This is a genomic window from Paraburkholderia sp. C35, from assembly GCF_003121405.1.
In the GTDB taxonomy this organism is placed as follows: Bacteria; Pseudomonadota; Gammaproteobacteria; order Burkholderiales; family Burkholderiaceae; genus Paraburkholderia.
Genome location: NZ_QBUY01000039.1, coordinates 1 through 57,671, shown reverse-complemented (window position 1 = coordinate 57,671; position 57,671 = coordinate 1). Strand labels below are relative to the sequence as shown.

The 57,671-nt window shown below is 62.0% G+C and carries 49 protein-coding genes (1 of these 49 running past the window's edge); 26 read left to right on the top strand and 23 right to left on the bottom strand.

The features are described from left to right. The 4 genes from DK391_RS22520 to DK391_RS22505 all read right to left on the bottom strand — a co-directional run. Positions 1–116 carry the start of an extracellular solute-binding protein gene (locus tag DK391_RS22520; protein WP_239482919.1) on the bottom strand. The gene continues 1,684 nt to the left of window position 1, outside the view, so the window shows 116 of its 1,800 coding nt (coding positions 1–116); the start codon lies at positions 114–116; its stop codon lies beyond the left edge, outside the window. A gap of 202 nt (positions 117–318) precedes the next feature. Next, on the bottom strand, positions 319–1,092 hold the full coding sequence (locus DK391_RS22515) for an energy transducer TonB (RefSeq protein WP_109480196.1): 774 nt from the start codon (positions 1,090–1,092) through the stop codon (positions 319–321). Next, positions 1,089–1,508 (bottom strand): biopolymer transporter ExbD, encoded by a 420-nt coding sequence (locus tag DK391_RS22510; protein ID WP_109480195.1) that lies wholly within the window; start codon positions 1,506–1,508, stop codon positions 1,089–1,091. Before DK391_RS22510 ends, DK391_RS22515 begins: the two co-directional genes overlap by 4 nt. 32 nt (positions 1,509–1,540) lie before the next feature. After that, on the bottom strand, positions 1,541–2,152 hold the full coding sequence (locus DK391_RS22505; RefSeq protein WP_109480194.1) for a MotA/TolQ/ExbB proton channel family protein: 612 nt from the start codon (positions 2,150–2,152) through the stop codon (positions 1,541–1,543). A 1,051-nt stretch (positions 2,153–3,203) separates the two neighbouring features. On the opposite strand from DK391_RS22505, the gene DK391_RS22500 reads away from it, so the two are divergent. After that, positions 3,204–5,882: a TonB-dependent receptor gene (locus tag DK391_RS22500; RefSeq protein WP_109480193.1), complete on the top strand. Its 2,679-nt coding sequence runs from the start codon at positions 3,204–3,206 to the stop codon at positions 5,880–5,882. Between the two features lie 132 nt (positions 5,883–6,014). On the opposite strand, the gene DK391_RS22495 is transcribed toward DK391_RS22500, so the two are convergent. Together DK391_RS22495 and DK391_RS22490 are read right to left on the bottom strand one after the other, a co-directional pair. Beyond that, on the bottom strand, positions 6,015–6,626 hold the full coding sequence (locus DK391_RS22495) for a glutathione S-transferase family protein (RefSeq protein ID WP_109480192.1): 612 nt from the start codon (positions 6,624–6,626) through the stop codon (positions 6,015–6,017). Between the two features lie 17 nt (positions 6,627–6,643). Further along, positions 6,644–7,411: an SDR family NAD(P)-dependent oxidoreductase gene (locus tag DK391_RS22490; protein ID WP_109480191.1), complete on the bottom strand. Its 768-nt coding sequence runs from the start codon at positions 7,409–7,411 to the stop codon at positions 6,644–6,646. A 191-nt stretch (positions 7,412–7,602) separates the two neighbouring features. Between DK391_RS22490 and DK391_RS22485 the strand changes: the two genes are divergently transcribed. Beyond that, entirely contained in the window at positions 7,603–8,535 is a 933-nt protein-coding gene (locus tag DK391_RS22485; protein WP_109480190.1) for a LysR family transcriptional regulator, read from the top strand. A gap of 41 nt (positions 8,536–8,576) precedes the next feature. Here the strand turns inward: DK391_RS22485 and DK391_RS22480 are convergent, their stop codons facing one another. The 5 genes from DK391_RS22480 to DK391_RS22460 form a co-directional block, all read right to left on the bottom strand. Further along, a complete protein-coding gene (locus DK391_RS22480; RefSeq protein ID WP_109480189.1) occupies positions 8,577–9,866 on the bottom strand; it encodes an MFS transporter in 1,290 nt (429 codons plus the stop codon). Between the two features lie 115 nt (positions 9,867–9,981). Next, positions 9,982–10,842, bottom strand: a complete 861-nt coding sequence (locus DK391_RS22475; RefSeq protein ID WP_109480188.1) for a fumarylacetoacetate hydrolase family protein — start codon at positions 10,840–10,842, stop codon at positions 9,982–9,984. Next, positions 10,839–11,522 carry a hypothetical protein gene (locus DK391_RS22470; RefSeq protein WP_239482918.1) on the bottom strand — a complete coding sequence of 228 codons (684 nt, stop codon included), beginning with the start codon at positions 11,520–11,522 and terminating at the stop codon, positions 10,839–10,841. The genes DK391_RS22475 and DK391_RS22470 overlap by 4 nt, the downstream gene beginning before the upstream one ends. Further along, positions 11,519–12,322 (bottom strand): shikimate dehydrogenase, encoded by an 804-nt coding sequence (locus DK391_RS22465; RefSeq protein ID WP_109480186.1) that lies wholly within the window; start codon positions 12,320–12,322, stop codon positions 11,519–11,521. The genes DK391_RS22470 and DK391_RS22465 overlap by 4 nt, the downstream gene beginning before the upstream one ends. Then, complete coding sequence (locus DK391_RS22460) at positions 12,319–13,929, bottom strand: CoA-transferase (RefSeq protein WP_109480185.1); 1,611 nt, start codon at positions 13,927–13,929, stop codon at positions 12,319–12,321. Before DK391_RS22460 ends, DK391_RS22465 begins: the two co-directional genes overlap by 4 nt. A 265-nt stretch (positions 13,930–14,194) precedes the next feature. On the opposite strand from DK391_RS22460, the gene DK391_RS22455 reads away from it, so the two are divergent. Together DK391_RS22455 and DK391_RS22450 are read left to right on the top strand one after the other, a co-directional pair. Next, a complete protein-coding gene (locus DK391_RS22455; protein WP_109480184.1) occupies positions 14,195–14,647 on the top strand; it encodes a MaoC/PaaZ C-terminal domain-containing protein in 453 nt (150 codons plus the stop codon). A gap of 168 nt (positions 14,648–14,815) precedes the next feature. Next, entirely contained in the window at positions 14,816–15,817 is a 1,002-nt protein-coding gene (locus DK391_RS22450) for a LacI family DNA-binding transcriptional regulator (RefSeq protein ID WP_239482917.1), read from the top strand. A gap of 80 nt (positions 15,818–15,897) precedes the next feature. Here the strand turns inward: DK391_RS22450 and DK391_RS22445 are convergent, their stop codons facing one another. Beyond that, a complete protein-coding gene (locus tag DK391_RS22445; RefSeq protein ID WP_109480182.1) occupies positions 15,898–16,812 on the bottom strand; it encodes a LysR family transcriptional regulator in 915 nt (304 codons plus the stop codon). A 169-nt stretch (positions 16,813–16,981) separates the two neighbouring features. On the opposite strand from DK391_RS22445, the gene DK391_RS22440 reads away from it, so the two are divergent. Next, the gene (locus DK391_RS22440) at positions 16,982–17,755 is read left to right on the top strand and encodes an SDR family oxidoreductase (protein ID WP_109480181.1); all 774 of its coding nucleotides are present in this window, start codon (positions 16,982–16,984) and stop codon (positions 17,753–17,755) included. 67 nt (positions 17,756–17,822) lie between these two features. Here the strand turns inward: DK391_RS22440 and DK391_RS22435 are convergent, their stop codons facing one another. Together DK391_RS22435 and DK391_RS22430 are read right to left on the bottom strand one after the other, a co-directional pair. Then, the gene (locus DK391_RS22435) at positions 17,823–18,677 is read right to left on the bottom strand and encodes a hypothetical protein (RefSeq protein WP_109480180.1); all 855 of its coding nucleotides are present in this window, start codon (positions 18,675–18,677) and stop codon (positions 17,823–17,825) included. A gap of 139 nt (positions 18,678–18,816) precedes the next feature. Next, positions 18,817–19,767: a LysR family transcriptional regulator gene (locus tag DK391_RS22430; protein ID WP_109480179.1), complete on the bottom strand. Its 951-nt coding sequence runs from the start codon at positions 19,765–19,767 to the stop codon at positions 18,817–18,819. 342 nt (positions 19,768–20,109) lie between these two features. Here DK391_RS22430 and DK391_RS22425 point away from each other — a divergent pair, with 342 nt between their 5' ends. The 4 genes from DK391_RS22425 to DK391_RS22410 all read left to right on the top strand — a co-directional run bounded on the left by DK391_RS22425 (position 20,110) and on the right by DK391_RS22410 (position 24,192). Beyond that, positions 20,110–21,546, top strand: coding sequence for an NAD-dependent succinate-semialdehyde dehydrogenase (locus tag DK391_RS22425; RefSeq protein ID WP_109480178.1), 1,437 nt, complete (start codon positions 20,110–20,112; stop codon positions 21,544–21,546). Between the two features lie 13 nt (positions 21,547–21,559). Next, the gene (locus tag DK391_RS22420; RefSeq protein ID WP_109480177.1) at positions 21,560–21,931 is read left to right on the top strand and encodes a carboxymuconolactone decarboxylase family protein; all 372 of its coding nucleotides are present in this window, start codon (positions 21,560–21,562) and stop codon (positions 21,929–21,931) included. After that, entirely contained in the window at positions 21,928–22,914 is a 987-nt protein-coding gene (locus tag DK391_RS22415) for an NAD(P)H-quinone oxidoreductase (protein WP_109480176.1), read from the top strand. Before DK391_RS22420 ends, DK391_RS22415 begins: the two co-directional genes overlap by 4 nt. 117 nt (positions 22,915–23,031) lie before the next feature. Next, on the top strand, positions 23,032–24,192 hold the full coding sequence (locus tag DK391_RS22410; protein ID WP_109480175.1) for an NAD-dependent formate dehydrogenase: 1,161 nt from the start codon (positions 23,032–23,034) through the stop codon (positions 24,190–24,192). Positions 24,193–24,264: 72 nt separating this feature from the next. Here DK391_RS22410 and DK391_RS22405 read toward each other — a convergent pair whose 3' ends face one another. The 5 genes from DK391_RS22405 to DK391_RS22385 form a co-directional block, all read right to left on the bottom strand. Further along, the gene (locus tag DK391_RS22405) at positions 24,265–25,224 is read right to left on the bottom strand and encodes an AEC family transporter (protein ID WP_109480174.1); all 960 of its coding nucleotides are present in this window, start codon (positions 25,222–25,224) and stop codon (positions 24,265–24,267) included. Between the two features lie 224 nt (positions 25,225–25,448). Next, entirely contained in the window at positions 25,449–26,612 is a 1,164-nt protein-coding gene (locus DK391_RS22400) for a hybrid sensor histidine kinase/response regulator (RefSeq protein ID WP_109480173.1), read from the bottom strand. A gap of 2 nt (positions 26,613–26,614) precedes the next feature. Continuing rightward, positions 26,615–29,590: a PAS domain S-box protein gene (locus DK391_RS22395; protein ID WP_109480172.1), complete on the bottom strand. Its 2,976-nt coding sequence runs from the start codon at positions 29,588–29,590 to the stop codon at positions 26,615–26,617. A 12-nt stretch (positions 29,591–29,602) separates the two neighbouring features. Then, positions 29,603–34,597 (bottom strand): AAA family ATPase, encoded by a 4,995-nt coding sequence (locus DK391_RS22390; RefSeq protein ID WP_109480171.1) that lies wholly within the window; start codon positions 34,595–34,597, stop codon positions 29,603–29,605. A gap of 27 nt (positions 34,598–34,624) precedes the next feature. Then, positions 34,625–35,305: a response regulator transcription factor gene (locus tag DK391_RS22385; protein ID WP_109480170.1), complete on the bottom strand. Its 681-nt coding sequence runs from the start codon at positions 35,303–35,305 to the stop codon at positions 34,625–34,627. A 365-nt stretch (positions 35,306–35,670) separates the two neighbouring features. On the opposite strand from DK391_RS22385, the gene DK391_RS22380 reads away from it, so the two are divergent. The 10 genes from DK391_RS22380 (at position 35,671) to DK391_RS22335 (ending at position 47,583) form a co-directional block, all read left to right on the top strand. Further along, a complete protein-coding gene (locus DK391_RS22380; protein ID WP_239482916.1) occupies positions 35,671–37,404 on the top strand; it encodes a winged helix-turn-helix domain-containing protein in 1,734 nt (577 codons plus the stop codon). 386 nt (positions 37,405–37,790) lie between these two features. Further along, positions 37,791–38,255, top strand: a complete 465-nt coding sequence (locus DK391_RS22375; protein WP_239482920.1) for a spore coat U domain-containing protein — start codon at positions 37,791–37,793, stop codon at positions 38,253–38,255. A 16-nt stretch (positions 38,256–38,271) separates the two neighbouring features. After that, on the top strand, positions 38,272–39,006 hold the full coding sequence (locus DK391_RS22370; RefSeq protein ID WP_109480167.1) for a molecular chaperone: 735 nt from the start codon (positions 38,272–38,274) through the stop codon (positions 39,004–39,006). A 128-nt stretch (positions 39,007–39,134) separates the two neighbouring features. Continuing rightward, positions 39,135–41,639, top strand: coding sequence for a fimbria/pilus outer membrane usher protein (locus DK391_RS22365; protein WP_239482915.1), 2,505 nt, complete (start codon positions 39,135–39,137; stop codon positions 41,637–41,639). Continuing rightward, the gene (locus tag DK391_RS22360) at positions 41,636–42,670 is read left to right on the top strand and encodes a spore coat U domain-containing protein (protein WP_109480166.1); all 1,035 of its coding nucleotides are present in this window, start codon (positions 41,636–41,638) and stop codon (positions 42,668–42,670) included. The genes DK391_RS22365 and DK391_RS22360 overlap by 4 nt, the downstream gene beginning before the upstream one ends. 68 nt (positions 42,671–42,738) lie before the next feature. Further along, positions 42,739–44,460 carry a Na/Pi cotransporter family protein gene (locus DK391_RS22355; RefSeq protein WP_109480165.1) on the top strand — a complete coding sequence of 574 codons (1,722 nt, stop codon included), beginning with the start codon at positions 42,739–42,741 and terminating at the stop codon, positions 44,458–44,460. A gap of 86 nt (positions 44,461–44,546) precedes the next feature. Then, positions 44,547–45,197: an ureidoglycolate lyase gene (locus DK391_RS22350; protein WP_109480164.1), complete on the top strand. Its 651-nt coding sequence runs from the start codon at positions 44,547–44,549 to the stop codon at positions 45,195–45,197. A gap of 125 nt (positions 45,198–45,322) precedes the next feature. Then, positions 45,323–45,889 carry a TetR/AcrR family transcriptional regulator gene (locus DK391_RS22345; RefSeq protein ID WP_109480163.1) on the top strand — a complete coding sequence of 189 codons (567 nt, stop codon included), beginning with the start codon at positions 45,323–45,325 and terminating at the stop codon, positions 45,887–45,889. Positions 45,890–46,080: 191 nt separating this feature from the next. After that, positions 46,081–46,506, top strand: coding sequence for an organic hydroperoxide resistance protein (locus tag DK391_RS22340; RefSeq protein WP_109480162.1), 426 nt, complete (start codon positions 46,081–46,083; stop codon positions 46,504–46,506). A gap of 48 nt (positions 46,507–46,554) precedes the next feature. After that, complete coding sequence (locus DK391_RS22335) at positions 46,555–47,583, top strand: alpha/beta hydrolase (RefSeq protein WP_109480161.1); 1,029 nt, start codon at positions 46,555–46,557, stop codon at positions 47,581–47,583. 56 nt (positions 47,584–47,639) lie between these two features. Here the strand turns inward: DK391_RS22335 and DK391_RS22330 are convergent, their stop codons facing one another. Further along, positions 47,640–48,362: a haloacid dehalogenase type II gene (locus DK391_RS22330; RefSeq protein WP_109480160.1), complete on the bottom strand. Its 723-nt coding sequence runs from the start codon at positions 48,360–48,362 to the stop codon at positions 47,640–47,642. Between the two features lie 17 nt (positions 48,363–48,379). Next, positions 48,380–49,678 carry an L-fuconate dehydratase gene (locus DK391_RS22325; RefSeq protein WP_109480159.1) on the bottom strand — a complete coding sequence of 433 codons (1,299 nt, stop codon included), beginning with the start codon at positions 49,676–49,678 and terminating at the stop codon, positions 48,380–48,382. Positions 49,679–49,829: 151 nt separating this feature from the next. On the opposite strand from DK391_RS22325, the gene DK391_RS22320 reads away from it, so the two are divergent. The 4 genes from DK391_RS22320 (at position 49,830) to DK391_RS22305 (ending at position 54,230) form a co-directional block, all read left to right on the top strand. Beyond that, entirely contained in the window at positions 49,830–50,591 is a 762-nt protein-coding gene (locus DK391_RS22320; protein WP_109480158.1) for a GntR family transcriptional regulator, read from the top strand. Between the two features lie 46 nt (positions 50,592–50,637). Continuing rightward, positions 50,638–52,149 (top strand): sugar ABC transporter ATP-binding protein, encoded by a 1,512-nt coding sequence (locus tag DK391_RS22315; RefSeq protein ID WP_109480203.1) that lies wholly within the window; start codon positions 50,638–50,640, stop codon positions 52,147–52,149. Between the two features lie 19 nt (positions 52,150–52,168). Then, positions 52,169–53,194 (top strand): ABC transporter permease, encoded by a 1,026-nt coding sequence (locus DK391_RS22310; RefSeq protein ID WP_109480157.1) that lies wholly within the window; start codon positions 52,169–52,171, stop codon positions 53,192–53,194. A 94-nt stretch (positions 53,195–53,288) separates the two neighbouring features. After that, the gene (locus tag DK391_RS22305) at positions 53,289–54,230 is read left to right on the top strand and encodes an ABC transporter substrate-binding protein (RefSeq protein ID WP_109480156.1); all 942 of its coding nucleotides are present in this window, start codon (positions 53,289–53,291) and stop codon (positions 54,228–54,230) included. Positions 54,231–54,299: 69 nt separating this feature from the next. Here DK391_RS22305 and DK391_RS22300 read toward each other — a convergent pair whose 3' ends face one another. Further along, complete coding sequence (locus DK391_RS22300) at positions 54,300–55,265, bottom strand: helix-turn-helix domain-containing protein (RefSeq protein WP_109480155.1); 966 nt, start codon at positions 55,263–55,265, stop codon at positions 54,300–54,302. 108 nt (positions 55,266–55,373) lie between these two features. Here DK391_RS22300 and DK391_RS22295 point away from each other — a divergent pair, with 108 nt between their 5' ends. Beyond that, entirely contained in the window at positions 55,374–55,667 is a 294-nt protein-coding gene (locus DK391_RS22295) for a hypothetical protein (protein WP_109480154.1), read from the top strand. A 176-nt stretch (positions 55,668–55,843) separates the two neighbouring features. Then, positions 55,844–56,482 carry a GNAT family N-acetyltransferase gene (locus DK391_RS22290; protein ID WP_109480153.1) on the top strand — a complete coding sequence of 213 codons (639 nt, stop codon included), beginning with the start codon at positions 55,844–55,846 and terminating at the stop codon, positions 56,480–56,482. A 13-nt stretch (positions 56,483–56,495) separates the two neighbouring features. Here the strand turns inward: DK391_RS22290 and DK391_RS22285 are convergent, their stop codons facing one another. Then, complete coding sequence (locus DK391_RS22285) at positions 56,496–56,960, bottom strand: nucleoside deaminase (protein ID WP_109480152.1); 465 nt, start codon at positions 56,958–56,960, stop codon at positions 56,496–56,498. 153 nt (positions 56,961–57,113) lie between these two features. On the opposite strand from DK391_RS22285, the gene DK391_RS22280 reads away from it, so the two are divergent. Then, on the top strand, positions 57,114–57,461 hold the full coding sequence (locus DK391_RS22280; protein WP_109480151.1) for a GFA family protein: 348 nt from the start codon (positions 57,114–57,116) through the stop codon (positions 57,459–57,461). Positions 57,462–57,671 lie beyond the last annotated feature (210 nt).

Genomic DNA, 57,671 nt, shown 5'->3' with positions numbered 1-57,671 from the left:
AAATTCAGCGAGCCATTCGATGGCGCATCGGGATTCGCGTAATCGAAATGCGTGAAGTTTGCCGGGTACTTCGGCTCGTCGTATTGCGCAATCGACGGTTTGGCTTGCGCGGACATCGCATGAAGCGCAACACAGGTCATCAGCGCACACGCGTGAAATGCCTTTGCGCGCAAACGTAAATGCTGGGTCAGTCTCATCATCGGCGTGGGTGAATGCGCGCGTGGGCTGGTAACCCACGCGCGCTGCCTCGAACGGACGCATCGGCGGCGGGTAGCCGCCTCTGCGTGTCGACTCTCTCAGGTCAGGCCATTGGATTCGTCAATCGTCGTCCGATGCCGTCGTCTTGAACGAAAACTCCACTTCGCCGACATACGGCTCTGCGTTCTTTTCGCACTTGTACGCGCGGCCTGCTGCGATCACCGCCTCGTTGAACACCGACGTTGGCGGCGTGACACGCACGATCTTCACATCGCCGACACTGCCGTCGGGATTGATCGACAGATGCGCGATCACATTCGCCGAAATGCCCTGCTCCAGCGCACGCCGCGGAATCTGCGGCTGCACCGACTGGCAATGTCCGCGTCCATCCACCACACCGTGAAGCGCAGGCGGGGCAACGGGCGCGGCGCCTGTCGCTGCCGTTGCAGGCGCAGGTGCGGCGGAAGGCGGCGCGGTGGCGAGCGCCGGTGCATTCGCAGCCGGATTTGCAGCCGCCGGAATGTTCGCCTCCTTCGGTGCGGGAGACGGCTTCGCGGGCGGCGGCTTCGGCGTGGGCAACGGTTTAGGCTGCACCTGCTTCGGCACCGTCTTTTGCGGCTCGGGCGCAGGCGGAGGTTCGAGCTTTTTCACTTCCGGCGGTGGCGGCGGCGGCGGCGGAGCGATCTGCACGCGCATTTCCTTCGGCGCAGGCGGCGGGTCCTGCTGGAACTTCACGTGCGATAGCCCAACGATCAACAGCAGTTCGATCAGCACCGCCGCGCCGATCGCGATCCGCATCGACATGCGGCCGTGATGCGACGGTGTCGACGAGGCCCACAATGCGCCATTGAGCCGCCGTTGCGGTTCTTTCATGTCGATTGCCGGTGAACTCATGTCGTCGGATTCGTGGCGAGCGCGACCGAACTGATGCCCGCCGCGCGCACCAGGTCCATCACCTTCACGATGTTCTTGTAGCTCGTGCCTTCATCGCCGGCGATGGCGACATCCACTTTCTTCGCGTCGTGCACGAGGTCTTGCAGATGCGTGGTCAGTTCGGCGGGCGTGACCTGTTTGGCGTCGAGATACAGTTCGGCGTTCTTCGTCACGCCAATCGAGACCTTCACCGTCTGCTGCAACTGCTCGGCCGTGCTCGATTGCGGCAGATCGAGCTTGATGCCCGCGCCCTGGATCATCTTCAGCGTAGCGAGCATGAAGAAGACCAGCAGGAACATCATGATGTCGATCATCGGAATGATCTCGATGCGCGCTTTCTCTTCACCGCCCAGATAGTGGCTGCGATGGTTTCGCATGGTATTTCTCCTTTACGGCAGTAGCGGGCGCGTCATGCTGCGAACCTGGAAACGAGCAACGACTTGATCAGGTCGAACTGATTCACCGTCATGCGGATGCGCTTGTTGAAATAGTTCAGGAAGATCACGCAGATGATCGCGATGGTCAGCCCGCAAGCCGTCGCCGTGAGCGCGTGGCCGATGCCGCCTGTCACGCCATTGGGATTGGCCGTACCGCTCGTGCCGAGCACGTTGAACGACTCCACCATGCCGATGATCGTGCCCAGCAAACCGAGAAGCGGCCCGAGCGTCACAGCCGTATCGAGAATCCACAGATTGCGGTCGAGACGCGGCAGCTGAAACATGATCGTCTCTTCGATCTCGCGTTCAACGACAGCTTCCGTTTTGCCCTTTGCCTTCATGGCCGTCTTCACGAGTTCACCCTGCACCGTGGCGCTGTAGTGCTCGGCTACCTTTGCGGCGTCGTCGGGTTTGGCGGGATCGACGAGTTTGAGATCGTGTTCGAGCGTCTTGCCCGCCTGCACCGCACGCGAGAAGAACACGAAGCGTTCGATGATGATCGTGATACCGAGCAGGAAGATAAAGGCGAGGAGAGGAATCAGACCCATCGACTGGATCGAGTAGGTAATGAGCGTATTCAGCACTGCGGACTCCGGTTAGTACGATCGAACAGCCGTTGCATGACGGCGTGGGTTTCAGTGGACCCGCGGCTTCGTGGGCCGCGGTGAAAAAAGCGCGCCCTCCAATGCAAAGCCCGTACCAGGTTGTCGATCGTGCGGCGCGATTGCATGCCTCCATCTTCACGCGAAGGCACGCTGAAGCCCGCATTGCAAGGCATTACCGAATTTCACCAGCTAAACGACTGATTCCACGCGGCGTCCGCTTCGCGCGTGCGTATAACGTATCAAATTGAAAAACAACACCCTGGCTTAAACCTAGTCCGCGTAATTCGCATGCCCCATCAAACTTTGTTTAGTCGCTGAATTGGTGCAGAACATATTCACGTGCAAATAAACAGTGCATTTACTCAATTTGAATTAGACAAGTTATTTACATTTACATTAACGAAAATAGAAGCGCTTCCATCTTCTTGCACATCATGCAATGTTCATTGCCACACAATGGATTGACTGCCACGCCCATGCAAACAAAGTTTGATGAGCATTTGAATCAAAGCTCTAACAGATGCCCCGTTTTAGTTACTAAACAGATTTTAAGCTTTATGTAATTTTTCGCACCGATTTGAGAAATACGCCTTTTATTAGTGCTTTTCGCGCACTGTAAACGCAAATAGATGAATTGCTCTAAATACCGTTTCCGCATGTTCTCATTCCTTCCATTGTGTTACTCGCGCGAAACCGTTTTTAATAATTCTTATAGACATTTCGGATTCCCATCTAACTTTGTTTTTTACGAATCCAATCAATCCTTTGCGCACGAATTAAATGCTTTGAGAGCAGTTGGCGTCCTTCTTTTCCCATCGTGATGGCATGCGTTTCGCTTTCGGCAGCGCTCGCTTTCAACCAGAGCGCGTCCGACACGATCGGCGAAGCGCCCTGGACGGGACGTGCGACGTGACGCCTTGACGCGTCAGCAGCGAGGACCTTGCTGCCCAGATCGCATGACTGCACGCAGCGACTCGCATGAGTGCAGATCGTTCAACTGTAGTGGTCTCATCGACAAGAAGGAGCGCAAGTGAAACAGAAGAGACTGGTCTCGGCGATCAGAAGAATCATCGGAGCCGAGCTGGTGCTGACGGCGGCATTCATTCCGCTCGCACATGCACAGAGCCAACCCGACAGCGCAGCCGCGCCCACAGCGGCCAGCGCACCGGCCGTCAGCAAACTCGAAAAGGTCGAGGTCACAGGGTCGTTGATCCGCACGTCGGACAAGGTCGGCAACATCGAAGTCCAGACCATCACGCCGAAGGAAATCGAGGCAAGCGGCTACACGACCGTGGCTGATTTCCTGCGCGGCACGTCGGCCAACTCCGCGAGCAGCTGGTCGCAAAGCACGATGAACGGCACGGCGCCGGGCGGCGCAGGTATCGCCCTGCGCGGCCTGAGCGAGAAGTACACGCTGGTGCTGGTGGACGGTCAGCGCGTCGCCAACTACGCGCAAGCGGTGAACTTCACCGACACGTTCTTCGACGTGAATTCGATCCCGCTGAACATGGTCGATCACATCGAAATCGTGAAGACGGGTGCCGTTTCCGAATATGGCTCCGACGCTATCGCAGGCGTGGTGAACATCATCACGAAGAAGAACTTCCAGGGCTTGCAGGTCGACGGACAACTCGGCAAGGCACAGCATCCGGGCGATGGCCAGGGCAGCTTCAGCGTGCTGGCGGGCTTCGGCGATCTCAACGCGGATCGCTTCAACGTCACGGCAGCAGCGAGCTACTACCGCGACAGCGGTTCGACACTCGGCGACCGTGACATGACGTCGGGCCAGAACTTCACGCAATATCCAGGTGGCCTCGCTGCGCCGCTCGGTCCGAACCAGCAGTCGTACTGGGGCTTGCCCGATGGCTCGACGCAGGCGCTCAGCCCGTGCCCGCCCGGAAGCAGCGCGGCCAATACGCAGGGCGCATCGTGTACGTACAACACGGCAGCCGCGACCTCGCTGATTCCGTCCACGACGCGCCTGAACGCCAACATTCGCGGCACGTTCAAGATCGACGACAACACGCAGGCCTTCGCCGACTTCTGGGCGAGCCGCAACGAAACCGTGCAGCTGATGGGCCCGGCTTCGATTTCGTCAACCACCAACGTGTTCAATCCCAACACGGGTTCCGTCGCGCCGCTGCCGCGCACCGTCGCGGGCTCGAATCCGTTCAATCCGTTCGGCGTCGATACGCCCATCAACCTGACGTTCCCAAACAATGTCGCATCGGCGGATACCGTGTCGACGTTCTGGAAGGCTTCGACGGGCGTCAAAGGCTCGTTCACCACGCCGAAGTTCGGCGACTGGGACTGGTCGGCTGAGTATGGCCATTCGCAGAGCACGGTCGATACGCACTACTCGAACGAACTCAACGTCGCGGGCCTCGAGAACATTCTCGGCAATGGCGTCTACAACTTCGCGAACCCTGCTTCCACCCCGAACGGCCTGAACGGCGTGTTCCAGGACGACTACCAGCAGGCGATCTCGAAGCTCGACAGCGTCACCGCCAAGACCTCGACGGGCAATCTCTTCACGTTGCCCACGGGTAACGTCGGCATCGGCTTCGGCACGGAGTTCCGTCACGAAAGCTCGACGATCAATCCGCGCACGTATGCATCGGAAGGGATCGCCGCGCCGGCAAACGTGCAGACCGTGGATGGTTCGCGCAACGTCGCGGCCGTGTTCTACCAGGTCGAGATTCCGATCATCCACAACCTGACGTTCACGCAGGCGGGCCGCTACGATCACTACAGCGACTTCGGCGGTGCATTCTCGCCGAGCTTTGCACTGCGCTTCCAGCCTGTGCAGATGTTCACGACGTATGCATCGTACAGCCGTGGCTTCCGTGCGCCGACGCTGGTCGAGAACTCGCAGGCCACGTATCTCGCGCACCAGAATCTCGTCGATCCGAACGACCCGAGCGGCGCGCCGACCAAGCACTTCACGACCGAGCAGATCAACGGCAACCCCGATCTGCAGCCGGAACATACGAAGAACTACAACATCGGCTTCCAGCTTTCGCCGGATACGTCGACGGACCTTGGCGCATCGTTCTACAAGATTCATATCGACGGCGTGATCGGCACCAACGATCCGAACGCGCTGCTGCAGCAGAACGATCCGTCCGTCGTCGTGCGTAACGCCGACGGCACGATCCGTTATATCGCGCAGCAGTTCGTGAATCTCGGCTCGCTCGATACCGATGGCTTCGACATGAACTTCCGCAAGTCGGTCGGCACGAAGTACGGTACGTTCACGCTGTCGGGCGACTGGGCGTATGTGTGGCACTTCAAGCTCAACAGCCCTGGCAGCCCGACGCAGGACTTCGCGGGTAACAACCTCGCGCTGCTGCAGCCGTTCGGCGCAAGTAACCCGCGCTGGAAGGGCAATACGAGCCTGAGCTGGGATTACCGCAAGTTCACCACCACGCTGACGTGGCAATACACGGGCCCGTACACAAACGCTGTCGCTTCCGAATTCGGCGATGGCGGTACCTTGTCGGTCGCTTCGTATAGCCAGTTCAACCTGATGGCGTCGTATCGCGGCTTCAAGCACTGGACCATCTATGGCGGCATCACCAACCTGTTCGACAAGAAGCCGCCGTTCGACGTCGAGTGGCAGGCTGTGCCGGACATCACGGGTTACGACCAGTCGCTCTATACCGATCTTGGCCGCTTCTTCCAGGTCGGTGCGACGTACCGGTTCTGATTCACACGTCAACGTGTGATGAAGGAGTCCCCCGGCCGCGGGGGACGTTTTGTTGTTGCTGTTGTTGCAATTCCATCCCTTGTTTCAAGGGGTTTGACGGCGGTGCGATGCGCGCACCGCCGCTTTTTCTGCTTATCTGAAGGGCAGCGTGCTGTCGAACGCGTCGATCTCCATCGCACGCGCGGCCAGTTGCGCGAGCTTCGGAAACGCAGCGGCATGAATCACATCAGGCATCATCGCCAGCGAAGCAGACTGGAACGTGATCACAACCATCACGTCGGCCTGCGAGAGCGTGTTGCCGACCAGCCAGCCGTCTCCGGCTCTCGATTCGAGCATCTGGAAACCAGCGAGCGCCTGAGTGCGCAACGATTCCGAACTCGACGCAATCTGCAATTCCGATGGGCGCAGCGTTTCGTCATAGATGTCGCTGAGCTTGCCGTAGATCGCCGATGCAATGCCGATGAACTGCAGCGCGTCGCGCCGATCGGCACCATTTGCCGCCAGCAATGCACGCGCAGGGCCGACCTGTTCGTGCAGATAATCGATGATGCTGGCGCTGTCGTACAGAATGTCGCCATCGTCGAGTACGAGTGCAGGCACCTTCACCATCGGGCTAAACGGGCGAATCAGATCCTGCTGTTCGTACGCATGAAAAGGCAGATGCTCGAACGGAATGCCAAGCAGCTTCAACGTAATACCGACCCGGCGTGTATAGCCGGAAAACCATGGTCCGATCAGTTTCATTGCGGTTTCCTCGCGAATCAGAACGTTTCCTTGAACGGACGCAGATCGAGCTCATGCGTCCACGCCGAACGATGCTGGTTGTGCAACATCCAGAACGCGTCGGCAATCGCACCGATGTCGAGCAGACCGTCCGGCCCTTTGTGCTTGACGTGTTCCGCGAAACGCGTGTGCACGCGCTCGCCATCGATACCTCCGTCGATCACCACATGTGCAACGTGCAAGCCCAGCGGACCAAACTCACGCGCCATGCTTTGCGCGAGCATACGCAGCCCGGCCTTGCTCGACGCAAAGTGCGCGAAGTTCGGCATACCGCGCAGCGCGCCCGTTGCGCCGCTGAACAGGATTGAGCCGCGTCCGAGCGGCGCGAAACGCCGGGCCGCTTCACGGCCCACGAGGAAGCCGCCGAAGCAGTTGAGGCGCCAGAACGATTCGAACACATCGGCGTCCATCGTGCGCAGATCGAGCGGCTGGTTATTGCCCGCGTTGTACGCGATCAGATCGGCGCTGGCGCCGTTGTCGTCGGCTTGCATTGCGATGTCGAACAGGCGGATCACGTCGGCTTCGATCGTCACGTCCATGACGACCGTGCTCGCCGAGCCGCCCGCCTCGACAATGCTCTCACGCACCCGTTCGAGCTTCGCTTCCGTGCGCCCGGCAATGACGACGTGCCGGCCTTCCGCTGCGAAGCGGCGCGCCAGTCCCGCGCCCAGTCCGTGCTCCGGTCCTACTCCGATGACGACCGCCTTCGGGCGATCCGCGATTTGCGTTTGTACAGCGACAGACATGACTATTTTCCCTTTGCGAATTAAACACGGGCGCTTTCTGCAGTGGGTTGAAGCGCCTTCCCGTTCGTCGACGATGGCGATGAATGAACGATACCTGGTGTGCTCAAAGGGATAAACGGCCGCTACGATTCCACATTGTTTCTTCTGTGAAACAATACGGACAGCGTTGGGAGGGCACAAGGAGCCGCACCATGGACAAGTTTCAGGCGATGCAGGCGTTTATCCGCGTAGTGGAGAGCGGCACTTTCACGAAGGCCGCGCAGATGCTCGATCTGCCGAAGACAGCGGTGAGCCGTCTGATTGCATCGCTCGAAATCGAACTGGGCACCAAGCTGCTCAACCGCACGACGCGCCGGGTGTCGATGACGCCGGACGGTGCCGCGTATTACGAACGCGCGCTGCAACTGATGGGCGATCTCGAAGAACTCGAAGGCTCGATGTCGCACGCGAAGCGCAATCCGCGCGGCAGGCTGCGCGTCGATCTGCCGGTACCTTTAGGTCTGGCAGTGATTCTTCCGGCGCTGCCGGCTTTCGTCGCGCGGTATCCCGAGATCGAGTATCACTTCGGACTCAGCGACCGTCCCGTCGACCTGATCGCCGAAAACGTGGATTGCGTGGTGCGCGCGGGGGACATCTTCGATCAGTCGCTGGTCGCGCGGCAGATTGCCGAGGTCCGGCAGCGTCTGTGCGCCACGCCCGCGTATTGGGATCGGCACGGACGGCCTGCGCATCCGTCGGAACTCGAAGAAGGGCACGTCGTGATCCGCACCATCGCGTCGCGCACCAACCGGCCCTTTCCGATTGTCGTCACGAAGAATGGCGAACGCATCGAGGTGCAGAACCGCCGCGCCCTCACGTCGATCGACATCATGGCGTGCCTGACGATGAGTCTCGCTGGTCTTGGCGTGACGCACGCGCTGACGTTTTCGGCTAACGTGCATCTGCAACCGGGCGCGCTGGAGACCGTGCTCGCCGACTGGATCGCAGAGCCGGTGCCCGTGTTCGTCGCCTATCAGCCGAATCGCCTGCTGAGCGCGAAGGTGCGCGTGTTCAGCGACTTGCTGGCGGAGCTGTTTGCAGGCATTGCAGCGACGGCGAGAAGCGAGCGCGGCCCGGCGCGTTGAGTCGCGCCCGGGCCGCATCCGATATGCCCGCCTTCGACCTGCTAGTGACCGCCCGCGTCGATCTCGCTCAGTTGCATGCCTTTCGTTTCGCGCACCGCGCGCAGAATCACCATCGCCGCGAGCGCCGCGCCTATCGTGAAGACAGCGATACCGAGCGCGATCGTCATGCTGGCCGCCTTGACGGTCGACAGCACGATATACGGCGCGATACCGCCGCCTACCACGCCGATGTTATAGAGGAAGCCGACACCCGAAGCCCGCACATCGCGCGGCAGGTTCTCAGTCAGAATCGTGCCCCAGATGCCCGACGATCCCACCAGGAAGAAGCCGCTCAGAAACGCAAAGCATTCGGCCAGCAAAAACTGGTTGACGCTATAGACCAGCGCCACCACGCATACAGCGCCCGCACCCAGCATCGCGCTGATCCCCGCGCGCCGTCCGAGCCGCTCCGCAATGAAACCGGAGGCGAAGAAGCCGAACACCTGCCCGACGGCCGAGGTCATCGTGAGCCAGGTGATCGTCAGCGGCTCGAACGACAGCGACTTCAGATAGGTGGGAAACAGTCCCTGAAACGGCCACGATCCGAAGCACAGCACCAGCATCAGCAACGCGAGGTAGCAGACGCGCCGCGGATAGAGCCTGAACAGCACGATGGCGGGATTGTCGCGCAAGGGCGTGCGCAGCTTCCTGCCGGCTTCTTTGAATGCCTGCGATTCAGGCACGCACAACAGAATGAAGATGCCGAGCAGAATGGCGGGAATCACGCCGACAAAGAACATGCCGCGCCAGCCGAAATGCGGATAGACGAAGTTGTACGCAACTGCCGCGCCGATCGCGCCGAGTCCCCAGCCGGTATCGAGAATGCCGATGCCGATCGCCCGATGACGCTCCGGCCAGGACTCCGCCACCATCGTCGCGCCGAGCGAGAAGCCCGGCGCCATGCCGAAGCCAAGCAGCAGACGGAACACCGCAAGCGAAACAAAGCTCCATGAGAGCCCCGTCAGCACCGCGCCCGCCGTGAACCACGCCAGCGTGATGACCAGCGGAATCTTGCGGCCAATGCGGTCGCTCAGGCTGCCGAACATCAGACCGCCGATCCAGCGCACGCCATAGGTTGCGAACAGCAACAGTGACGCCGTGCTGAGCGGCACGTTGAACTGCTTCGCGATGTCGTTCAACACGAAGGTGATGGCGAGAAAGTCGACGGCATCCATCACCCACACGCCCCATGCGGCAATCAGAACGCGCCATTGCGGCCACGAAATTTCCCTGTACCAGGGCAAGGCTGCCGTGGTCGCCGAAACGCTTGCGGCTGCATCGGTGGCTTTCATCACACCTCCTCCTGACCGGCTGTCCATACCGGGTCTCCTGTCTCTTGGATTGGATGTCGAGCCGGATCATTCACGCAAAGCGAATGTCCGGCGCGTCGTTACGGCTTTGGGCGCATCAGGCCAGCGTCGAATCGCTGAAGGCGATTACAGTCTGCTTTTGCGTGCCGAGCCCTTGCACGCCAAGCTCCATGACATCGCCCGGTTTCAGGAAGCATTCGGGCTTCATGCCGAGACCGACGCCGGGCGGCGTGCCTGTCGTGATCACGTCGCCGGGTTGCAGCAGCACATGCTGGCTGACGTAGGACACGATGGTCGCGAGCTTGAAGATCATGTCCGATGTCGACGAATCCTGAATGCGCTTGCCGTTCAGTTCGAGCCACAGGCCGAGGTTCTGCACGTCGCCGAGTTCATCGGGTGTGACGAGCCACGGGCCGAGCGGGCCGAAGGTCGGAAACATCTTGCCCTTCACCCATTGGCCGCCGTGTTCCAGTTGCATCTCGCGCTCGGACACGTCGTTGCAGACGCAATAGCCCGCCACGTAGTCGAGCGCATGTTCTTCCGGCACATACAGCGCACGCTTGCCGATCACCAGCGCGATCTCCACTTCCCAGTCGCATTTGGTCGAGCCGCGCGGCAGCACCACAGGATCGTTCGGCCCGGAAATGCACGACGGCGCCTTGTTGAAGATGATCGGCTCAGCGGGAATGGGCGCGTTGGTTTCGATGGCGTGCTGCACATAGTTGAGGCCGATGGCAATGAAATTGCCCGGCTGCGCCACACATGAGCCGAGTCGCGGCTGACCTTCGACCACCGGCAGCCGCGCCAGATCCGCGCGCCGCAATCTGTCGATACCGCCTTCCGCGAAGAAGGCCGGCGTGTAGTCGGCACACAGCGACGATGCATCGCGCAGCACGCCTTGTGCATCGAGCAGGCCGGGTTTCTCGTGCCCTGCGGGTCCGTATCTGAGTAGCTTCATGGTGTGTCCTGAGTGCGAGAGTTAGGTGTAGCGAGACGGCTGATTTCGAGCGTGAATACGCCTGCGCCCGCTGCTGCGTGTTCGCGATCCGCCGCGCCGATCTGCGTCAGCAGGCGATCGAGTTGCCTGCGCGCTGCATCGAGCGTCGATGTCTCGACCAGCAGCACGCGCGGCGGCACCACATACGCGCGCCCTCGCGCTTCGCGGGTGTCGAGATGACTGGCTGCTTCATCGGCGATGAACAGATGCGCGGCAAGCACACTCGTGTGCGAGGTAATGGCGGGCGCTGTGCCTTCGAACAACGCGTCGGCGTCGAAGCCGGCGGGCAGCGGCATCGTCAGCACATGGCCGCCCGTGCTCGTGCCCGTGGTCTTCTGCACGGTGCAGATCGAACGCGCTGTGTTGCGGAAGGCTTGCACGGTGCTTTGCGTCAGCGGCGTGGGGTTGTTCAGTCGCTCCAGATACGCGGGACTGGTCAACACACCCACGTTGTCCGCTTCATAGAGCGTGAGCCATTCCGTCACGCCGTTGCCGCGATAGCGGCGGCCGCGCAGAAAACCGGGCAGCGCAAGCCGCTCGGGAATGTGCTCCTTGTCATGCCAGCGATAGAACGCGTCACGCTCCGTCTCGATCACGTCGTTCCAGATCAGCACGGCGGCGTTGCCGAGCAGGGACATCATTGGCCTCCTTTCTGTCGGTCGAAGAAACCGGCGATTGCATCGACCTGACCCGCGTGCATGTCCTGACCCGTCACCACTTGCGCGCCGTGTTCCCGTGCCAGCCTGACGAGCGCCGTCGGTGTTGCCGGTGGTCGCAGCACGACATCGCCGATCAGGCTCTGCGCGCCAATTGCACCCGGATCGCCGGGCAAGCCGTCGTCATCCTTCATACCGACAATCGATGCGTTGACCACGACGTCATACGCCGCGCCACGATTGCCGACGTTCACATCGCAAGCAGGAAAATGGCGGGTCAGTGCATCGCGTAGTGCGTTTGCGCGATGCGCGTCGGGATCGACGAGCGTGATCGAGCACGCGCCCTGCGCCGCCAGTTCCGCAGCAATCGCAGCGCCCGCGCCGCCGCAACCGAACAGCAGCACGCGCTTCGCATCGATGGACGTGACCTTCTGCGCCGCGCTCACGAAGCCGACGCCGTCGAACATATCGCCCGTCCAGCTCCCGTCCGCCTCGCGGCGCAACGCATTGATCGCGCCGACAATCTGCGCGCGCGTCGACAGACGATCCGCGAATGTCATCGCGGCCACCTTGTGCGGCGACGTGATCAACACACCGTCGAGATTGCCGAGCGCGATGAGGCCGCGCATCGCCGTATCGAATGCTGCGGGGCTGGCCTGCGCGGCGACCATCACCGCGTTGATGCCGTTGCGCGCGAAATGCGCGGTGTACACCGATGGCGAGCGCACCTGTACGACAGGGTCGCCGATGATCGCGTAGAGCCGCGTGGCACCGTCGATGTTCATGTCCGGTTCCCCGCAAGCCATTCGGCGATGCGCGCTGAGCGGAAGCGCCGTTCACGCGCGACCACTTCATCGTGAATGCCCAGGCGCGCGGGCTGGAACAGGCGTGCATCCATCGTCCTGAGATCCGCAGCGACCTGCGGCCGAAACTCCATCTGCGCAAAGACATCGCGTTCGAGATCGATGCCCGGTGCCACTTCGATCAGTTCCAGCCCTTGCGCGCCGATGCGGAACACCGCGCGCTCGGTGACGTACAGCGCAGTCTGGCCACGTTCGCGCGCAAAGGCCGCGTTGTAGCAGACCTGTTCGAGCTTGCGCACGAACTTCTTGTGACGGCCCTCTTCACGTATCACGGTCTGCCCCGCTTCCCAACCGATGTCGAGACCGCCCGCTGTCAGCGTGCCGCTGAAGATCACGCACTTCGCGTTCTGGCTGATGTTGATGAAGCCGCCCACGCCGATGATCTTGTCGCCGAAGCGGCTGATGTTCACGTTGCCGTGCGCATCGAGTTCAGCGAATGAGAGAAATGCCAGATCGAGTCCGCCGCCGTCATAGAAGTCGAATTGCGACGGCTGCTCGATCATCGCAGCGAAGTTCTGCGCGCCGCCCGAATCGCGACCCGTGATCGGCGCGCCGCCGATCAAACCCTGTTCGTTGGTCAGGATCACCTTGTCGAGCAAGCCCTCTTCAGCGGCAACCGTCGACAGACCCGTCGAAACACCCGCGCCGAGATTGCACACGGCACCCGGATACAGTTCGAGCGCGGCGCGCCGCACGATCACCTTGCGCGGCCCGAACGGCAACGGCTTGATCTCCGAAAGCGGCACACGCAGTTCGCCCGCGTAGCTCGGGTCGTAGTCGGTTGCGTAGGTCTGCCGCTGCTCCGGCACGACAACGACGAACTCGACGAGGATGCCGGGAATCTTCACCTGCTTCGGCGGCAATGTATTGCGCGTCGCCATGCGCTTGACCTGAACCACGACGATGCCGCCCGCGCGGCGCGTCGCCTGCGCCATGGCGAGCATTTCGCCGAGCACGGCTTCCTGCTCCATCGTGATGTTGCCGTCTTCATCGGCCGTCGTGCCGCGCAGGAACGCGACGTCGATCGGCACCGGCTTGAAGCGTAGCCACTCTTCGCCGTCGAGTTCGAGCAGATCGACGAACGCGGCAGGCGTGCGCGGGCTTTGACGCGCGCCTTGCTGGCGCGGATCGACAAAGGTGTGCAGGCCCGTTTTCGTGATCAGGCCAGGACGCCCGCCTGCCATTTCGCGCATCAACTGCGACAGCACGCCTTGCGGAAACGTGTAGGCCTCGATCTTGTCTTCAGCAGCGAGCGTGACGAGTCCAGGCGAATCGACCAGCGCACTCGTGATCGCACGGCGCAGCAACCCTTCATGCGCGAGGTGGCTCGCACCAAGCGCCGCACGGTCGCCCACACCGACCACGCTGATCGATGTCAGATTGCGCGGTTCGCCCGCGCTCATGAAGCGCGTCTCCAGCGCGGCAAGCAAGGCTTCCGGCACCGAATGCCCGCCGCCCGAGCCGCTGATCAGAACGGCATCCTCGTCGCGAACCAGCGAAGCCGCTTCAGTCGTTGAAATGATGTGCATGTTGCGTGTCCCGCCTCGTTGAGTTGAACCGGCTGGTCCGGCATCGTCCTGATCGCCCAGCCGTCCGATTCAATGTAACCGGTTACACGATGAATGCAAAGCGGTTTCACGAATCTCCAGGGAAAACCACTAAATACGTTACAATATGCGCATTTTTGCAGTACATTGAATGGAACCGGCAACTTTGCAACCGGTTTCACACAAGGTCATGAACGTGAACGAAACAGCGTGCACGGCAAGGCCGAACTTTTCAGGAGCTTTGAGCATGGCCATCAAGGGCGTGGAGATCGGACAGGAATTCAGGTTCGCCAAGACGGTGGGCGAAGCCGACGTCACACTGTTCGCGGGACTCACGGGTGACTTCAGCGACACCCACATCAACGAGCAGTACATGCAGGAGAAGTCGTCGATCGGCACGCGGATCGCGCATGGCGCGTTGCTGGTCGGCTACATGTCGACGGCCTCGACCATCAGCATTGCGCACGTGATCCATCGCACCGATATCGACGAGTTTCCCGTCTCGGCGGGTTACGACCGCATCCGTTTCATCCGTCCCGTGCTGCTGGGCGATACCGTCACGGTGATTTATCGGGTTGCCGAAATCGATGAGGAGAAGCGCCGCAGCACAGCGGATATGGAAGTGGTGAACCAGCGCGGCGAAGTGGTCGCGGCGGGTCGCCACATCATGAAGTGGGCGAAGAAGCTTTCATCGAAGTAAGCGCAATGGACGCTGCGCGCAGCCATGCCAATGCGTTTGCCCCATGAAGCCGCCGTTATAATTGCAGCGGAAAACTCTACGGCAATCGACATGGCAAAGGCTGCGCGCCCCACTCGACAAGAACCACCGGCCGCGCCATCCGTTGCAGTCAGACCGGGCGCTGCCACGTTGCGCGACGTCGCAGAACTGGCGTGCGTTTCGAAGGCGACGGTGTCGCGCTTCATCAATTCGCCCGAGATCGTGTCGCCGAGCGTGCGCGAGCGCATCCAGATCGCGATCGATCACCTCGGCTGGGTGCCGCATGCCGCCGCGCGCGCACTCGCCACGCAGCGCACGGGCACCATCGGCGCCGTCGTGCCGACGCTCGCCAACGAGCATTTCGCCACGGCCATTCAGGTGCTGCAGGACGAGCTGGAGGAGAAGGGTTATACCTTACTGCTCGGCTGCTCCGAATACGATCTGCAGCGCGAGTACCGGCAGGTTCGCAAGATGCTGGAGCGTGGCGTCGATGCAATTGCCGTCGTTGGCGAAGGCCATCATCCCGATCTCTATCCGCTGCTCGATCAGCGCAACGTGCCCTGTGTGAGCACGTTCACGTTTGCCGCGAAGCAGCGTTCTATCTGTGTCGGCGTGGACAATTACCGCGCGTTCTACGACGCGACCCAATATCTGCTCGGCCTCGGTCATCGCCGCATCGCGATGATTGCGCAAAACGCCGACACCAACGATCGCGCCGCCGCACGCCGCGAAGGCGTGCGAGTGGCACTGGCCGAACATGGCGTCGCGATTCATCCGGCGCATATGGCCGAAGGCTTTTGGGGCGTGCAGGAAGGACGGCGACTGTTCCGCCAGATCATGGCCGCGGCGATCGAACCGCCGACGGCTATCGTGTGCGGCAATGGATCGTTTGCAACGGGCGCGATGCTCGAAGCCATCGCGGGGGACTACGATGTGCCCGGCTATCTGAGCCTGATCGGCTTCGACGATTTCGAAGTGATGGCCGAACTGCCCATCCCCATCACGACGGTGCGCGTGCCGAGCGCGGAGATCGGCAGACGCACGGCAGAACTGCTGATCGCGCAACTCAATGGCGAGGCGGATACGCAGAGTGTCGAGTGCGAAGCGACGTTGATCGTGCGCGAGTCGTGTGCGAAGCCACGTACTGTCTAGTTCGGCTGCATAGTTCTCAGCATGCTTGCGCGGCGTAGCGGCACCCCGTTGCTGCGCCGCCCGAATCGCTCACAGCGCCATCAACGCGGCGCGTCCATGCAGCATTGCCGCCGCACCACCTCTTCGAGCCATGCGGCGAACACCTGAAAACGCCGCGACAGATGCTGCCGGTGCGGATACAGCAAGGTGACGGGCATGGGTGCCGCGCGGTACGCCGGCATCACCTCGACGAGTTCGCCAGCGCGGATATGAACGTCGACATCGTAGGCGGGAATCTGGATCAAGCCGAGGCCCGCAAGACAACAGGCAATATAGGCCTCGGCGTTATTCACCGTCACGCGCCGGCCGGGTTCGAGCGCGTGCAGCGTGTCGCCGTCCTGCCAATGCCAGGGCGCGAGCCGGCCGCTCGAAGGCGATGCATAGCCGATATGCGCGTGTCCGACGAGATCATCTGGATGGCGGGGCACGCCATGCCGCGCGAGATAGCCGGGACTGGCAACATTGATGAGCGTCAGTTGCCCGATCGGGCGCGCGATGAGCCGCGAGTCTTCGAGTTCGCCCACGCGCAGCGCGCAGTCCACCCGCTCCTCCACCAGATCGACAGCGCGATCCGTCACGCCGAGTTCGACGTTGATCTGCGGATAGGCATCGAGAAAGGCGGGTAGCGCCGGTGCGACGATCAGGCGGCCGATTCGCCCCGGCATGTCGACGCGCAAGGTGCCGCCCGGCGTGAAGGTCGCATGACGAAACAGGTTCTCCGTCTCCTCGACGTCCGCAATGAGCCGCAGGCAACGTTCGTACAGCGCGGCACCGTCCTGCGTCGTCGTGACCTTGCGCGTGGTGCGGTTCAGGAGACGCGTGCCGACGCGGCTCTCCAGCTCCTGCACAGCCGCCGACACCGACGATCGCGGCATGCCGAGCGTATCGGCGGCACGGGTGAAGTTCGCGCATTCAACCACGCGCGCAAACACACGAAACAGGTCGATTCGATCCATTTTTGCAGGTTGGCGAATGCCCGCGTCAGAACTGCAAGCATTCCGTTGATTGGTCGACATTTCTGACAGGTGCTGTCAGAAGCGGCATCTTTATAAGCTATTTCTAGAATATATCATCGGCTATCGAGGGGAACGGCATGGGTCGTTCCATCGAACGGGAGATGAAACGATGGCTAACCACGACATCCAGGGCAAAACCGTGCTGATAGCGGGCGGCGCGAAAAATCTCGGCGGGTTGATAGCACGCGACCTCGCAGAACATGGTGCGAAGGCTGTCGCTGTCCACTACAACAGCGCCAGCACGCAGGCTGCCGCAGAGGAAACCGTCGCCGCGATCAAACAGGCCGGTGCGCAAGCCGTGGCGATACAGGCCGACCTGACCGGCGCAGCCGCCGTCGAAAAGCTGTTTGCGGATACGATCGCTGCCGTCGGGCGTCCCGACATCGCGATCAATACGGTCGGCAAGGTGCTGAAGAAGGCGTTCACGGAAATCAGCGAGGCCGAGTACGACGAGATGAGCGCCGTGAATTCGAAAACCGCGTTCTTCTTTTTGCGCGAAGCAGGCCGGCACGTGAACGACAACGGCAAGATCGTCACGCTGGTGACGTCGCTGCTCGGTGCCTTCACACCGTTTTATGCGGCGTACGCGGGCACCAAGGCGCCTGTCGAACACTTCACGCGCGCTGCGGCGAAGGAGTTCGGCGAACGCGGCATTTCAGTGACTGCCGTCGGCCCCGGCCCGATGGATACACCGTTCTTCTATCCCGCAGAAGGCGACGATGCCGTCGCGTATCACAAGACGGCGGCGGCGCTGTCGAAGTTCTCGAAAACGGGGCTGACCGATATTAACGACGTGGTGCCGTTTATCCGCCATCTCGTCAGCGACGGCTGGTGGATCACCGGGCAGACCATTCTGATCAACGGCGGATACACCACCAAATGACGGGCGACGCTCGCCGCTAACCCGCAACGCCGTCGCGCCAACGCACGATGCGTTGGCGTGGCGCGCGCTAGTCGTCGTATTCCGTCTTGAGACTGCTGGTATCGACGGATTTCCCCGGCGGCACCGACACGCCGATCACGCGGATGTCCTGCGGCCTGATCGCGACATTCGACTCCGACGCCCACACGGGTTGTCCGTTCGCCGCCACCTTCGGCATCGCGCTGCCCATTGCGCTCACATAGGCTGCATCCGTGTGCGCCGGATGGTTCTCGCCGCCTCGCTCAGGGCGCCAGAAAGGTTGCGTTTGCGTCCGGTGCGACGTTTCGTCGAACTGGTTCAGGAAATCGTTCCTTGGAATCCGCGCTTCGAGCTGGACGCCTGCTTCCGGCTTTTCCGCTTTCTCTGCCGGCGCGTTCGCGTATTTGAGCGACACGTTCGGATCGTTTCCGTACTTCAGATTGCCGATCGAATCGCTATTGCGCCCGCCTTCGTACGATGCCGCGCCAAGCGAACCGCCGCCTTTGCCGGGGTCCAGGCCCTCGCTGAAGATGCCGGGCGCGTTGGCGAGCCGCGTGCCGTGCGTCACGTAGACGTAGTGCTCATCGTGATTGTTGATGCTGCCGACCAGCGGATAGAACTGCGCCTCGTTGCTGTCGTTAGTCAGCGTGTGGCGCGGCGTTTGCGCAGAGCGCCCGCTTTCGCCAGGACTGGCCGCGTGCGCCCGGTCGCTGGTGCGAAAACTCGTCGATGGTCGCGCACCGCCGTCCGTCGATGGCGAACGCTCACGCAACGGCAGTTCGTTTCGCAACGCCGACGGCGCACGCGTCGAACGCGTGGGCGCCGGTGACGACGTGTCCGGTGTTGTCGACGGTGTGGCGACGTGCGCTGCAAACGGAGTATTCGACGCTTTGCTGACGGTCATGATGCAGATTCCTTCGGATAAGCTGTTCCAGATGGTTTGAACAGGCTATCCAGGCAATCTGCATGTCGATGACAAAGCGCGAAAACATGAACGACGCAGCGAACCTGCGATGACGAGGCACTCGCCGCCCATTCGCCACTTATTCCACAACGTCAGCGACCGTCGCAATCCCAAGCTCTTCCGCATACGCCGCGAGTTCACCGCCGACATGCGTCTTCAGCATGTCGACAAAACGCCTGATCTTCGCATCGACGAATTGCCGCGACGAATACATCGCGTACACGTTGCGTTCGCAAGTGTGATACTGCGGCAGCACGCGCACGAGTTTGCCGTCACGCAGGTCGTCAATGGCCGAGAACGCGGCGAGCAAACCGATACCCGCGCCATCGCGCAGCGCGGACGCCATCGCATCCATATCGTTGACGCTGAAATGCGGGCCTGTCGGCCGATACGCGACGCTGCCGGCCGCGCTTTCCAGCTGCCATTCGTCCGGCGCGTAATCGACGGTGCCTAGCAGCAGGCACGTGTGATCGGCCAGATCTTCGGGCCGTCCGGGTGCGTGATGCTTCGCCAGATACGCGGGCGACGCCGCCAGCACACAATGGCTCGCGCCAATTCGCTGGCTCACATAGGCCGAATCGGGCAGCGTGCGTGCAATTACCACGGCCACGTCCAGCTGTTCCTCAAGCAGGTTCGGCATGCGCTGCGACAGCAGCAACTCGACCGACACTTCCGGATACGCCTCACGGTACGCAAGCACGGCACGCGTCATCAACTGACGGCCAAGGCCCGGCACTGCATGGACGCGCAACGTGCCGCGCGGTTCGAGCAGCGCATCGCGGGCTTCGGCTTCGGCATGTTCGAGATCGGCGAGGATCGCAATGCTGCGCTCGTAGAAGCGCCGGCCCGCGTCGGTGATGACGAGACGCCGGGTCGAGCGTTGCAGCAGGCGCGTGTTGAGTCCCTCTTCCAGCACAGAAACGGCGCGCGAGACATTGCCGACGGTCGTATCCAGATGATTGGCGACCGCCGTGAAGCTGCCCATTTCGACCACCTTCACGAACACCGACATGTTGTAGAGCTTGTCCATTCCCGCAAACCTCGTTGAACTTTCATCCTTCTTTCGCCGCACGGCGCGTTCCCGCAGGCGGCATCATGACACGCCCAGCCCGGTGCCTGCAGGCGTGAGCCGCGAAAGCACGACCGTTCGATACGTGCATTTCTGATTTTCTCTCTGGCGGAAAGACTGATTCTTTCCTGCCCCACTAAAAGTGCCCGATCTTCACGCATAGACTTCGTTCCGTGGTCAGGCAATCGCGACATGCCGGACAGCGCCAGACGGCATGCAAAGCCGTAGCACCCGCGCTTCGACGCCGACGAGATGCCTCAATAGTACGGATACCGAATCATATTCAACGCAAAGGCAAAGATCATGAACACGACCTACGACCCGCTTTATCTGTTTATCGACGGCGAATGGATCGCCGCCAATCAACGCGCAACGGCTGCTGTCATCAACCCCGCCACGGAGCGCGAACTGGGCCGCGTGCCGCTCGCCACATCGAGCGATCTGGATCGCGCACTGGCTGCCGCGCAACGCGCGTTCGACGTGTGGCGCCACACCGTGCCCGCCGAGCGTGCCCGCATCCTGAAGCGCGCCGCCGATCTGATCCGCGAACGCGCGCCGCACATCGCCACCCTGATGACGCTGGAAGAAGGCAAGCCGCTGGCTGAAAGCCGCGACGAAGTGCTGCGCGCCGCCGAGTATTTCGAGTGGTTTGCGGAAGAGGCTCGCCGTATCGACGGCCGCGTCGTGCCGTCGAATCGTCCCGGCGTGCAGCAACTCGTGAAGAAGCAGGCCATCGGCCCCGTCGCCGCCTTCACGCCGTGGAACTTCCCCGCCATCACACCGGCGCGCAAGCTCTCCGCGGCGCTCGCTGCCGGTTGCAGCGTCATCATCAAGCCGGGCGAGGAAAGCCCCGCCACCGCGCTCGCCCTGGCCCGCGCGCTCGACGATGCCGGCCTGCCGAAGGGCGTGCTGCAAGTCGTGTTCGGCGTGCCCGACGAAGTGTCGAAGCAACTGATCGCATCGCCTGTTATCCGCAAGGTCACGTTCACGGGCTCGGTGCCGATTGGCCGCCTGCTGTCGGCGCGCGCCGCCGAAGGCGTCAAGCCGATCACGCTCGAACTCGGCGGACATGGCCCCGTGCTCGTGTTCGAGGATGCCGAGGTCGAGAAAGCCGCCGTTGAAGGCGCCGCCAACCGCTTTCGCGGCACCGGCCAGATCTGCATTTCGTCGACGCGCTTTCTGATCCAGCGCAACGTCTACGACGTGTTCGTCGAACACTTCGTGCGGGCGGCGAAGGCACTCAAGGTGGGCGACGGCAGCGAGAAAGGCACTCAGGTCGGCCCGCTCGCCAACCCGCGCCAGCTCGCGAAGATGGAAGAACTGGTGGCCGATGCCGTGGCACGCGGCGCGAAGGTGCTCGCAGGCGGCAAGCGTATCGATCGCGAAGGCTATTTCTTCGAGCCGACAGTGCTCGCCGATGTCCCCATGGACGCCCGCGTGATGCACGAAGAACCGTTCGGCCCGATTGCCGTGCTGATGCCGTTCGACACGCTCGCCGATGGTCTCGCCGAAGCCAACCGTCTGCCGTATGGCCTCTCCGCCTACGCGTTCACGCAAAGCGCGCGCACCGCGATCGATGTCGCCGATGGACTCGAAGCCGGCATGATCGGCATCAACCAGTATCGGATCATTGCGACGGAACTGCCGTTCGGCGGCATGAAGGAAAGCGGGCATGGCTCGGAAGGCGGCGCCGAGGGCATCGAGTACTACCTCACGCACAAGTTCATCAGCCAGGCATAAAAGGAGCACAGCCATGTCACACGCAGATTTCAGCAGCCCGCGCGAAGCCGCGCGCGCCTTTACCCCGAAACTCGCGGCGTTTGTCGATAGCACGCTGTATCCGCAGATCTGGAGCGATCCCGCACTCGCGCCGCGCGATCGGAGCCTCATCACGATTGCCGCGCTGATCGCGGGTGGACATCTCGACGAACTGCCTGCGCATCTGCGCCGTGCAGTGAGCAACGGTGTCACGCATGACGAACTCTCGGCAGCGATCACGCATCTCGCGTTCTATGCGGGCTTTCCGGCGGCCATTTCTGCCTCTGCCGTCGCGCAGGCCACGCTAGCCGAACAAACCGATTCAACCCGCGATACAGGTCGCGCAACGCAGGACACACAATCATGAAAGCCATTGCATTCGAACAGTTCGGCGATGCCGACGTGCTGCAACTCGCCGACGCACCCACACCCGAAGTGCGCCCGACCGATCTGCTGGTGCGGGTGCACGCCGCCGGCGTGAACCGCGCCGATCTCACGCACCGGCGCGGCGGCTACGGCAGGCCGAATTTCGGCGACTCGACCATTATGGGCCTTGAAATAGCGGGTGAAGTGATAGAACCCGGCAGCGACACGCAAGGCTACAAGATCGGCGACCGCGTGATGGGCGTGGTCGGCGGCGGCGCGTATGCAGAACTCGCGCGCATCGACTGGCGTATGGCGATGCCGGTTCCCGCGTCGCTCGATTACGTTCACGCAGCGGCCATTCCCGAAGTGTTCGTCACCGCGCACGAAGCGATGCTGCATCTGGGCAATCTGCAGCGCGGCGATTCGGTGCTAATTCACGCGGCGGCGGGCGGTGTCGGCTCGGCTGCCGTGCAGCTGGCTTATGCAACGGGCGCACGTATCTTCGCGACGGCGGAAGGCAGCAAGCTGGAACGCGTTGCGCAACTCGGCGCGGACGTCGTGATCGACTATCGCAACGAGGATTTCGCCGACGTGATCGCGAAGCAAACAGATGGCCGCGGCGTGGACGTAGTGATCGATTTCGTCGGTACGCCGTATTTCGCGCGCAATGTGGCGTCTATGGCGAACGGCGGGCGACTGGTGCAGGTAGGCATTCTCGGTGGCGGAGGACAGGTCTCCGTGTCGCTCGAAGACATTCTTTATCGTCACCTGCAGATCAAAGGGACCGTGATGAAGTCCCGCGCGCAGGAAGAAAAACACGCGATGGTGCAGCGTTTTCGCGAGCATTGGCTCGACCGGTTCGAAGGTGGTGCAAGTCTCGAACCGGTAGTCGACAGCACGTTTGCGCTGGCACGCGCGGCAGACGCGCATCGACGGATGGAATCGTCGGCGAATGTCGGGAAGATCATTCTGACGATGCGCTAAACCAGGCGGCATTGCTTCGCGCCATCCCCGTGCAATTGCGAAAGACGCCACGCGTTGGACCGGTTTCAATGAGAACCCTGATTCGCTCGATGCGCTCACTGTTCTCAAGGAGCCAACATGGCCAAAGTATTGTGTGTTCTCTATCCCGATCCCGTCACGGGCTATCCGCCGAAGTACGTGCGCGACGCTATACCCGTCATCACCCGCTATCCGAACGGTCAAACGGTCCCATCACCGAAAGGGCCGCTCGGATTCAAGCCGGGTGAACTGGTGGGCTGCGTATCGGGCGAACTGGGTCTTCGCAGTTATCTGGAATCGCACGGTCACGAACTTGTCGTGACCAGCGACAAGGACGGCGCCGATTCCACCTTCGATAAACATCTCGTCGATGCCGACGTCGTAATTTCGCAGCCGTTCTGGCCGGCGTATCTGACAGCCGAACGCATCGCGAAAGCGAAGAAGCTCAAGCTCGCGCTGACGGCGGGCATCGGCTCGGATCACGTCGATCTGAAAGCCGCCGCCGCGCATGGCGTGACCGTTGCGGAGGAAACGTTTTCGAATAGCATCAGCGTCGCCGAACATGTGGTGATGATGGTGCTGTCGCTGGTGCGCAATTATCTTCCCGCGCATCAATATGCCGTCAACGGCGGCTGGAATATCGCGGATTGCGTGAGCCGCAGCTACGACCTCGAAGGCATGCATTTCGGCACGCTGGGCGCGGGACGTATCGGCCTCGCCGTGTTGCGCCGTCTCAAACCGTTCGACGTCAAGCTGCACTACCATCAGCGCCATCGCCTCGCAGCCGACGTGGAAGCGGAACTCGGCCTGATCCATCACGAAACGCCGGAAGATCTCGTCAAGGTATGCGACATCATCAACCTGCAGATGCCGCTGTATCCATCCACGGAAGGCTTTTTCAACGAGCGCATGCTCGGCCTCGCCAAACGCGGCGCGTATCTGATCAACACGGCACGCGGTGCATTGTGCGACCGCGATGCCATCGTGAAGGCGCTGCAATCCGGCCAGCTTGCAGGCTATGCAGGCGACGTCTGGTTCCCGCAGCCCGCACCCGTCGATCACCCGTGGCGCACGATGCCCTATAACGGCATGACGCCGCATATCTCGGGCAGTTCGCTGTCGGGTCAGGCACGTTACGCGGCAGGCACGCTCGAGATCCTTCAGTGTTTCTTCGAAGGCAAGCCGATCCGCCCGGAGTATCTGATCGTCGAGGGCGGCAATCTGGCGGGAACGGGCGCGAGTTCGTACAAGCTGTCCTGAGCGTTGTCCGATTGATGGATAAGGTTCGAGGCCTGTACGCAGGCCTCGAATCGATCTTGCAGCGCATCCCGGCTACGGATGTGCGTAGACCACGATCGCGACGGCCAGCGTGACCGCCGACAGCACGCTCGACGCCACCAGCGTCGTACCCGCCGACGTATCCTTCACGCCATACGGCAGCCCGAACAGAATGCCGAACGAGCCAGCCGGAATCGCAGCAAGCAGCACCGCCTGCCCCGCGATGGAACGCGGCAACGCCAGCAGGCCGACCAGCGCGAACGCCAGCAGCGGCTGCACGACATTGCTCAGCAGCACGCCGAACCACGCCTGCGCGTCGAGCCGGAACGGTTGCGCCGCCAGCACGAGTCCCGTCGAAAACAGCGCAAGCCCTGCCGTCGTGCTGCCGATGATATCCAGCGACTTCACCAGCAACACGGGCAGATGCCAGCCTGCGAGCGAGACCACCACGCCCGCCAGCGGCGCGAGCACGACCGGCTTGACGAACGTGTTGCGCAGCGCCTTCAGCAGCAAGCCATTGCCGTCTTGCGCAGCGGTTGCGTCGGCGGTTTTCGCCGAAGACTGCGCGCGCTCCAGCAGCACGAGCGCGGCAGGCGACATCACGACAGCCGCAGTGGTCACGGCGATCGCCACGCTCAGATCGCTATCGGGACCATAGACGGCACGCAGCAGCGGCAGACCGACCGACGCGAAATTCGGCATGCCGATCGTGACGGCCCGCACGGCCGCATGCGCGAGATCCGAACGGAACACGAAGCGCGACATCAGCAGCGAGCCGACATACGGCACCAGCATCACGCCGATCAGCACGACGATCAAGCTCAGATGATCGGCGAGACTGGCGCGCTGCATCTTCGACGTATAGAGAAACAGCGCAAACGGCAGCGCATAATCGATCAGCATCGTATTGATCGACGACAGCGGCATCGCGCCGTTTTTCGCCTTACCGGCGATATAACCCGCGCCAATCGAGAAAAACACCGGCACCAGTGCCAAAGCAAGTTCGGACGTCATGATGCGCGTCCCGTCCGCCTGCAGCGCGTGAGCATCGATTGAGCGAGACGCTTCGACATCAACGGCGAAGCATCGAAAAAGGTGCGTTTCATGACGGGTTCTCCTGAATTGCGAACCAGTCTAGAGAGCGCACGCCACCCGATTAAGTCAGGCGCGGGGATAAAGATTCTTGAGCGTTTTGCGTGTAATAGGCGCAATTGCCGCGCGGAACGCGCTTCGCGCCATCAACACGTCCGCCGGATCGTCATGGTGGCGGCAAGTCCGGGCGCGTTGTCGGTGAAGTCGAGCGAGCCTTGATGCAGCGTCGCGACCGCCTTCACCAAAGCCAGTCCAAGGCCGACGCCCGGCGTGCCGCGGCTGCGGTCGCCGCGATAGAAGCGCTCCGTCACCTTGGCGCGTTCGGTGACGGGAATGCCGGGGCCATCGTCGGACACGGTGATGTCAATGCGGTCTTCCCGCTCGCACAGCGACACCGTGACTTCGCCGTCTTCCTGCGCATATTTGAGCGCGTTATCGATCAGATTGCCGATGGCCTGCGCCAGCAACAGCGGATCGACGACAGCCAGCACTTCGCTTTCCGAGCAAAGCAGCAGCGACAGCGAGATGCCGCGCAATTCCGCCACCGGCTGATAGAACTCGACGGCGTCGGATAGTATCGTCACCACATCGCTTTCGACGCAGCCCGAGCGCCGCACACCCGCGTCGATCTCAGCCAGCCGCAGCAGCGCATTGAAAATGCCGATCACGCGATCCACGTCGGTCATCGCGCCTTCGAGCTGACCGAGCGTGTCTTCATCGCCCTTCTTGCGCAGCCCGAGCAGCAGCACTTCGAGCCGCGAGCGCAATTCGGTCAGCGGCGTGCGCAGATCGTGCGCAATCGCATTCGATACGTTGCGCACGCCGTTCAGCACTTCGATCAGCGCATCCTGTGCCTGGATGCGGGTCTTGATCTCTTCCTCGAGCCGCGCGTTCTGTTCCTGTTGCAGCCGTTGCAGCGCACGCAGCTTCAGATGCGTCTGCACGCGCACGGCGACTTCTTCCATTTGCAGCGGCTTGGTCACGAAGTCCATGGCGCCGACGCGAAAGCCCATGATCTTGTCTTCCGTCTGCGTGAGCGAGGTCATGAAGATCACGGGAATGTCGCGCGTCACCGGGTTCTCCTTCAGCGCGCGGCAGGTCTGGAAGCCGTCGAGTCCCGGCATCATCACGTCGAGCAGGATCAGGTCGGGCTTGACCAGTTCGGCGCGGCGCAGCGCTTCGTGGCCGTCGCGCGCCACGGCGGCGCGCAGACCCTCGGCCTCCAGCGTATCGACGACGAGACCCAGATTCGCCGCCGTGTCGTCGACGACCAGCACCACGGGAGCGTCCTGATTTTTCTGCTCTCCCATTGTCAATTCCCTTCGTTATTCAAATGATGTTCGATCAACGACAGCAGCGCCTGCGATTCGTAGGCCGTGGCCAGTTGCCGCAAGCGCGCGGCAAACGGTTCGTACTTGTCGTGCAGCGTCACGAGCCGGTCGGCCTGGCGCGTAATGTCGCGCATCGAGCCGAGCAATGCATAGCGGTGCAGCACGATCATTTCGTCGCGCGGCGGCACGATCATCGGCGCGAGCGCTTCGCATGCCGACGACGCCTCCGTTTGCGTATCCATGCCGAGCAGTTTCGCGACGGAACGCAGCAGCCGGTCCAGATCGAGCGGCTTTTCGAGGAAGACGTCCGCGCCCGCATCGAGGTTGGCGCGCGCATTGCGCTCCGACGCATCGGCGGATACGACGATCACGGGCGTCGCCGCCAGCGCAGGCGTACGCCGCAAATGCGTGAGCATTTCGATGCCGCCCATCAGCGGCATCACGGTATCGAGAATGATGAGTTCGGGTGCGTGCGTAGCGGCTCTGGCGAGCGCATCGTGGCCGTCGCCGCTCTCCATCACACGGAAGCCCGCACGGCCCAGCACTTCCGCGAGCAGCGCGCGATTGGCGGGGACATCGTCGACCACGAGAATGGGCCGGCCCGCGCCGTCCAGGCTGCCCGCGTCGAGCCTCGGCGCACATGCACCCGTCTCCGCCGCCGATGCAGGCGCGTCGAGTTCGAACCAGAACACACTGCCCTCGCCCGCCGAACTGGCGACAAAAATCTCGCCGCCCATCATGCGCACGAGTTGACGGCTGATGGCGAGCCCCAGCCCAGCCCCGCCGCTGCGCCGCGTATGATCGCCCGCCTGCTCGAAAGGCTGGAAGATCGCCTCAAGCCGGTCGGGGCTCACGCCGATGCCGGTATCGCGCACTTCGAAACGCACGCGCGCCATCGTGCCGCGGCTCACGCTCAGGCTCACTTCGCCGTGATCGGTGAACTTGACGGCGTTGGCGAGCAGATTGAGCAGCACCTGACGCAAGCGGCGTTCGTCGACGCGCACGACAGCGGGCAAATCCGCCGCCGCGACGTAGTTCAGCACGAGGTCTTTCTGCTGTGCACGCACGCCGACGATCTCGGCAATCGTCTCCAGAAACGCGCGCAGCGACACCTCGCCCATCTGCAGGTCGAGTTTGCCCGCGCCCAGACGCGCAAAGTCGAGAATGTCGTTGATGAGCGTCAGCAGATGCTGGCCGCTCTGCTCGATCACGCCGACGCCCGCCTGCTGCCGCGCATCGAGTCCGGCGTCACGCTGCAGCATCTGCGCGTAGCCGAGAATGCCGTTCAGCGGCGTGCGCAGTTCGTGGCTGATATTGGCGAGGAACTGGTCCTTCGCGCGGTTCGCGCCTTCCGCCACTTCCTTGGCGACGCGCACGGTATCTTCCAGTGCCTTGCGCGCGGAAATATCCTGGATGATGACGATCACATGACTGGTCTGCCCGGACGCATCGTGTTGAAGCGCGACCGACAGTTGGACCCACACGCGCGAATGGTCGAACCTCACGAGCGGCACTTCTTCCGAGTAATGCGCGAGCTTGCCCTCCGTCAGCAGACGGAACCGGTCGATGCTCGCCGCCGCGAAGTCCGGCTGGATCAGTTCGTGCAGCCGCCTGGATTGCAGCGCTTCGCGCTCCCAGCCGGTGATTTCACCCGAGCGCCGGTTCACACGCAGAAAGCGCCCATCGAGGCTGCAATGCGCGACACCCACGGCAGCGTTTTCGAACGTGCCGCGAAAGCGCTCTTCGCTGGCGCGTAACGCCTGCTCGGTCAGCTTGAGTTGCGTGATGTCGACCAGACTGCCGACAAAACGAACCGGCTTGCCGGTCGCATCGCGGCGCGCGGTGCCGCGCACCAGCACCCAGCGGTCGCTGCCGTCGCGATGTCGCAAGCGGTTTTCCAGTTCGAATATGCCGTTGCCGTGTTGCAGGAACGACGTGACGGCGGCATCGGTGCTCGCGCGATGATCGGGATGCAGCACGCTCATATAGGCCTCGTAGTCGAGGCGCGCCTGCGGCGTGTCGAAACCGAGCCACTCGTAGATATTCGAGTAGCGCGCAAAGCCTTTCTTGTAATCGCCCTCCGGCATGTCGATTTCCCACACACCGACATTCGAGCCGTACATCGCCATTTCGAGCCGCGCATTGGTTTCGCGCAGAATCTCCGCTTCTTCCGCGCGGCGCTTTTGCGTGACGTCGCGGAACACGATGACGATGCCCTGTCGCGCGCCGCGTTCGTCCGTCATCGGCGTGCCCGTGCATTCGACGGGTATCTCGCTGCCATCGCGCCGGCGCAGGATCGCGCGGCCCGGCAGGCCGCCAGCGTTTTCGCCCTGCAGCACGGCCAGCATCGGTTCGACAATCGGCGTGCGGGTCGCTTCGTCGTGGATGCGGAACACGTCGCCCAACGGCCGCCCGGCCGATTCGTCGCGCGGCCAGCCCGTCAGTGCCTCGCCCGCAGGATTGACGAAGGTCACGAGACCGTCGGCATCCGTGGCGACCACGCCATCGCCGATGCTCGACAGCGTGACGGCATAGCGCTGCTCGCTTTCGCGCAGGCGCCGCTCGGCGCTGTGCTTGTACAGCGCCATTTCGACCACGGTGCGCAACTGGACGTCGTCGAAGGGCTTGAGCACATAGCCGAACGGCTCGGCTGTCGTCGCGCGCTGGATGGTCTCTTCGTCTGCGTAGGCGGTGAGGAACACGACGGAGACATCGCATGCCGCACGAATGCGCCGCGCCGTATCGATGCCGTCCAGTTTGCCTTCGAGCCGTACATCCATCAGCACGAGGTCCGGCCCCGGCTCCGACTGCCATTGCCATTGCTCGACGAGCGCGAGCGCTTCCTCGCCGCTCGCCGTGCTGCCTAGCACGTCATAGCCTGCGCGCTTCATCTGCTGCGCGATGTCTCGCGCAACGATACGGTCGTCCTCGACGATCAGAATACGGGCCGAAGTCATCGCATGGTGCCGTCAACGTTCCGCTGCATTGAAATGAATGGTGAAAGTGGTGCCCTGTTGCTGCGCGATGTCGACGCTGCCGCGCAATTGCAGCACGAGGTCGTGCACGAGGCGCAGTCCGAGCGTTTCATCGCGTTCGAAAGAGAAACCGGGCGCAAGGCCCACGCCGTCATCGGCAACGCGCAGTTCGCAGCGCTCGCTGTCGAGCGCTTTCAGTTCGATGCGCAGCACGCCGCCGCGAGGCGGCGGGAATGCATGCTTCAGCGCGTTGGACACCAGTTCGTTGATGATCAGCCCGCACGACACGGCACGGTTCATGTCGAGCTGAATGTCGTCTACGGCGATCTGCATGTCGACGCCCAGCCGCCCCATGTCGTAGACGCGCGCGAGATGCCCGCACAGCGTCTTGACGTGCATCGTCATGGAAATGCGCGCGAAGTTGCCGGCGCGGTACAGGTTCTCGTGCACCATCGCCATCGAGCGCACGCGATTACGGCTGTCGGCGAACAGTTCGGCGACAGCCTTGTCCGTCACGCGCTCCGCCTGCAGGTTCAGCAGGCTGCTGATCAGCTGCAGATTGTTCTTCACGCGATGATGCACCTCATGCAGCAGCGCTTCCTTTTCGGCGAGCAAGGCCTGCTTCTCTTCGAGCGACGCATTTTCCAGCGACACGGCCGCCTGCGACGCCAGCAGCCTGAGCACCGCAAGCCGCGCGGGCGTGAACACGCCGGACGCCAGTTCGTTTTCGAGGTACAGCACGCCGATCAGCTTCGACTGTTTCACCAGCGGCAGCGACAGCACCGAACGCGCCACGTTCGTCGCGAAGTATTCGTCGGCGAAGAAGGTTTCGTCGGACGCGGCATCGTCGAGCAGAACCGGGCGCTGCGTACGGATGCTGTCGTGCAGCACCGTGCGCGCCAGATCTTGCGCTGTCACGGCCCGGCTCTCGGTGCGCACTTCGACGCCTTCACGCGTCGCCTCAGCCACTGCCTCGATCCATAGTGTTTCGTCGCGCGGCAGCACCAGCAACGCGCGGCGCGCGCCCGCGTGTTCGAGCATGATGATCATCAAGGTGCGCATCAGGCGCTCGGGCAACCGTTCACCCGTGATAGCCTGCGACGCCTTCATCACGGTCTCGACATCGAGTTGCCCGGCGACCACGCTATGGGTCGGCGCGTGTTCGACGGGTTCGCGGATCAGTTCGCCGTAGTCGCGGTCCAGCGTCTTGACCCGCGCATTGGCGCCCCAGCGCAGCCACGCGCGCCGCGCGTTGCGAAGGTAAGCACCAGCGATGGTCGTAAAGCCGCGCTTCAGATAGAAGCGCGCGGCGATATCGTGCGCCAGCGCTTCGTCCTGCATGAAGTCATGTTTGCGGGCGAGGCGGATCGCGTCTTCGTAGCAGCTCATCGCTTCGAACTCGCGCGCGCCGATCCGTGCAATCTCGCCGCGCACCAGCGCCGCGCGCGCAGCGAAGTTGGCGGGACAATGCTGCGCCCACACTTCCAGTTGCCGATGATGCCCGGCAATCTTGTCGAGGTTGGCCGCTTGCTCGTCTTGCGGCGCGCTGTCGTGCCAGCTTGCACACGTAAGGGCCGCAAAGAACTGATATTCGGCGATTTCGAAGTGGCCCGACGAGGTCCACAGCAACGGCGCCGCCTTGCCCTGCGCGTGCATCGCGCCCGCGATATCGCCCGCCAGATAGCGCGCCTGCTGCTTGCGGATCCAGTACCAGCAGGCCGCGATCGCCAGACTCGGGTCGCTGTCGAGCCGTTGTTCGAACGCGGGGTCGTCGAAGGGATTGAGAGATTCGTCGTGCTCCGCGGCATTGCCGCGCAACGAGCGGATCAGACCAAGCTGCGCCGTGATGATGTCGACGATCAGGCCGAACTTCGCGGCCTGTACGATCTGCAGGCGCCGTTGCGCTTCCTGCTCGACCTCGGCAAGCGGCTCGCCTGCCGCGATCAGCGTGGTCACCGTGCAGCAACTGCTGAAGCCGATATACGTCAGGTCGCCGCTCTCGCTCGCGGCCTCGAAGGCGCGGCGCAGCAGCGGCAGGCCCGTGCGGATCGGCTTCGTCCAAGGTGTCACGTGATACGCGAAGCACATGTACACGCGCGCCTTGAAGCGGTCGAGCCCGCGCTGATCGACCAGCGCCAGCCCAAGCTGGCCGAAGCGATAGCCCGCGTCGTAATCGTCGAAAATCGGGCCTGCGACCATGCCGAGATACGCATACCCAAGCGACGATGCGTCGCTGTTGCCATGCACGAGACTCAGGTTCGCCATCCGGCACAGGACCAGACAGACGAGGTTCTCGTCGCTGAAAAACGCGGGCGGCAGCACGGCCGTCAGCACGTTCATGGTGGCCGTCAATGCGGCATCGTCGAGCAAGGGCAGATCGACCAGCGTTTCGATCGGCGCATCGCCGATGCCCTGCAACAGCCGGTCATACTCTTCGCGCGCTGCGCTCCGCCCCGGATGCGGCGACCAGTCGATTCCGACATGCTGCAAATAGTCGAGACAGGTCTGCACAGCGAGGTTGATCTGATCGAGCGCGGTATAGAGCGTGACGCGCAGGAACGTGATGGCCGCGCGGTCCGACAGCGTGCGTGCGCGCTGGTCGAGCAACGACAGCCGCTGCTTGCTGCTTTCCGTGTCGCCCGTCAGGAACTCGCACTCCGCGCGCTGGCTTTCGAGCTGGAATTTTTGCGCGTAGTCCGCGTCCCAGCCCGCTTCGCCCAGCAGTTCGCTGCCGATAGTCAGATACGTCAGCGCCGACCCATAGGCGGACGACGCTCGCGCACGCTGCCCCGCTTCGAGATTGAACGCGACGACCCGCGCACGTTCCTGCGCGTCGTCGAGCAGAGGCAGCACGCGGTTGTACTGGTTGACGATCTCGAAGATGCTGCGCGCTTCGTCCGTTGTCGGTTGGGCCGCGAGAATCCGGCCGATCCGCATATGCGCTTCGGCACGCTGCGGCGCGGGAATCAGATCGTACGTGGCTTCGTGCACGCGATCGTGCACGAACGCAAAGCCGTCGCGGCTGCGAAACAGCAGGCCCGCTTCGACGCCGTCGGCAAGCGTCGCCTCGACATTGGCTTCGTCCTTGCCGCTGATCCGCGCGAGCAGCGCAGAAGTCGCCCGGCCGCCGAGGCACGCGAACTGCGAGAGCAGCGCCTGGGTAGGCTGCGGCAAACGCTCGATCTTGCCGACCATCAGATCGACGATGCTCTGCGCGTAGCGCGCCTCGCGCAGCCGCGCGTCGTCCCAGGTCCACACGCGACGTTCGGCATCGAACGCGAGCAGCTGTTCGTCGGTGAGAAATTGCAGGAACTGCACGACATAGAACGGATTGCCGCCCGTTCGTTCGAACACGAGACGGCTGAGATGATCCAGTTCTTCGCGTGTGGTCTTGAGACCGTCGCCGATCAGGCGCGACACGTCATCGAATTGCAGCGGCGCCAGCATGATTTCATCGACGGACGTGCCTGTTTGCCGGATCGCATCGATCGAACGCCTGAGAGGATGCGTGAGACCGACTTCGTTGTCGCGATACGCGCCGACCACCAGCACGTTGCGCACTTTCGATTCGTACAGCGTTTCGAGCAGGCTCAGCGTGCCGGCATCGCTCCATTGCAGGTCGTCGAGAAACAGCACGAGCGGCTGGCGGTCGCGCGGAAAAGCGGCGATGAAGCGCGAGAAAACGCCGAGAAAGCGCGTGCGCGCTTCCTGCGGCGCAAGCTCGGACACGGGCGGCTGCGGCCCGATGATCAGTTCGAGTTCCGGAATCAGACTGACGATCAACTGCCCGTTGACGCCCAGCGCATTCTGCAGACGCTGGCGCAGGTCGCCATGTGCGTTGGTGCCTTCGTCGATCATCTGGCGGATCAGCGTCTGGAACGCCTGCGCGAGCGTTGCATACGGAATGTCCCGCTTATAGCGATCGAACTTGCCCGCCGCGAAACTGCCACGCGTGACAGCGGGCGTCATGCGCAAACTGTTGACCAGCGTCGATTTGCCGATGCCCGAATAGCCCGACACCAGCGCTACACCAATCTCGCCGCGCTGCACGACGCGGTTCAACGCAGCCTCGAGTGCTTCAACCTGCTTCTGCCTGCCATAGAGACGAAGCGGGCGTTGCAGATGCGCGGGGGAATCGGCGGCGCCCGGCGCGAATGGCGCGATGCCGCCTGTCTTCTGCCAGCTTTCCAGGCAGCGGCGCAAATCGTGCTCGAGTCCTTCCGCCGTCTGATAGCGCTGCGCCACGTCTTTCGACAGCAGCCGCGCGATGATCGCCACCAGTTGCTCCGGCACGCTGTCGATGCATTCGGCGACGGGAATCGGCAGCTTGGCCGTATGACAATGCAACCATTCGGCGGGCGAACTGGCGCGATACGGCAATTGCCCCGTGAGCATCTCGTACAGCACGACACCGAGCGAATAAAGATCGGCGCGCGAGTCGGACCAGCGGTTCATCAGACCCGTACGCTCCGGCGACAGATACGCCAGCGCCTCGACGGCCATGATCGGCAGGCCCGTGAGCGGGCGCTCGCGCGGCGCGCTCGACGCGAGGCCCAGCCCTGTGAACGCAACGGCGTGTGTGTCGCTGTCGAGCAGGATGTTGCCGGGCCGGATGTCGTTGTGCGTGAGACCGCGGCTGTGCAGCGAGCGCAGCGCGGACGCCAGATTCACGGCCACGGCGAGAAAGCGGCCCAGCGGCAACGGTCCCGCCTGTACGGCGCGCAGCGACTTGCCGCCGGGATCTTCGAGCACCAGCGTCGCGCTGCCATCGTCGCGCAACAGCGCGTGAGGACGTGCGACGTGCGCGCCGTCGAGCGCGCCGCGCAACTGATACGCGTGTTCGAGCCGCTCGTGGCTTTCGGGCTGCGGCTGCGATGCGGACAGCGTGACCGTCAGCCAGCCCTGCTCTGCGCCGGCGCTCGTCAGACGCGACAACACGAACTGACCATCGTCACTGAGCGTCGTTCTGTCGTAGCCCGTCAACCTCATGGTGCCGTCCTCGCGCAGAAACCCGGCTCAGGCGCCGGCGGTAAGCATGTAGCCCGCGTTGCGGATGGTGCGGAGCAAGGAAGGCTCGAAGCCCGTATCGATCTTCTGGCGCAACTTGCTCACGTGTACGTCGATCACGTTCGTTTGCGGATCGAAATGGTATTCCCAGATGTTTTCGAGCAGCATGGTGCGTGTGACGACCTGTTCCGCGTGGCGCATCAGGTATTCGAGCAGCTTGAATTCGCGCGGCTTCAGCACGATGGCCTTGCCGCCACGCGTGACCTTGCGCGAAAGCAGGTCGATGCAGAGATCGCCGACCTTGAGCGTGGTTTCGAAGTGATTGTCCTGCGAGCGGCGCGCGAGTGCTTCGAGCCGCGCGACCACTTCACCGAACGAAAACGGCTTGACGACGTAATCGTCGCCGCCCGCCTTCAGCCCGCGAATACGCTCGTCGACTTCGTCGAGCGCGCTCAGGATCAGAACGGGCACCTTGTTGCCCGACGCACGCAGCGCCGCCACGATGCTCAAGCCGTCGATGCCGCCCGGCAGCATGCGGTCGAGCACGATCGCGTCGTAGGTTTCCCCGATGGCGAGCGCCATGCCGTCGCGGCCATTGTCGGCCCAATCGACGACATGGCCGGTTTCGAGCAGCCCTTTCTTCAGAAAACCGCCCACCTGCTGATTGTCTTCGACCAGGAGAATTTTCATTTCTATCACTCGCGGCCCGCCTGTCACGCGCCATGCGCGCCCTGACAAAGAGGCCTCTGACGTGTGCAAATCGGGCGAAATAGTGCACCGTCGCGCTGACCTTTCATTATCGCGCCGACCACACACACGGTGCGACAGCCGCAAATTAAATTTTTTTAACGCAACCCCGGCGACGGCCCGCCGAGCCGCCTGTCTGCTGGCTCACAGCGATATTCGCCGCGCGCGTTAAAAAACGTTAACGGTATCGCAACGCTGCGCATACCCGCCCGTTCATAAGATGGCAATGTGAGTTCCGCTCGCGACATGTCCGACCAAACGCGCACGGCCACTTCATCATCTGCAGGATCACGCTTATGAGCCAGGTCATGGACACGCCAGCCAAGCCGCCGAATGAGAGCGTCGCCAGAAACGCGGTCATCCCGCTCGGCCAGTTCGAGCTCGACCTCGGCGTTCGCGCGTTGTGCAAGGATGGCCATGAAGTGCCGCTAGGCTCGCGCGCCTTCGACATTCTAACGGTCATCGTGCTGGCGGGCGGGCGCATCGTGACGAAGGACGAGCTGATGGAAACCGTCTGGCCCGGCCTGTTCGTCGAGGAAAGCAACATCCATGTTCACCTCAGCGCCGTGCGCAAGGCGCTCGGCGACCACCGCCAGCTGATCGATACCGTGCCGGGCCGCGGCTACCGGTTCATGACGCGCGAATCCGACGTGAGTGCCGCTCGCACAGGAGCACAAGGCGCGGAACGCACGCTGGTTGCAGACACAACCGACGCGGGTTCGACGAAGCATCCCCTGCCGCGCCGGCGGCCGCTGTTCGGGCGCGAAGCCGCGCTCGAAGAAATCGACAACCGCTTTGCGCTCACACGCGTCGTGACGCTGACGGGGCCGGGCGGCGTGGGCAAGACCTGTCTCGCCGTCGAACTGGCGCATCGCAAGGCCGCCGAAGCCGCATTCGAAGTCGCGTTCATCGATCTTTCACCATTCGATTCGGCATCCGACATCGCGCGGGCACTGGACGACACGATCGCCATGCCTGGCGGCGAAGCCATGTGGCAACGCGCGCAGACAGCGCCGCAAACGTCGCGTGTGCGCACGCTGGTCGTGCTCGACAATGCGGAGCATCTGATCGACGACGTGGCGCGGATCGTCGAAGGTCTGATGGCCCGGCACGATTCGCTGTATGTGCTGGTCACCAGCCGGGAGCGGCTGCGCATCGCGACGGAAACCGTGTTCCGCGTCGAGCCGCTCGGCTTGCCGCCCGCCGGCGAGAGCCGCGAGCGGCTGGTTCAGTCGCCTGCCGTGAAACTGTTCCTCGAACGCGCGAGCCTCGCCGGCGCGCGCATCGACGACGACAGCGAACTGCGGCTCGTTGCCGAGATATGCCGGCGGCTCGATGGGCTTCCCCTTGCCATCGAACTCGCGGTCGGCAGGGCATCCGTGTTCGGCCTCGAAGGCGTGCGCCAGCGGCTCGAAGAGCGCTTTCTGTTTCTGGCTGACGGCTATCGCACAGCGCAGCCGAGGCACCGAACGCTGCGCGCCGCGTTCGACTGGAGCTTTACGAGGCTCAGCCCTTGCGAGCAGGCCGTCTATCTTCGCGTTGCGCGCTTTAGCCGCTATTTCACCATCGACGCCGTCTTTGCCGTTGCCTGCGACGACGAGATCGATCGCGCGTCCGTGCTGGATTGCGTCGCGCAACTGGTCGAGAAGTCGCTGCTCGACGTAAGCTTCGACGGCGTGATGGCGAAGTACCGCCTGTCGGAATCGGCGCGTGCGTATGCGTTGAAGCAGCTGGAGCGCGACGGTGAATCGCCCGATGTCGCACGACGGCACGCGCAGTATGTGTGTGCCGCGCTCGCGAAAGCATCGTGCGACAACGCGCTCGCCGATGCGCGCGTCGCTTTCGAATGGGCCTTCTCGCCAGCAGGCGATGAAGCGCTTGGTATCGAACTCGCGGTGGTGCTGGTTCCGATGCTGGCCCAGCGCGGCTTCATGGAAGAATGCGCGCGCTACGCCGCGGTAGCGATTGCCGCGCTGGAAGCGATGCCATACAGTGCGCACAATCTCGGCTATCTCGATGCACTGAAGTCAGCGAAAGCGTAAATGCAAAACCAATATCAAAGCCCGAAATAAAAGCAAAATACACGTTCACTTCATGCATCCGGAATTATCCAGAAACACTTAATCCATGCATCGAATGCGTAGCGAATAGAAAATCGGTAATTATGTTCCAGGTAGTTAACCTGCCCTAAGAAACTCATTCAGAACTGCCCTCGAACGCCGTAAACCCATATAGACGCCGCATCATAAAAACCGCATTTAATCAAACGGGCGTTCTACAACCGGACGGATCACTACAAAAACCAGGATCCATCCGGACATCAAACAAATTATCCGCGTCATTCCAGTGCGGATGTGAGAGAGAGGGCCTCTTTCAAATGAAACTCCTGACGAGCGCATTGGCAGGTGCGTTGCTTTATTCCTCTGTCATGTCGGCAGATGCAGCTGTCTATTCGAACGGCACTGCAACCGCCACCTTTATCGTTTCCGTTACGCTGCAGGCAAACTGCACGATCAGCGCGAACCCGTTGAGCTTCGGCACCAACGGCGTGCTGAGTTCGGCCATCAACCAGCAGACCACCGTTTCCGTCACCTGCACCAACACCACGCCGTATAACGTGGGTCTCGATGCCGGCTCGGTCACGGGATCGACAGTGACGAACCGTCTGCTCGCAGGCACCGCGACGGGCAACACCACCACGACCATCGGCTTCCAGCTGTATCAGGACGCGGGCCGCACGGTCATCTGGGGCGGCACGCAGGGCACGAACACCGTGGCGGGCACCGGCACGGGCACCGCGCAGCCGCTCACCGTGTACGGGCAGATTCCGACGCAGGCCACGCCGCGTCCCGACACCTACCAGGCGACCGTCACCGCGACGGTCTTCTTCTAGGCAACGAGGAGGCGACATGTCCGTGCTCCATCGTTTCCTGAAGGCCGCCGCCTGTGCGGGCGCCGCAGCGTTGTCGATCAGCGCAGCGCATGCCGCCACACTGCAGATTTCGCCCGTCATGGTCGACCTGCCCGCCGGCGCGATTTCGTCGGGTCTGACGCTGCGCAATTCCGGCGATAAACCGATCTATGGTCAGGTCCGCGTGTTTCGCTGGAGTCAGGCGAATGGCGACGACGCACTGACGCCGACGCAGGACGTGGTTGCGAGCCCGCCGCTGATCGAGATCAACGCGCGCGGCGAACAACTCGTGCGGCTGGTGCGCACCACGCCCGCGCTGGACGGCGCCGAACAGACGTACCGCGTGCTGATCGATGAACTGCCTGAACCCGACGACACGCAAGCCAATGGCGTCGCGATCCGGCTGCGCTATTCGGTGCCCGTGTTCGTCGAAGCGGGCAACGGACAGATCGGCGAACCGAAACTCGCGTGGCATATCCAGCGCAACGACGCGGGCATGACGCTCGTCGTCGAAAACGCCGGGCGTCGCCGCGCGCAGATCGCGAGTGTCGAACTGGTCAACAGCGCAGGCGAAGCCGTCGAGATCAACAAGGGGCTGCTCGGTTACGCACTGGCCGGTTCTGGCCGGCAGTGGCAATTATCGCTGCCGCCCGCGACGAACCTCGCGGGGCCGCTGAAGATCCGCGCGGCGATCAACTCGGTCAAGACGGAAGCCGCCGTGCTGTCCCGCTAGCGGCGCGCTCGCGCATGCATGCGTGCCTTTGTGCATGCATCCGATTGTCTGCTCCATTGCCATGAGGCAACGCTCGCATGAGACGCCACGTCGGTGTCCCGGCGCGGGCGGCCTGTCCTCGTCCCACGATGTCCTACGAACAGCCAGCCTCACTCGATGCGGCGTCTGCTGTCGCGTCACGTTCGCTCAGGACACCGCGCCGACAGCGCGACGACACCCGCAAGCTCACGACGATCGCGCTCGCGGCCGCGCTATGCGCGCTCGCGTGCGTGCACGCGCGTGCGCAGGCGAACGCCGGATCATTGGCGCCGGACGCAGCATCGGACGCAGCCGCAGTGACACCGGATAACGACATGACGCGCCCCATCCGCCACCGCGCGAGAACGAAGCCGCGCAACGGCGACCTCTACCTCGACGTCTCGCTCGACGGACAACGCACCGCGCTGATTGCGCATTTTCACGAGCGTGACGGCAAGCTGTACGCCACGCCCGCCGATCTCGATGCACTCGGCCTGCGCCTGCCGCCATCGCAAGCCGATGCAACACACAATACCGACACCACCGAAATTCCGCTCGACGCCTTGCCCGGCCTGCACTATCGCTACGACGTCGTGAACCAGTCGATCGACATCGAAGCGCCCGATGCGCTGCATAAGGCCTACGTGCTCGACATGCGCGCGCTCGGCAAGGTGCCGCCCGCCAGTGCATCGCGCGGCTTCGTGCTGAACTACGACGCCTACGCGGAAGATGCCAACGCCGCGCGGCTTGCGATATGGACTGAAGAGCGCTTCTTCGCGCCGGGCGGCGTGTTCAGCAACACAGGCACCGCGTATCTCTATCAGGATCTGCACCGCTACGTGCGTTTCGATACATGGTGGCGCAGTTCGAATACGGCATCGCTGTCGACGACACAACTCGGCGACACGATTTCATCGTCGCTCGACTGGAGCCGCTCGATGCGCATCGGCGGGTTTCAGTGGCGCAGCAACTTCGCGCTGCGCCCCGATCTCATCACGTTTCCGGTGCCGACGCTGTCCGGCTCCAGCGTGGTGCCGTCCTCCGTCGAACTCTATGTGAACAACGTGCGGCAATACAGCGGCTCGGTGCCGAGCGGGCCGTTCGTCATCAACAACGTGCCGGGCATCACGGGTGGCGGCGAAGCGACCGTCGTCACGCGCGATGCGCTCGGCCGCGCCGTCGCGACCACGGTGCCGCTCTACATCGATACGCGTCTGCTCGCAGCCGGCATCACCGCGCATTCCGTCGAAGCGGGTTTTCTGCGGCGTGCCTATGGCGTCGATTCGTTCAACTACGACACGCGCCCTGTCGCGAGCGCATCGTACCGACGCGGCGTGAGCGACCAGTTGACGTTCGAGGCGCATGCGGAAGCCGCGAGCGGTTTGCTCGATGCAGGCGCAGGCGCGCTTTTCCGGCTCGGCACACTCGGCGTATTCAATGGTTCGCTCGCGGCCTCCGGCGGGCGCTTCGACGGCGCTCAGGTCGGGCTCGGCTATCAGCTGATCCAGCCGGCGTTTTCCGTCGAACTCGACACGCTGCGCGCCACGCGCCACTACGGCGACCTCGCGGCACGCGACGGCGCGCCCGTGCCGCTCAGCACCGACCGCGCGACCGTCAGCGTGCCCTTGCCCGGCAATCAGACGATGGCGCTCAGTTACGTGGGCTATCGCTATCCGCAGATCCAGCCTGCGCATATCGCGTCGCTGTCGTACACGGTCAACTTTCGCAGCCTTGCTTCCGTCACGATGTCGACGTTTCGCAACTTCTCGGCGAATGCGTCGTCGGGCGTGTTTCTCAGCGCGAGCTTCGCGCTCGGCAACAAGACCTCGATCAATGGCAGCGCGGGCCGCACCAACGACACGACGACGTATAACGTCAACGCGTCGCGTGTGCCCGATTACGACGGCGGCTGGGGCTGGACCGTGCAGGACGGCGGCAGCAACGCGATCCGTTATCAGCAGGCGATGGCGCAATACCTCGGCCGCTACGGGCAGGTCACCGCGCAAGGCCAGACGATGAACGGCCACGTCGCCGCATCGCTCGACGTGAGCGGCGCATTCGTGCTGATGGATGGCTCCGTGCTGCCCGCGCGGCGTATCGACGATGGCTTCGCGCTGGTCTCGACGGATGGCGTCAGCGGCGTGCCCGTGCTGCACGAAAACCGGCTGATCGGCAAGACCGATTCGAATGGTCATCTGCTCGTGCCGGATCTCAATGCGTATCAGAGCAATCTGCTCGGTATCGACAGCATGGGGTTGCCCGCGCAGGCACGCATCGCGTCGAGCAGCGCGAACGTCGTGCCGCAGTCGCAATCGGGCGTGCTGGCGAACTTTCATATCACGCAGTACCGCGCGGCGTCGCTGATCCTGCAAGGCCCGGACGGCAAGCTGTTGCCGGCCGGCACGCGCGTGCATCAGGTGGAAAGCGGCACGGACACGATCGTCGGTTACGACGGCCTCACGTTCGTCGACAACCTGCAGGCCGACAACCATCTGCTGGTGAAGGCGGGACGACTGCATTGCGCGGTCGAGTTCCCATACGTGCGGCCCACCGACGCCTCTCTGCCCACCTACGGCCCGCTCACCTGCCGGCCCGTTTCTGGAGACACACCATGACACGATCGTCATGCTCATCGTGCGCTTCGTACGCTTCGCGTGCCTTGCGCCGCAGGCTGATCCTGCTGATCGGGGCGATGCTGTGCGCGCTGGCCGTCCTGCTGCCCACGCGCGCGTATGCGCAGACCTGCTCCGCCACCGTCTCGCCGATCAATTTCGGCTCGGTCAGCCCGATCACCCGTGCCGCCGTGAACGGCTCGGGCACCATCAGCGTGACCTGCAACTGGACTATCGTGTCGCTTGCACCGACGGCGCTCGTCTGCCTGAACCTCACTGCCGCGCAACCGCGCACGCTGCTCATGTCGGGCGGCAGCGCGACGATGCAATACGATCTCTACGCAGACGAGGCGCATACGATTTCATGGGGATCGACAGCGGCGGCGACCACGCCAATTTCAGTCAACCTGTCACAACCCGCGCTCGGCACCAGTACGACCGTCACGCTCAAGTACTACGGCCAGATTGCGCCGAACCAGCCAACCGTGCCGAGCGCGAACAATGGCGATACCACTTACTCGCACACGTTCAGCGGCACCGAGACATCGATGTCCTACGGCTACTACCTGCTCGGCGTGCTTGGCCCTCCCGGCTGCTCGTCGCTAACTTCGAACGGCGGGGCGTTTCCGTTCGCCGCCAGCGCGACGGTCATCAACAACTGCAACATCAGCGCGAGCAACATCACATTTCCGGCGGCGGGCGTGCTGAATAGCGCGCTGACGGCCACCGGCTCGATCACGGCCCAGTGCACCAACGGCGACGCCTACCGCATCAGCCTGAATGCAGGATCGAGCGGACAGGTCGCCGCGCGCGCGATGCAGCCCACCAGCGGCAGCGGCGGCGTCGCTTACCAGATCTATACGGACCAGGGTTATGCGACGCCGTGGGGCGACAACTCCAACGGCACATCGACCGTCACGGGCGTCGGCACGGGCAACACTGCGTCGTTCACGATGTATGGACGCGTACCGCCGCAGAACACGCCGCAGCCCGGCAATTACAGCGACACGATCACTGCGACGATCAGCTTCTAGCCCTCCGGCGTAAGGACGCGCGGAAATCCGTACAATGGCACGATCGCTGGCTTGGGACACGTCATGTCATGCAGCCTGGTGCCAATCTGAACCTGATCGAAATCGTCGGCCTGCTGGTCGGCGGCCTCGCCCTGTTTCTGTTCGGGCTGGAGCTGATGACGCGCGGGCTGAAAGCCATCGCCGGCTCGCGTCTGCAGTCGCTGCTCGGCACGCTCACGGCCAGCCGCTTTCGCGGCATTCTCGCGGGCGCGGGCATCACCGCGCTGCTCAATTCCTCGACCATCACCACCGTCCTGCTGGTTGGCTTCGTATCGGCCGGACTGATGACGCTGCAACAGTCGATCCCCATGATCATGGGCGCCAATATCGGCTCGACGCTGACGGCGCAGATCATCGCCTTCAACATCTCCGCGATCACGCCCTTCCTGCTTGCCGTCGGCTTTCTGATGTACGGCTTCGCCAAACGCGACCTGCTGCGCGAACTGGGCGGCGTGCTGCTCGGCCTCGGCCTGCTGTTCCTGGGCATCGAAATGATGGGCGATGCGACGCGGCCACTGCGCAACTACGAGCCCTTCATCGCGATCATGCAGGACATGCGCAATCCGCTGATCGGCATTGCGATCGGCGCGGTGTTCACGGCCATCGTGCAAAGTTCTGCGGCGACGCTCGCCATCGTCATCGCGCTCGGCAGTCAGGGGCTGATACCGCTCGAATCCGGCATCGCGCTGATTCTCGGCGCCAATGTCGGCACGTGCGGCACCGCGCTGCTGGCGTCGATAGGCAAGTCGGCGGAAGCGGCGCAGGTCGGCATCGTGCATCTGCTCTTCAACCTGCTGGGCGTGCTGTTCTTCGCGTTCATCATTCCGCAATTCGCCGATTTCGTTCGCGCGATCTCGCCTTCTGCGCCGGAACTCACGGGTGCCGCGCGCCTCGCGGCCGAGACGCCGCGCCAGGCGGCCAATGCGCACACCGTGTTCAGCGTCTTCAGCACGCTGGTGCTGATCTGGTTCACCGGCCCCATCGGCAAGCTCGCGGAAAAACTCGCGCCGGCCTCGCGCAAAGCGTGGCAGAACCCCGGCGCGCCGCGTTATCTGGATCCGACGCTGGTTGACATGCCCGCGCTCGCGATCACCCGCGTGCAACTCGAACTAGGCATGCTCGGAACGCAGGTCGAGCAGCTGGTGCAGCGTAGTGTCGCGCTGCTGGCCGAGGGCACCGCACAGACGCTCGCCACACTGACCGACGACGACAAAGCCGCCGACAGCCTGAGCACAGCCATCCTGACCTACGTGGGCCAGCTTTCCGACGCCGTTCACAACGACGACGAAGGCCGCCAGCTCATCGATCTCGCGCGCATCGCCACCTGCCTCGATGCGATCCGCGAGGTGGCCACCACCAGCATGCTCGCGCTGAGCCAGCGTCGGCTCGCGCAAGGCGCGGATATCGCGAGGCTGCGCAGCGACGAGACCGCGCGCTTCGCGACTGGCGTGATCGAACGGTTCGCACTCGCTGTGGAAACGGTCACGCATCCGGACGCGGAGACGGTGACGCGGATCGTCGCAGCGAAGCCCGAAATCGAGGCGCAAGCCGATGCCGCGCGCACGCACATCATGTCGGTGCTGCAGTTGCGTAGCGAGGAAGATGCCGTCAACTTCCGTCTCGCCAATGACATGATCGAACAGTTCAACGAAATCGCGCGGCTGTCGCGCGCGATCGCGAAGGCGAGCCGGTCGTTGCGCGAAGTGAAAGTGAGCGAGGCGGCGGTACCTGACAGTTCCGTCAGCGCCTGAAAACACGCACCCGGCGCTGTGCACGGCGTTTGTGTATCATCTGCCGCGCGCCGCTCCCACACTCTGAATCTGCAAAGGCTCTTACGATGTCCACTCCCATCGACTACCTCAATCCTGCCCTGCCTTCCGGGCTTCGTCGCGTGACGATGCCCGTCGTCGACGCGACGCCCGTCACGCTCGAAGGCTACGGCAGGCTGGTGGACGCGCCCGACGAATGCAAGGTCGAAATCGTGCAGTGGCCCGCCACGGGCACACGTCCCATCGACGCAGGCACGGGCGACGAAGCGGGCACGACGGAAGGCGTGTTCGTCAGCGAATGGCGCGGCGACGTGCTCTATGGTTCCAACGAGGCCGTGGGCGGCCACTATGTGCTCGCCTACGCGACGGAACCAGGCGATGCGCGCGAGGAGCACACCAACGCGCCGGAACGCATGCTGCTGTGGCACGCGAACTACCATCCCGACGGCGGGCAACTGTTTTTCCCGCTCGATCAGCGTCCGTTCTACGTGCCGCTGGCGCTGCCCGGTGACGACATTACGCCGGAGAAGTTCGTGTGCTTCCGTTTCGACGGACGCCAGGGTCTCTACATCCATCCGTGTATCTGGCACGAAGGCGTGTTCACGCTTGGCGGGACGCAGCGTTTCTTCGACAAGCAGGGCGCCGTTCATGCGCGTGTGTCGGTCGAGTTCGCGGCCGAGTTTGGCTGCCTGCTCGAAGCGCCCATCGTTTATCCGTGAGGTTCGGGCGGTCGCTTTCGCGGCACCTGCCGCGAAAGCCTGATCCCGATCGTCGTTCCAGTGAAACAGTGCGTTCATGAAAATGGTACTTGACTCTCTATCTATGAGTAGATAAAGTTCAACCCATGGAACCGACCACTACCGTCCGCGAACAGATTGTTGACCACGCCATCACGTTGATGATGCTGCGCGGTTACAACGGGTTCAGCTATCGCGATCTGTCGGAACTGGTTGGTGTGAAGACGTCGAGCATCCACTACTATTTCCCGTCGAAAGACGATCTGGTGCTCGAAGCCGTCAGCCAGTACAGCAGCGAGATTCTCGGCGCGCTCGGTTCTATCGACGCTTCTCTTCCGGCGGATCAGAAGCTCGGCAAGTACACGAAGCTGTTTGGCAGAGTGCTTGGCGAGGGCGACCAGATCTGTCTGTGCGGCATGCTGGCCGCGGATATCGAGGCATTGCCCGACAACGTGCGGGCCGCCGTGCAAGCGTTCTTCAAGGCCAATGAAAGCTGGCTCGCGAAGGTGCTGGCGCAAGGCGTGAAGGAACGTTCGCTGCACGTCAACGGCAAGCCTGAAAACGCCGCGCGGGCACTGTACGCCGCCTATCAGGGCAGCGTGCTGGCCAGCCGGCTGTTCAGGACGAAGGCCCGGCTCGAAGACGTCGAGGCTTCATGGAAGGTTTCGAAGTAGCGGTATTCAAGGCGGTTGTCGTACACCGCCTTTTGTTTGACCCGGTTATCTATCTTCTAGTAGATAAATACCGGTTGTAGAGAAATGTCGCTGAAGCACAGAGGTAGGTCCGCTTATCTATCTAGTAGTAGATAGCAAACGAGACCGACACATTGCAGGTTCACTCAATCATTGCCAGCAGGAGTTACATCATGTCGATCGAAAAAGTTCTGTACCGCGCCCACGCTCACGCCACGGGAGGCCGTGACGGCCGTGCCGTCGTTCCCGAAGGCAAGCTCGATTTCAAGCTGGTGACGCCGCGTGAACTCGGTGGCGCAGGCGGCGAAGGCGCTAACCCGGAACAGCTGTTCGCCGCGGGCTACAGCGCCTGTTTCCTCGGCGCGATGAAATTCGTCGCAGCGCGCGACAAGACAGCGATTCCGGCAGACGTATCGATTGACGGCAGCGTTGGCATCGGCGCGATTCCGAATGGTTTCGGCATCGAAGTGGAACTGAAGATTTCGCTGCCCGGCATGGACCGCGACGCGGCTCAGGCGCTGATCGACAAAGCGCACATCGTGTGCCCGTACTCGAACGCAACGCGCGGCAACATCGACGTCACGCTGACGCTGGTTTGATCGACTTCGCCTTATCAAAAGAACCCAACAGAACAACGGAGCAATAACATGAAAAGCCTCAAGCCCCTCGTCGTCGCCGTCGCACTTGCCGTCAGCGCCGTCAGCGCGATCGCTGCAACGCCCGCTGCCCAGCCGACGCCCGATCGCGTCACCACGGATTTCCTGAAAGCGCTGAATAGCGGCACGGGCCCTGCCCTCAACACGCTGCCGCCCGCGAAAGCGCGCCAGGTGCTGGTCGATGCGCAGAATAGCGTGAAGGTCGATCTGTCGGGTATCGACGTGTCGAATCGCACCATCGAGGAAGACGGCATTAGCGTGCCGGTGACGATCGTGCGTCCGCAAGGCGTGACGGGCACATTGCCGGTGTTCATGTTCTTCCACGGCGGCGGCTGGATTCTCGGCGACTTCCCGACCCATGAACGTCTGGTGCGCGATCTCGTCGTGCAGTCCGGCGCGGTGGCCGTGTTCGTGAACTACACGCCGTCACCCGAGGCACGCTACCCCGTCGCGATCAATCAGGCTTATGCCGCGACGAAGTGGGTGGCCGAGCATGGCAATGACATCGGTGTGGATGGCAGCCGACTGGCTGTGGTGGGCAACAGCGTGGGCGGCAATATGGCGGCTGTCGTGAGCCTGATGGCGAAAGACAAGCATGGCCCTGACATCCGCTTCCAGGGCTTGATGTGGCCCGTGACGGACGCCAACTTCAACGACGGCTCGTATCTCGCGTATCGCGACAAGCACTTCCTGACGCGCCCGATGATGCAATGGTTCTGGGATGCGTACACGAAGGATCCGGCACAGCGTGCACAGATTTACGCATCGCCGTTGCGCGCATCGGAAGAAGAGTTGAAGGGGCTGCCGCCTGCGTTGATCCAGGTCGCGCAATTCGACGTGCTGCGTGACGAAGGCGAAGCTTATGGACGCAAGCTCGATGCAGCGGGTAACGAAGTCACGACGACCCGCTACAACGGCACGATCCACGATTTCGGCCTGCTCAATGCACTGGCTGCCGATGCACCGACCCAAGCCGCGACGAAGCAACTCGCGAACGAGATCAAGACGCGCCTGAAGTAATTACCGCGTGTTGAAACGGCATGATGGCGATGCACGCCGTCATGCCGTTTTTCTATTCATACGCCAAGTTGCTTCGCCAGATCCACGAGGTCGCTTGCGACCCAATCCCAATTCCCTTCCGCTTTCAGGTCAGTAGTTTGTGACGCGCCGTGTTCGAGAGGGCGCGGCATGAATGCCGTTTTCAGCCCGCACTTTTGCGCAGCCGCCAGATCGCTGTTGTGCGCCGCGACCATGCACACCTCCTCGGGCCGCAGCGAGAGCACGGCGGCCGTGCGCTCATAGGCCTCAGGCGACGGCTTATAGGCTTGCGCGACTTCTGCACCAAGAATCGCGTCCCATGGCAGGCCGCCATGCTTCGCCATGTCGATCATCAACCTGATATTGCCGTTCGACAACGGCGCAATGATGTGGCGTGATTTAAGCCGTGTGAGTCCTTCGACTGTATCCGGCCACGGATCGAGCCGATGCCACGCAAGATTGAGTTCGTCGATTGCTTCGGCAGGTATGCGCGAGATGTCGATGCCCAACTCGCCGAGTACTTCTTCCAGGTTCTCCCGGTGTAATACATCGAGCTTCGTGAACGGACGCGCGCCACTGCGCACGCGTTGCATCGCTGGTTGATAACGCGCACGCCAGGCATCGGCAAATGCTTCGGCATTGTGTGCGCCTTGTGAGTAATTTTTCAGAAACACAGCCGCTTCACGCGCGACGCCGCCGCGCCAATCGACCAGCGTGCCGAATACATCGAATACGAAAGCTTTCACAACGTGCGCTGTCATATGACTGTTCCGTTACCTCAAGGTTGCCACGCCTTGCCATCGGGAAAGAGATATGTATCGAGCGATGCCGCTTTCATCTCGATGCTATAGCCCGGCTTTTGCGGCGGCATATAGTGGCCGTTGCGAATCACGACGGGATCGACGAAATGTTCGTGCAGGTGATCGACATATTCGAGCACGCGGTTTTCCAGCGAAGCCGACACGCAGATATAGTCGAACAGCGAAATGTGTTGCACGTATTCGCACAGCCCGACACCGCCCGCATGCGGACACACCGGCACGCCGAATTTCGCCGCCATGAGCAGCACGACAATCACTTCGTTCAATCCGCCCAGACGGCAACTGTCGATCTGACAAAAATCGATGGCGTTAGCCTGAAGCAGTTGCTTGAACATCACGCGGTTCTGGCAATGCTCGCCCGTCGCGACGCCTATGCTTCCCAACCGCTGACGGATCGCCGCGTGGCCGAGTACATCGTCAGGACTGGTCGGTTCTTCGATCCACCAAGGGTCGAATTCCGCGAGACGCCGCATGTTCGCAACGGCTTCATCGACATCCCACACCTGATTCGCGTCCATCATCAGCTTGAGGTTCTCGCCGATTTCCTCGCGCAGGATACGCGCGCGCCGCACATCTTCTTCAAGATTGCCGCCCACTTTCTGCTTGAAATGCGTCCACCCTTGCGCCACGCCTTCACGCGCGAGGCGGCGAATCTTGTCGTCGTCGTAACCGAGCCAGCCTGCCGAAGTCGTATAGGCGGGATAGCCCTGCGCGAGCATTTCCTTCTCGCGCTCGCCTTTGGTCGTTGCGTGACGGTTCAACATGGCCAGCGCTTCGTATGGCGTGATGGCGTCCGTCACGTAACGGAAGTCGAGACAGCGCACGAGTTCTTCCGGCGTCATGTCGACAAGCAGTTTCCACACGGGCTTGCCAACGGATTTCGCCCATAGATCCCACACGGCATTAACCACGGCTGCCGTTGCAAGGTGAATCGCGCCCTTGTCGGGACCGATCCAGCGCAATTGACTATCCGATGTAAAGGCGCGCCAGAATGCGCCCATATTCGCGGCAATATCTTCGAGCTTTTTACCGACGATCAGCGGCGTCAGCGCATTCACGGCTGTCACGCAGATTTCATTTCCGCGCCCGATTGTGAAGGTCAGTCCGTGACCCGTCAGCTGCTGCGGAGAATCGGTTTCGAGCGTGACGTAAGTGGCGGAGTAGTCCGGCGCGGCATTCATTGCGTCGGAACCATCGAGCGAACGGGATGTGGGAAAACGGATGTCGCGAACGGAAAGCTTCGTGATCGTGGTCATCTGAGCACCCTCCAGGGGATGGCTATCGGCATGGGCCTGCTAGCGAAGACGAACCGCTTATGCATGCAGTATCCGGGTACACCCTGATAAGCGATATCAGGCTGATACCAGGCGTTTGCACGCGTTGACAACACTCAATCCGCTTCCTAGCATGCTAGCATGTCTTCACGAAATCAAGCGTGCCGTGAGCTCTTCGTCAGATGTCGCGAGTGCCGCCAGCAATCCGTATGTCGCACTGCAAAAGGTCAAAGGCGGCGAACGCGGCAGCCTGACCGACGCGGTGGAACAGGCGCTGAGAGAAGCGATCGTGACCCTGGTGCTGGAACCCGGAATGATGATCGACAAGCTGGCCGTGTGCGAGCGCATGGGCGTCTCGCGCTTTCCCGTTTCTGCTGCATTGGCGCGACTCGAACATGCGGGTCTCGTTGAAGTTTTGCCGCAGCGCGGCACGCGCGTCAAACCCATCGCACTGCACGATATTCGTCAGCATCTGTTCATACGCAGCGCATTAGAGGTCGAGACCGTGCGTGCTGTGGCCCGGATGAACGACAGCGCGATCGTCGAGGCTCTTGCCGTCAATCTCGATCAACAACGCGCGGTAGCCGGCAACGGCAACCGTCTGGAATTTCATGTACTCGATCTGAGCTTTCACGAAATCATGCTCGACGCGGTGAATCTGCCGCGCGTGAAAGAAATCGTTGCGGTATCGCGCAATGCACTGGATCGCGCAAGGCAATTGTTGGCGAGCCCGGAGCGGCTCGTCCATACGCTCGACGAACACGAACAGATATTCGCCGCCATTCGTGCCGGCAACGCCGACACGGCTGCAAAAGCAATGCACGATCATCTGGATGAGGTGGTAGCGGAATTGCACCGGTCCGCTCACGAAAGACCTGATCTCTTCGCACCCTAAGGACTTCGGTCATGTTTCCGGCTTCTTTTTGCAAGATCGTCATGCCATGACACCGCTCATATCCGTTAAAAAGCTCTGCAAGAGCTTTCCGGGCGTGAGAGCGCTGCACGAAGTGCAGCTCGAACTCATGGCGGGCGAAGTGCATGCGTTGATGGGCGAAAACGGCGCAGGCAAATCGACGCTCATGAAAATACTGGCGGGCGTCTACACGCGCGATTCCGGCGAGATGCTCTACGACGGCAAGCCCGTCGATTTCACCAGCCCTCGCGAAGCGCAGGCACTGGGCATCGGCATCATTCATCAGGAACTGCAACTGATGAATCATCTGACCGTTGCGCAGAACATGTTCATTGGTCGCGAGCCGCGCAAGCACTTCGGCCTGTTTCTCGACGAAGACAAACTCAATGCACAGGCACGCGAGATTCTTTCCCGCATGCATGTGAATCTCGATCCGCGCACTATTGTCGGTTCGCTGACGGTGGCGAGCCAGCAGATGGTCGAGATTGCGAAAGCGCTGTCGTTCGATTCGCGCGTGCTCATCATGGACGAGCCGACCTCTGCACTCAACGACGCGGAAATCGCCGAACTCTTTCGCATCATCCATCAACTGAAGCATCGGGGTGTCGGCATCATCTACATCTCGCACAAGATGGATGAACTCAAGCAGATCTCGGACCGTGTCACCGTGATGCGCGACGGCGAATATGTCGCCACCGTCACCACCGCCGACACCAGCGTGTCCGCAATCATCGGCATGATGGTGGGCCGCACGCTCGCGGATACCGCTCAATACGAGGGTTCGCAAAGCACGGGAGACATTGCACTGGAAGTGAAGCACCTGAATGCAGGGCCACTTGTCAGAGATGTGAGCTTCACGCTGCGCAAAGGCGAGATATTGGGCTTTGCGGGGCTGATGGGTGCGGGCCGCACGGAAGTCGCGCGCGCGGTGTTCGGCGCGGACCCGATCGAATCAGGCGAGATCTTCGTGAAAGGCGCGAAGGCACCCATCAAAAAGCCCAGCGATGCCGTCGCGCACAGCATCGGTTATCTCTCCGAAGACCGCAAGCGCTTCGGCCTGGCGACAGGCATGGATGTCGAATCGAACATTGTGATGTCGAATCTCGGCAAGTTTCTTACGCTGAATGTTTTCCTGCGCCGCGCGCAGATACGCAAACGCGCTTCGCATTTCATCAGCCTGCTGGCGATCCGCACGCCTTCCGCCACGCAACCCGTCAGGCTGCTGTCGGGCGGCAACCAGCAGAAGATCGTGATTGCGAAGTGGCTGGAGCGCGACTGCGACGTCCTGTTCTTCGATGAACCGACCCGCGGCATCGACGTCGGCGCAAAGAGCGAGATCTACAAGCTGTTGCGCTCGCTTGCCGCGCAAGGCAAAGCGATCGTGATGATCTCATCGGAATTGCCGGAAATACTGCGCATGAGCGACCGTATCGTGGTGATGTGCGAAGGCCGTATCACAGGCGAACTGTCCGCCAGCGAGGCCACGCAGGAAAGCATCATGCATCTCGCCACCCAACGCGAATCATTGAAAGCGGCTTGAGCCTCGAGAGGACCGATACATGGCACTGCAATCGGATACAGCGGCACTGTCCAACGAAAGACGCACGACAGGCCTGAAGGCCCGCTTCTTTTCACCAACCGCGTTGCAAAAGCTGCTCGCCTTCACGAGCCTGATTCTGCTGCTGATCTTTTTCAGCTTCGCATCGCCGGCATTCATGCAGATGGACAACATCCTCGGCATTCTGCAGGCGACTGCCGTGAATGGCGTACTGGCCATTGCGAGTACTTTTGTCATTATCACGGGCGGCATCGATCTTTCCGTTGGCACGCTGATGACATTCACGGCCGTGATCTGCGGCGTGTTTCTCACCAACTGGCATCTGCCGATGTGGATGGGCGTGCTCGCCGCCATCGTCACGGGCGCGCTGTGCGGCACGATCTCGGGTACGTTGACGGCGAAAATGAAAATACCGCCGTTTATCGCAACGCTGGGCATGATGCTTCTGCTCAAAGGGCTTTCGCTGGTCGTGTCGGTCGATAAACCCATCTACTTCACCGACACAGAGAACTTCTACATGATCTCGCAGGACTCGCTGATCGCGTACTTCCTGCCGAGCGTGCCTGTGCCGAACGCCGTGCTGATTCTGTTCGTGCTCGCTATCGTCAGTTCGATCACGCTCAATCGCACCGCGCTTGGCCGCTATACCTTCGCGCTTGGCAGCAATGAAGAGGCCGTGCGTCTGTCGGGTGTGAATGTGGACCGATGGAAGATTGCGATCTACGGCCTGGGCGGCGCGATTTGCGGCATCGCCGGCCTGCTGATCGCGTCGCGGCTCAATTCGGCGCAACCGGCGCTCGGTCAGGGTTACGAACTGGAAGCGATCGCGGCAGTCGTGATTGGCGGCACATCGCTGAGCGGCGGCTCGGGAACGATACTCGGCACCATCATTGGCGCATTCATCATGAGCGTGCTGACCAATGGCTTGCGCATCATGTCGGTCGCGCAGGAGTGGCAGATCGTGGTGACGGGTCTCATCATCATTCTCGCCGTCTACGCCGACATTTTGCGGCGCAGAAAACGCTAACGTATAGAACCGAATAAGAACATCGAAGAAAAGGGAGTACCGCAAGGCTCTCTCAACGGCTGGAGGTCGATAGCCTACCTTAGGAGGAGAAACCATGTTGAAAAGAAGACTAGTGAGTATCGCAGTCGGCGTTGGCGCGCTGGTTGGCGCAAGCAGCATGACGTACGCGGAAGAACCGTATATACCCCTCATTTCCAAGGGCTTCCAGCATCAATTCTGGCAAGCCGTGAAAGCGGGCGCCGAGCAATCCGCGAAAGAACATAACGTGCGCATTACGTTCGAAGGCCCCGAAACGGAAGCGATGGTCGACAAGCAGATCGACATGTTGTCGGCGGCACTCGCGAAGAAGCCGCAGGCGCTCGGCATCGCCGCGCTCGACAGCAAGGCTGCGATTCCGCTGCTCAAGCGCGCACAGGCCAGCAAGATTCCTGTGATCGCATTCGACTCCGGCGTCGACAGCGATATACCGCTGACGACCTGCGCAACGAACAATATCGCCGCCGCAGCGCTAGCCGCCGACAAGATGGCCGAGATGATCGGCGATTCGGGCGAAGTGGGCGTGATCGTGCACGATCAGACCAGTCGCACAGGTGTGGATCGGCGTGATGGCTTCCTGAACGAAATGAAGTCGAAGCATCCGAACGTCAAGATCGTTTCCGTCCAGTATGGCGGCGGCGATCACCTGAAGTCGGCGGAAATCGCCAAGGCAATGATTCAGGCGAATCCGAACCTCAAAGGCATTTTCGGCGCCAATGAGGGCTCGGCGGAAGGTGCGGCGATTGGCGTGAAGGAATCGGGCAAGAAGCTCGTGCTGATCGGCTACGACTCGGGCAAGGAGCAGAAAGAGGACATCATGTCCGGCCTGATGGCGGGCGCGATCACACAGAACCCGATTGGCATTGGCAAATGCGTGGTCGATTCGGCTGTGCTGGCGCTGAAAGGCACCAAGCTGCCGAAGAAAGTCGATACCGGCTTTTACTGGTACGACAAGACCAATATGACCGACCCGAAGATCGCGGCAGTACTGTACGACTAGGCGATGCGTGACGAAAGAGGAAGATCCAAAGAGATCTTCCTCTTTTATCCATTCGAGTACTTTCCGCTATTAACGCAAGTCTGCGCGCAACTCCCGCACGCCTCTTCCCAGACGCTGACGCAGCAGCGTTCTCAACGTTGCCCCATCTTCGTAACCCACTTCTGCGGCGATCGCTTCGAGATCTAGACCGCTGGCATGCAACAGCGATTGCGCCCGCTCGACGCGCAAATCCTGAAAGTATGCGAGCGGCGATTTGCCGAGTACTTCCTGACAACGGCGCTGCAAGGTGCGCGCACTCGTTGCCAGCGCACCGGCAGCGTCCTGCAGCGAAAAGCCTTCTTTCAGATTGTCCCGCGCCCATCGCTCGAAGCGCTGCATGAGCGGGTCGGCCATCGCCAGATGGTTGGGAATGATGTACGGCGCTTGCAGTGAACGGATATCGGCTAACAGATAGCGCGATACGAGGGTCGCGAGTTCCGGGCTTGCCTTGCGGATCAGCCACAGTGCGAGATCGAGATGCCCCAGAGCCGCGCCCGCCGTCACGCCGATATCGGTTGCGACGAGCATGCGCGATTCGTCGAGCTTGACCTTCGGATAGCGCTGCCTGAATAGCGGCGCAAGCGACCAGGTCGAGGTCGCTTCCCGATGATCGAGCAGACCCGCTTCCGCGAGCAGAAACGTGCCGATACACGAAGCGGCAATCAATGCGCCTTCAGCCCGCCATTTCACCAGTTGCGCAGTGGCCTGCTTCACGTCAGTGCGTTCGAGCGCGGGCAGCAGTTCTTCAGGCACCGTTTTACCCAATGCGGGCACGATCACCCAGTCCGGTTTCAGATCAGGCGTGATCGTCTGCACGGGGATCGAGAAGCCCTGTCCCGAGCGCACGCGCTTGCGCACGCCCACCACGGTGACGTCGAATTTCGGCGTTCCCCCCATCATGCGAGAAGCCAGCCGGTTTGCCGCGCCCAGTGAATCGAGTGTCACGGCGAGTCCGGTATCGAACACTCCATCGAGTGCGAGTACGACAATACGCATGACGCAAATGACCCTAAAGTTGTCATATGCGACGATACAGCTTTTTCGGGCGGAAGACTACATTGCTCTCCATCGCGCAGCTTTGCGCACTACCGCAAGGAGAGTTCCATGAAAGTCATCGCCATCGCGTCGATCGTCCAGCCGCTTACGCCGGAACAGCGGCGACAGATCATGCCGAACGAGGTGCCCGCGACGCTCAAGCTGTATCTCGACGGCAAGATCGAGCAGTTCTGGTATCGCTCGGATGCGCCGGGCGTGGTGTTCCTGATGAACGTCGAATCGCTCGATGAAGCGCAGACGACCGTGCAGGCCCTGCCGCTTGCTGAAGGTGGCTTTGCGAAGTATCAGCTGATTCCCGTAGGTCCACTTGCGCCGCTAGGTTTGCTGATTCAGAACCGCTGAGGCGTATTGGCGCTTCGAGATTGAAGAATAGCGCGCGTAAAAATGGCGTAAATCTACATGGCCAATACGTAAAGAAACGATCAATCGTCGCGCAAATCTTTACGACATTTTTTCTTGTGGCACGTATAGGCCAACTCTAGACTTCAGTTCAATCAGCACGTCTGGAGAGAAGCATCATGTCGAAGCGCCATGCGGTTATCGCAAAGCACACACCGCTTGCTCACGTAAAAAAGGGCATCGGCAACATCGTGCTGCGGCGCTTCGATCCAGCGCGCGATTCATACGAGCAACTGACGACTATGCTGCATCGCGCCTTTGCACGGCTCGGCATGATGGGTTTGAACTGCACGTGTGTCGATCAGGATGTAGCTGTCACGAAGCTACGCGCGCAGCGCGGCGATTGCTTCGTGGTGGTGAGCGGAGGCACGATCATCGGCACCATGACGCTCTATGCAACCGATGCAGAATCGGCGTGCGAGCATTATCACCGGCATGATGTCGCGACGATACGCCAACTGGCCATCGATCCTTCGTGGCAGAACCGCGGCATCGGTAAATCGTTGCTGGCGTTTGCCGAGCACTGGGCGGCAACACGTGGATACGCAGAACTGGCGCTCGACACACCGTATCCCGCTTCACATCTGGTTGCGTTCTATCGCGGCCAGGGCTTTCGCATCGTCGATGCCGTGCGCTTCGCAGGCAAGGTGTACGACAGCGCGATTCTCAGCAAGGCGCCCGTCGTGGCGCGCACACTGGCCGCGTGGACGCATCAGATTGCGCTACCGAGCGCACGCTTCGTACGCTTCGCAGCCTGACGCGCAAACGGGTTCACGCCTGACGCGCTTTCCACTCTGCGTAAAGGTCGCCGTGCGCTTCGAGACGCAACGGCTCATAGTGGATCTTCATCGCCTGCTCGGCGAGCGGCTTCGCCAGATCGGCGTAGAGCGCTGCAGTCGATAGTCCGAACTGCGCGCCATCTTCATTCGAATACGCGTACACCACTTCGCCGATGCCCGCGAGACGCATTGCTGCAAGGCACATCGGACATGGATGTCCGCTCGCATACACCGTGCAGCCCGCGAGATTGGGAGAGCCGAGTTTCACGCTCGCGGCACGTATCGCGTTCAATTCCGCGTGCGACGTCGGATCGTTCGTGCGGAATATTTCGTTGACGCCAGTCGCGACGACTTCGCCATCCTTGACGATGACAGCGCCGAACGGTCGTCCGCCCTGTTCGATGTTGTTATAGGCGAGTTCGATTGCGTCGGCGAGATAGCGCTGCTGCGAGGTCATGATTCTGCTCCGTCCTGTTGGTCTACGTGATCATACGCCGCCATGACAGAACGTCTCCTGGTTCGGTGGACGGCCATAGACTGCTTTGTGTCACACTGTGCATATGGCTTGAGTAGCGCAGGGGCACCTTCATTCACACATCAGGAGATCGCCATGTCGCACAAGGGAAGCTGTCATTGCGGACGGATCGCGTTTGAAGTCGAAGGCGAACCAACAGGGGTTATGGCGTGCAACTGCTCGATCTGCCAGCGCAAAGGCGGGCTGATGTGGTTCGTTCCTGTCGAAGATCTGCATCTGAAGACGCCGGCGGAAAACGCCAGTACGTACCTGTTCAACAAGCACGCGATCAGTCATCGTTTCTGCCCGGAGTGCGGCATGCATCCGTATGCCGAAGCGATTGCACCCGACGGTCGCGCGATGGCGGCCATCAACGTGCGTTGCCTGGAAGACATCGATATCGATGCGTTGCCCGTCACGCATTACGACGGACGCTCGCGCTGAGTTGCGCAAGCCGCGATCGGTAGAAGTGGGTCTCGTGTCGGGCCGGCGATCAAGCCCGCCCGACAGCGAGAAGAGGAGTGAGAGGCGCTGCTTTTACTTCTGCTGTGACGCTGCAACTGTGAATCACACAGTGCGCAGCATCTCCAGCACCCGCGCGACATCGGCGTCGGCGAGGTCGCCTTCCGGTTCCTTGCGTGCGAGCAGCAAGTC

What these genes read in the sequence shown, in the direction of transcription:
- DK391_RS22455 (WP_109480184.1), top strand. Translation starts at nt 14,195, where the DNA reads ATGGCCATCAAGGGCGTGGAGATCGGACAGGAATTCAGGTTCGCCAAG.
- DK391_RS22390 (WP_109480171.1), bottom strand. Translation starts at nt 34,597, where the DNA reads ATGAGGTTGACGGGCTACGACAGAACGACGCTCAGTGACGATGGTCAG.
- DK391_RS22305 (WP_109480156.1), top strand. Translation starts at nt 53,289, where the DNA reads ATGTTGAAAAGAAGACTAGTGAGTATCGCAGTCGGCGTTGGCGCGCTG.
- DK391_RS22340 (WP_109480162.1), top strand. Translation starts at nt 46,081, where the DNA reads ATGTCGATCGAAAAAGTTCTGTACCGCGCCCACGCTCACGCCACGGGA.
- DK391_RS22335 (WP_109480161.1), top strand. Translation starts at nt 46,555, where the DNA reads ATGAAAAGCCTCAAGCCCCTCGTCGTCGCCGTCGCACTTGCCGTCAGC.
- DK391_RS22480 (WP_109480189.1), bottom strand. Translation starts at nt 9,866, where the DNA reads ATGAAAGCCACCGATGCAGCCGCAAGCGTTTCGGCGACCACGGCAGCC.
- DK391_RS22330 (WP_109480160.1), bottom strand. Translation starts at nt 48,362, where the DNA reads ATGACAGCGCACGTTGTGAAAGCTTTCGTATTCGATGTATTCGGCACG.
- DK391_RS22370 (WP_109480167.1), top strand. Translation starts at nt 38,272, where the DNA reads ATGTCCGTGCTCCATCGTTTCCTGAAGGCCGCCGCCTGTGCGGGCGCC.
- DK391_RS22420 (WP_109480177.1), top strand. Translation starts at nt 21,560, where the DNA reads ATGTCACACGCAGATTTCAGCAGCCCGCGCGAAGCCGCGCGCGCCTTT.
- DK391_RS22380 (WP_239482916.1), top strand. Translation starts at nt 35,671, where the DNA reads ATGGACACGCCAGCCAAGCCGCCGAATGAGAGCGTCGCCAGAAACGCG.
- DK391_RS22355 (WP_109480165.1), top strand. Translation starts at nt 42,739, where the DNA reads ATGCAGCCTGGTGCCAATCTGAACCTGATCGAAATCGTCGGCCTGCTG.
- DK391_RS22345 (WP_109480163.1), top strand. Translation starts at nt 45,323, where the DNA reads ATGGAACCGACCACTACCGTCCGCGAACAGATTGTTGACCACGCCATC.
- DK391_RS22495 (WP_109480192.1), bottom strand. Translation starts at nt 6,626, where the DNA reads ATGAAACTGATCGGACCATGGTTTTCCGGCTATACACGCCGGGTCGGT.
- DK391_RS22325 (WP_109480159.1), bottom strand. Translation starts at nt 49,678, where the DNA reads ATGACCACGATCACGAAGCTTTCCGTTCGCGACATCCGTTTTCCCACA.
- DK391_RS22460 (WP_109480185.1), bottom strand. Translation starts at nt 13,929, where the DNA reads ATGCACATCATTTCAACGACTGAAGCGGCTTCGCTGGTTCGCGACGAG.
- DK391_RS22475 (WP_109480188.1), bottom strand. Translation starts at nt 10,842, where the DNA reads ATGAAGCTACTCAGATACGGACCCGCAGGGCACGAGAAACCCGGCCTG.
- DK391_RS22375 (WP_239482920.1), top strand. Translation starts at nt 37,791, where the DNA reads ATGTCGGCAGATGCAGCTGTCTATTCGAACGGCACTGCAACCGCCACC.
- DK391_RS22365 (WP_239482915.1), top strand. Translation starts at nt 39,135, where the DNA reads ATGTCCTACGAACAGCCAGCCTCACTCGATGCGGCGTCTGCTGTCGCG.
- DK391_RS22445 (WP_109480182.1), bottom strand. Translation starts at nt 16,812, where the DNA reads ATGGATCGAATCGACCTGTTTCGTGTGTTTGCGCGCGTGGTTGAATGC.
- DK391_RS22350 (WP_109480164.1), top strand. Translation starts at nt 44,547, where the DNA reads ATGTCCACTCCCATCGACTACCTCAATCCTGCCCTGCCTTCCGGGCTT.
- DK391_RS22300 (WP_109480155.1), bottom strand. Translation starts at nt 55,265, where the DNA reads ATGCGTATTGTCGTACTCGCACTCGATGGAGTGTTCGATACCGGACTC.
- DK391_RS22315 (WP_109480203.1), top strand. Translation starts at nt 50,638, where the DNA reads ATGACACCGCTCATATCCGTTAAAAAGCTCTGCAAGAGCTTTCCGGGC.
- DK391_RS22490 (WP_109480191.1), bottom strand. Translation starts at nt 7,411, where the DNA reads ATGTCTGTCGCTGTACAAACGCAAATCGCGGATCGCCCGAAGGCGGTC.
- DK391_RS22470 (WP_239482918.1), bottom strand. Translation starts at nt 11,522, where the DNA reads ATGATGTCCCTGCTCGGCAACGCCGCCGTGCTGATCTGGAACGACGTG.
- DK391_RS22415 (WP_109480176.1), top strand. Translation starts at nt 21,928, where the DNA reads ATGAAAGCCATTGCATTCGAACAGTTCGGCGATGCCGACGTGCTGCAA.
- DK391_RS22295 (WP_109480154.1), top strand. Translation starts at nt 55,374, where the DNA reads ATGAAAGTCATCGCCATCGCGTCGATCGTCCAGCCGCTTACGCCGGAA.
- DK391_RS22385 (WP_109480170.1), bottom strand. Translation starts at nt 35,305, where the DNA reads ATGAAAATTCTCCTGGTCGAAGACAATCAGCAGGTGGGCGGTTTTCTG.
- DK391_RS22405 (WP_109480174.1), bottom strand. Translation starts at nt 25,224, where the DNA reads ATGACGTCCGAACTTGCTTTGGCACTGGTGCCGGTGTTTTTCTCGATT.
- DK391_RS22285 (WP_109480152.1), bottom strand. Translation starts at nt 56,960, where the DNA reads ATGACCTCGCAGCAGCGCTATCTCGCCGACGCAATCGAACTCGCCTAT.
- DK391_RS22360 (WP_109480166.1), top strand. Translation starts at nt 41,636, where the DNA reads ATGACACGATCGTCATGCTCATCGTGCGCTTCGTACGCTTCGCGTGCC.
- DK391_RS22485 (WP_109480190.1), top strand. Translation starts at nt 7,603, where the DNA reads ATGGACAAGTTTCAGGCGATGCAGGCGTTTATCCGCGTAGTGGAGAGC.
- DK391_RS22515 (WP_109480196.1), bottom strand. Translation starts at nt 1,092, where the DNA reads ATGAGTTCACCGGCAATCGACATGAAAGAACCGCAACGGCGGCTCAAT.
- DK391_RS22430 (WP_109480179.1), bottom strand. Translation starts at nt 19,767, where the DNA reads ATGGACAAGCTCTACAACATGTCGGTGTTCGTGAAGGTGGTCGAAATG.
- DK391_RS22290 (WP_109480153.1), top strand. Translation starts at nt 55,844, where the DNA reads ATGTCGAAGCGCCATGCGGTTATCGCAAAGCACACACCGCTTGCTCAC.
- DK391_RS22280 (WP_109480151.1), top strand. Translation starts at nt 57,114, where the DNA reads ATGTCGCACAAGGGAAGCTGTCATTGCGGACGGATCGCGTTTGAAGTC.
- DK391_RS22395 (WP_109480172.1), bottom strand. Translation starts at nt 29,590, where the DNA reads ATGACTTCGGCCCGTATTCTGATCGTCGAGGACGACCGTATCGTTGCG.
- DK391_RS22400 (WP_109480173.1), bottom strand. Translation starts at nt 26,612, where the DNA reads ATGGGAGAGCAGAAAAATCAGGACGCTCCCGTGGTGCTGGTCGTCGAC.
- DK391_RS22425 (WP_109480178.1), top strand. Translation starts at nt 20,110, where the DNA reads ATGAACACGACCTACGACCCGCTTTATCTGTTTATCGACGGCGAATGG.
- DK391_RS22510 (WP_109480195.1), bottom strand. Translation starts at nt 1,508, where the DNA reads ATGCGAAACCATCGCAGCCACTATCTGGGCGGTGAAGAGAAAGCGCGC.
- DK391_RS22435 (WP_109480180.1), bottom strand. Translation starts at nt 18,677, where the DNA reads ATGACCGTCAGCAAAGCGTCGAATACTCCGTTTGCAGCGCACGTCGCC.
- DK391_RS22410 (WP_109480175.1), top strand. Translation starts at nt 23,032, where the DNA reads ATGGCCAAAGTATTGTGTGTTCTCTATCCCGATCCCGTCACGGGCTAT.
- DK391_RS22320 (WP_109480158.1), top strand. Translation starts at nt 49,830, where the DNA reads ATGCTAGCATGTCTTCACGAAATCAAGCGTGCCGTGAGCTCTTCGTCA.
- DK391_RS22440 (WP_109480181.1), top strand. Translation starts at nt 16,982, where the DNA reads ATGGCTAACCACGACATCCAGGGCAAAACCGTGCTGATAGCGGGCGGC.
- DK391_RS22465 (WP_109480186.1), bottom strand. Translation starts at nt 12,322, where the DNA reads ATGAACATCGACGGTGCCACGCGGCTCTACGCGATCATCGGCGACCCT.
- DK391_RS22310 (WP_109480157.1), top strand. Translation starts at nt 52,169, where the DNA reads ATGGCACTGCAATCGGATACAGCGGCACTGTCCAACGAAAGACGCACG.